We start from the raw sequence: 56,024 nt of genomic DNA on the forward strand, positions 1-56,024 counted from the left end.
CCTGGAACGCGCTCATCGCCGAAACCGGCCGCATCAAATCCCTCTGCTTCCCGCCTTGGCTCCAGAAGGTCATTTCATAGGAGAGGCGGTATAAGGTGGCGGATTCCAGCTTGACGCCGAGCGTGCGGGCGTCTGCGTGGGGCGCGAAGCCTGTCGCTGCCTTCGCCGGCCAGCTTGGGAAACGGCGTCGAGCCAAACCCCCACACGGTCTCCTGTCGATCGATTCATGACGCAGTGGAGGGTCGGGGGGCGCGCATAGGGCTCTACCCCATGGAAATTGCCCCATGGAAACGGCAGAACGCCCCGCGGAGGCACCGCGGGGCGTCCCCATCGGCTGGTCGCGAAGCGGTGTTACCTCGGCACGACGACTTGGCCGAGGAACGTGGCCACATGGTCCTCGGGGCCAAAGCCATAACCTTGGAACACCGCCTTGGGCAGGTGGAACTCGCCCTTGCCGTTCAACTGGCCGCCGACGCTGTAGTGGGCGCCCTCCACGAAAACCGGTCGGTCACGGTCAACGTTGACCTTCACCGTGATCGCGCCGATGTTCACGGTGATCACGACCGCGGTCGCATTCGACACAATCGGAAGGCCGTCTTCGGAAGCCACATGAACGTCAACCGCGTTCGGAAGAGCAACGCTCACATCGTCGGTCATGGATACACCCTTTTCACGTGTTCTGAAAACACAGCACCTTGGTTAATAAGTGTGCATTCGGCGGAAACCAGAAGTCAAATGGATTCTATTCAAAAATTTTCAATATAAAGATTGTTAGCACCAGAAAAACACAACCTGATATTCCCTCGGCGCGCGTCTTCCGCTCCGCTCAAATCATAGGGAATCCAGGAAGGCCAGCAACGCCTTGCGGTTCAGGGAGGGCATCCGCCGCACCGCCTCGCGGGCCGTTTCCGCTTCACCGCCATGCCACAGGATGGCCTCCAGCGGCGAACGGGCACGGCCGTCATGCAGGTAGGTCGCGCGATCGGCGACCGCCGCTGTCAGGCCAAGCCCCCAGAGCGGCGGCGTCCGCCACTGCCGGCCGGTCGCCTGGAAGTCGGGCCGACCGTCCGCCAGCCCCTCGCCCATGTCATGCAGCAGCAGGTCGGTGTAGGGATGGATGGTGCGGCCAGCGAGCTGCGGCAGGGACGGCGACGGGCCGGTGCGCAGGGTCGGGGTGTGGCAGGCGGCGCAGCCGATGGCGGCGAACAGCCCCTCCCCCACCCGCACCAGCGGGTCGTCGACGTCGCGCCGTTCCGGCACGGCGAGCGCGCGGGTGTAGAGCGTCACCAGATCGAGCTGCTCGTCGTCCAGTTCCGGTCCGACCCCAGCCACGGCGGCCAAGCAGGCGGTCTGCGCCGCCGTGCAGCCATGGCGGGGAAACAGCGTCGAGGTCAGGCCGAGATCGCCATCGAAGGCACCGGCGTTCTGCTGCCGCAGGCTCGGCTGGTTGGCCTTCAACCCGAAGCGGCCGAGCGCGAAGGCGCCGCGCGCCGCGTCCCACACCAGATTGGCCCGCCCGCGCACCCCGTCGCCGTCGCGGTCGTCGGGATCGGCGAGCGCCAACAGGTCGCTCTCCGACACCGCCTCCAGCAGGCCAAGCCCAATGATCGGCGGCGCCATCCGCACCGAGGTCATCACTTCCGACCCCAGCGGCCCGTGGGCGAGGTCGCTCAGCCGAAGCTCCGGCTGGCGCAGGGCGACCGGGGTGCCGTCGGCCAGACGCTCGACACGCTCCGACCAGATCAGCGTCGCCCTGCCCTCGCCCGGCACGCCGGGGATACCATCGGGATTGAACTGGTCGCCATAGACCGGGTGCGGCGGCGGCGCGCCGCCCGGTTTGCCGCCGGGTACCGACAGGCGGACCAGGGTCGAGCGCAGGACATCGCCCTCCCCCTCCGGCGGTTCACCGCGCCCGTTCTTGACGTGACAGGCGATGCAGGATTGCCGGTTGGACAAGGGGCCGAGCCCGTCGAGGTCGGGCCGCACCTCCGACGGGCCGACCGTCCACACCTGTTGGAACAGCGAGCGGCCGGCGTGGAAGGCGGCACGCTGCGCCGGGTCGAGCCCCGGCAGCGGCCGGGAAAAGGCGTCGCGTCCCTGGATCGGCACGGTGACCGCCTCATCGGCCCGCAAGGGCGCCGAGATGCCCAGCAGGGCGGCGGCGAGCAGGACGGCGCGTCTCATCATGGCGTCGGCAGCGCCCGGCGGGCAAGGTCCAGCGCCTCGGCCTGGGCGGCGTCGACGCGGGCCGACCAATCCTTCTGCAAGGCCGCCCGTTCTTCCGGGTTGCGGTTGGAGCGGCGCTCCTGGAAGGTCGGAGCAAGGCGGTCGACGTCACCGCCGGCCACCGGCACGAAACCGGCCAGCAACCGCGCCCGGGCCACCAGAACGGCTCGCTCCGGGTCGGGCTTTGCAGCCAGGGCGGCTTCGGCGGCGTGAATGGCGCCCCACAGGGCCTTGAGCCGGTCGTGACGCTCGGCGATCAGCTTCTCGAACAGGGACGCGATCAGGCCATGGCGGCCCAACCCCGCCTCCATGTCGTAGGTGTAGGATTCGGCCCCGGTCCGCTGGAAGGGGTTGATCGTCCCGGCCGGCGCCTGGGCGTAGACAGCGGGGCGCACCGGGTAACGGCGAATGTCGGGGTGGAACAGCAGCGCCTGCCCTGGGGCCGACAGCACGAAATCGACGAAGGCGCGCGCGGCGTCCGGGTGCAGCGCACCCCTGGTGATCGCCACCTGGGCCGGCAGGAAGGCGGTGCGGGGCGGGTAGACCAGCGCGACCGGATGGCCGTTGGCGATGGCGCTGCGGGCGAAGAAATCCACCGTCACGGCGACGTCGGCCTCGCCGTTCACCACGCTCTCGCTGACCTGCCCGCCGCTGCCGATCAGCGTCGCGTCGGCCGCCGCCTCGCCAAGCAGCGCCCAGCCGGCCTCCCAGCCCTCGGCCTGCAACAGAATGTCGTAGAGCGCGCCGGAGAAGCCGACCTGCCCGGCGATGGGTAGCGCCAGCCGCCCCCTCCAGCGCGTCGCCGCCAGATCGCGCCACGTCGCCGGTTGCGGCAGCCCGTCGCGGGCCAGCGCCGCCGGGTTGACGATCAGCCCGTAACCGGCCACCTCGAACGCCTCGAAGAAGCCCTGGCGGTCGGAAACGAACTGCCCATCGACGACGCCCGGCAGGACGGCGCGGTCCACCGCCAGCGGGCGGAAGGCCCCGGCGTCGCGCATCCGCGGAAAGCTGCCGAGCGACGGCGTCCAGTAGACGTCGATGCCGCCCTGGTCGGGCTTGGCCAGTTCCACCGCGGCGTCGCGCGACGGCTTCCAGAGGATTTGCAGGTCGGTGCCGGGGTTGGCGCGCTCGAAGGCCTGTTCGTAGCGCTGGACCAGCTCGTCCGGGTAGCTGGTCATCACCACCACGCGGTCCTCCAGCGCCCAGCCCGTCCCGGAGCCCAACATCAGGACGGAACCGAGCAAGGGAGCGGCGATTCGGCAGGAGATCGGGCGCATGGCGGGTGGCCTGTCCTTTGTTGTATCCAATGAGATATAGCGAAAACCCTACACCCGTTGTTCCCATACGGCAACAGCGGCAGCGCCGTGATCGGCGCTATTGCAGCATCGCCCGCAGACGCGGCGTCGTGAAATCGAGGAAGGCACGCACCCGGCGGGGCGCGCGGTCGCGACCGATGTGGATGGCGTGGATCTCCTCGCTGTCGACCATGGCGTCGTCGAGCACCGTCACCAGACGTCCGGCGGCGATGTCGTCGCGGACGTGGAACTCGGCCAACCGCGCCAGCCCCAGCCCGAGCAGTGCCAGGTGGCGCACCGTCTCGCCGTTGTTGGCCTCGATCCGGCCATGCACCTCGCGATCGACCAGCCGGCCACCCGACTTCAGCGGCCAGACCGCCGCCGCCCGGCGGAAGTTGAAGCCGAGGCAGTCATGCATCTCCAGGTCGGTGGCGGCCCGTGGCGCTCCCTTGCGCGCCAGATAATCGGGAGACGCCACGATCCGCCGCCGCACGTCGCCGAGCCGGATCGCCAGCAGCGTCGAATCCGGCAGGCGCCCGGCGCGGAACGCGACATCCACATGGGCGGCGTGCAGATCGACCACCTCGTCGGTCAGCGTCAGGTCGAGCCGGATGTCGGGATAGGCGGCCATGAAGTCCGGCAGCAGCGGCAGCACGCAATGCCGTCCGAACGGCACCGAAACGTTGACGCGGATCGTCCCGGTCGGGCTGCGGGCACCGCCGACGATCTCCGCGTCGAAGGCGTCCAGTTCGCCCAGCAGGATCTCCGCCTTCTCGCGGTACAGCTCCCCCTCGTCGGTCAGGCGCAGCCGGCGGGTCGAGCGCTCGATCAGCCGCACGCCGAGCCGCGCCTCGATCCGCGCGATCAACTTGGCCGTCGCCGAGGGGGTCATGCCGATCTCCGCCCCGGCGGCGCTGAAGCTGCCGAGCGCCGCCACCCGCAGGAAGACCCGCATTTCCCAGGCGCGCGGATCGCTCATGCCACCACCTGCCCTGCATCTTGTCATTCAATGACGGAATGATACGAACAGATGGGCTATTCCGTAAACCCGGTTCCCAAGGCATCTGAAGGGGCAATCCTTCACCGGAACGCTGGAGTTCCCCCATGCCTCTCGCCTTGCTGGCCCTGGCCATCAGCGCCTACGCCATCGGAACCACCGAGTTCGTCATCGTCGGCCTGCTGCCCACCGTGGCCGCCGATCTCTCCATCAGCCTGCCGCTCGCCGGCCTGATCGTCAGCGTCTACGCGCTCGGCGTCACCGTCGGCGCCCCGGTGCTGACCGCGCTGACCGGGCGGCTGCGGCGCAAGCCGCTGCTGCTCGGGCTGATGGGCCTGTTCGTCGCCGGCAACCTGCTGGCCGGCGTCAGCCCCAATTACGAGACCCTGCTGGTCGCCCGCGTGCTCAGCGCCTTCGCGCACGGCGTCTTCTTCTCGGTCGGCGCCACCATCGCCGCCGATCTGGTGCCGGCCGACAAGCGCGCCTCGGCCATCGCCATGATGTTCTCCGGCCTGACCATCGCCATCGTCACCGGCGTGCCGATGGGCACCTGGATCGGCCAGCATTTCGGCTGGCGCGCCACCTTCCTGGCGGTCTCGCTGCTCGGCGTGATCGGCGGGCTGGGCGTCGCCGCGCTGGTGCCGGGCCGGCTCAGCCAACCGCCGGCCGCCGGGCTGGCCGACCAGTTCCGCGTGCTGGGCAAGCCGCGCCTGCTGCTGGCCTTCGCCATCACGGCACTCGGCTATGGCGGCACCTTCGTCGCCTTCACCTTCCTGGCGCCGATCCTGGAGACCATCACCGGCTTCTCCAGCGCCACCGTCAGCCTCGTGCTGGTGCTCTACGGCGCCGCCATCGCGGTCGGCAACCTCGTCGGCGGCAAGCTGGCCAACCACCGGCCGGTGCGGGCGCTGGCCTGGCTGTTCGCCTTGCAGGCCGCCGTGCTGTTCGTCTTCACGTTCACTGCCGACGCCAGAATCCCGGCGCTGGTCACGCTCGCCGGCATGGGGGCGCTGGCCTTCGCCAACGTGCCCGGCCTCCAGCTCTACGTCGTGCAACTGGCGCAGCGCCACGCGCCGGGGGCGGTGGACGTCGCCTCGGCCCTCAACATCGCCGCCTTCAACCTGGGCATCGCCGCCGGCGCCTTCTTCGGCGGGCGGGTCGTGGACTCGTCTTTGGGGCTCGGCGCCACACCTTGGGTGGGCGGGCTGCTCGTCCTCGGCGGGCTGGGGCTGACCCTGCTCAGCGGGGCGCTCGACCGCCGCGAAGCCCGCCGCGCTGCTCCTGTCCTGCAACCGGCCTGACACGATCATCCAATCTTCAGGGCAATCTTCAGGGAGTTCTTCATGCACACCGTGACCGCCAACGGCGCGACCATCCCGGCGCTCGGCTTCGGCACCTTCCGCGTCGACAAGGCGGACGTGCTGCGGATGGTTCCGCAGGTCCTCAAGCTCGGCTACCGCCACATCGACACCGCCCAGATTTACGGCAACGAGGCCGAGGTCGGCGAGGCCATCGCCGGTTCCGCCGTGCCGCGCGGCGACATCTTCCTGACCACCAAGGTCTGGGTCGACAAGTACCGGCACGACGATTTCCTGCGCTCGGTCGACGAGAGCCTCGCCCGGTTGCGCACCGACTTCATCGACCTTCTGCTGCTGCATTGGCCGAACGAGGCGGTGCCGCTGGCCGAGCAGATCGGCGCGCTGAACGCGGTGCGCGCCGCCGGCAAGGTCCGCCACATCGGCGTCAGCAACTTCAGCACGGCGCTGATGGCCGAAGCCGTCCGCCTCAGCGACGCGCCGCTGGTCACCAACCAGATCGAGTACCACCCCTACCTCGACCAGGGCGTGGTACTGGCCGCCGCCCGCAAGGCCGGGCTGTCGGTGACCGCCTATTACGCGATGGCCGACGGCAAGGTGCTGGGCGACCCGGTGCTGGCCGGCATCGGCGCCCGCCACGGCAAGAGCGTGGCGCAGGTGGTGCTGCGCTGGCTGATCCAGCAGGAGGGAGTCGTCGCCCTGTCCAAGACCGTCGGCGAGGCCCGCGCCGCAGAGAATTTCGCCATCTTCGACTTCGAACTGTCGCCGGAGGAGATGGCGGCGATCCACGGCCTCGCCGATCCGAAGGGCCGCATCGTCAGCCCGGCGGGTCTGGCCCCCGTCTGGGATTGAGATCTGGGACTGACCGCGAGGCGCGGTTCCGCATTCTATGGTTGAAGGATGCGGAACTGCTCTAAGTCAATGCCGGTGCACGAACGGTGGCGCATGCTAGCTGTGGACTTCGATCCTTCGCCCGCTTGGGTCCGCTCTCAACCGGAAGGTCACGATCATGGACACGCTGTTGACGGAATCGGTCGTCGCGTCGCTGGCCGGAGCCCCCGCCAATCCCTGGCGGGGCTTCGCCACCGGCGCGTGGCGGCATGAGGTCAACGTCCGCGACTTCATCCTGCGCAACGTCCTCCCCTACGAAGGCGACGGCGGCTTCCTGGCCGGCGCCACTCCCCGCACCAGGGCCCTGTGGGACAAGGTCGCCGAGCTGCTCAAGGCGGAGCGCGCCGCCAAGGGCGGCGTGCTCGACACCGACACCGAGCGCGTCTCCTCCATCACCGCGCACGCGCCGGGCTACATCGACCGCGAGCTGGAAATCATCCTCGGCCTGCAAACCGATGCCCCGCTGAAGCGGGCCATCATGCCGTTCGGCGGCTGGCGCACGGTCAAGAGCGGACTGGAGGCTTACGGCTTCACCCCCTCGCCGACGCTGGAGGCGGTGTTCCCCGCCCTGCGCAAGACCCACAACGACGGCGTCTTCGACGTCTACACCGACGAGATGCTGCGCTGCCGCAAGTCCGGCGTCATCACCGGCCTGCCGGATTCCTACGGGCGCGGCCGCATCATCGGCGACTACCGCCGGCTGGCACTCTACGGCGCCGCCGCGCTGATCGCCGACAAGACGGCGCAGCTGGAGAGCCTCGCCCTCGACCGGATCGACGAGCACACCCTGCGACTGCGCGAGGAGTTGGCCGAACAGCTCCGCGCCTTGCAGGAGCTGGTCGCCATGGCCGCCTCCTACGGCTTCGACGTCGCCCGCCCGGCCGCCGACGCCCGCGAGGCGGTGCAGTGGACCTACCTCGCCTATCTGGCGGCGGTGAAGGAGGCCAACGGGGCCGCCATGTCGCTCGGCCGCGTCTCCAGCTTCCTCGACGTCTACATCGAGCGCGACATCAGGGACGGCGCGCTGACCGAAGCGCAAGCGCAGGAGCTGATCGACCAGTTCGTCATCAAGCTGCGCATGGTCCGCTTCCTGCGCACGCCGGAGTACGACCAGCTCTTCTCCGGCGACCCGACCTGGGTGACCGAATGCCTGGGCGGCATGGCGCTGGACGGCCGCACGCTGGTGACGAGGACCAGCTTCCGCACGCTGAACACGCTGAACAATCTGGGCCCGGCGCCGGAGCCGAACCTGACCGTGCTGTGGTCGGAGCGGCTGCCCGAAGGCTTCAAGCGCTTCTGCGCCGAGACTTCGATCAAGACCTGCTCGGTGCAGTACGAGAACGACGATCTGATGCGCGACCATTGGGGCGACGATTACGGCATTGCCTGCTGTGTCTCGGCCATGCGCATCGGCAAGCAGATGCAGTTCTTCGGCGCCCGCGCCAACCTCGCCAAGACGCTGCTCTACGCCATCAACGGCGGTCGCGACGAGATCTCCGGCGAGCAGGTCGGCCCGGCCTTCGCCCCGGTCACCGGCGACGTGCTCGACTACGACGATGTGGTGGCGCGGCTGCTGCCGATGATGGAGTGGCTGGCCAAGGCCTATATGAACACGCTGAACGCCATCCACTACATGCACGACAAGTACATGTACGAGCGGCTGGAGATGGCGCTGCACGACCGCGACGTGCTGCGCACCATGGCCTGCGGCATCGCCGGCCTGAGCGTGGTGGCCGACAGCCTGTCGGCGATCAGACACGCCACCGTGCGGGTCGAGCGCGACGACCGCGGCCTCGCCACCGACTTCACGGTCGAGGGCGAGTATCCGGCCTTCGGCAACAACGACCACCGCGTCGACGACATCGCCGTCTGGCTGGTCGAGAGCTTCATGAACGCGTTGCGCAAGCAGAAAGCCTACCGCGACGCGCTGCCGACCCAGTCGGTGCTGACCATCACGTCCAACGTCGTCTACGGCAAGAAGACCGGCAACACGCCGGACGGGCGCAAGGCCGGCCAGCCCTTCGCCCCCGGCGCCAACCCGATGCACGGGCGCGACCGCAAGGGCGCCATCGCCTCGATGGCCTCGGTCGCCAAGCTGCCCTACGCCCACGCGCAGGACGGCATCAGCTACACCTTCACCATCGTGCCCGGCGCGCTCGGGCCGACGGAAGGCGAGCGGGTCGCCAATCTGGTCGGCATGCTCGACGGCTACATGGCCCAGGGCGGCCACCACATGAACGTCAACGTCTTCGACCGCGACACGCTGCTGCACGCCATGGACCATCCGGAGCTGTACCCGCAGCTCACCATCCGGGTGTCGGGCTACGCGGTGAACTTCATCAAGCTGACGCGCGAGCAGCAGCTCGACGTCATCAGCCGCACCTTCCATGACAAGCATTAGCCCATGACCGGCATCGACATCCCATCGGTACGGGCGGCCTCCCCGCCGCCGGTGTCGGGCTGGGTCCATTCGGTCGAGACCGGCGGCACGGTGGACGGGCCGGGGATCCGCTACGTGCTGTTCCTCGCCGGCTGCCCGCTGCGCTGCCTCTACTGCCACAACCCCGACACCCAGCACATGCACGACGGCAGGCGTATCGACGCGGCCGACGTTCTGGCCGACATCGAGGCGACCGCCGGTTTCCTGCGCCACGGCCATGGCGGGGTGACGCTGAGCGGCGGCGAGCCGCTGGTGCAGCCGGAGTTCTGCGCGGCGATCCTGCGCGGCTGCAAGGCGATGGGTCTGCACACCGCGCTCGACACCTCCGGCTTCCTCGGCAACCACGCCGACGACTACCTGCTGGCCGACGTCGATCTGGTGCTGCTGGACATCAAGGCGTTCAAGGAAAGCACCTACCGGGAGCTGACCGGCGCCCCGCTGCGCCCGACGCTGGAGTTCGCGGAGCGGCTCGCGCTGATGCGCAAGCCGGTGTGGCTGCGCTATGTGCTGGTCCCCGGCCTGACCGACGACCTCGGCCAGATCGCCGGCCTCGCCGAGTTCGCCGCCGGGCTGGGCAACGTCGAACGGGTCGACGTGCTGCCCTTCCACAAGATGGGCGAGCACAAATGGCAGGCGCTCGGCCGGCCCTACAGGCTCGCGCGCACCCAGCCGCCCGACCCGGCGCTGACCGCGCGGGTGCGCGGCCTGTTCCGCGACGCCGGGCTGAACGTGCCGTAAGCCCATATCCCGCGACGATTCCGAAAGGACCGGGTTCATGCTTGTCATCTTCGCGGGGCTGCCCGGAACCGGAAAGAGCACCATCGCCCAACCGGTGGCGGCCCGCCTCGCAGCGGTCTATCTGCGCATCGATTCCATCGAACAGGCAATCCGGTCGTCCGGCATCCTGCCGCCGGACGCGGACATCGGACCGGCCGGCTACATGACGGCCTACCGGGTCGCGGCCGACAATCTGCGCTTGGGCCGGTCCGTCGTCGTGGACTCGGTCAACCCGCTCAAGATCACGCGGGACGCCTATCGCGCCGTCGCGGTGACGGCCGGTGCCGGAGTCATCGAGGTCGAAACCGTCTGCTCCGACCTTGAAATCCACCGCCGACGGGTGGAAACCCGGCCTCCCGATGTCGAAGGTCTGGCCTTGCCGAGCTGGGAACAGGTTGCAGCGCGCGCCTATGAACGCTGGGACCGTCCATGCCTGCGGCTCGACACCGCGCAGCTGCCGGTTGCACGAAGCGTTGAGTTGATATTGGACGCCGTGTCGTCCGCCGATCTGCGGAGATCCTGACGTCTCAAGGGAGCGTGGCCTTCCTCATCCACGCCGGGCCAGCCCGCCCTTCAGCTTCAGCACGTAGGTGATGACCTCGGCCACCGCCTGATAGTGCTGGAGCGGAATGGTCGCGTCGACCTCCGCCGTCGCGTGCAGCGCGCGGGCCAACGGCGGATTCTCGACGATCGGCACGCCGTGCTCCTGCGCCAGGGCGCGGATGCGCAGCGCGATCAGGTCGGCGCCCTTGGCGAGGCAGACCGGTGCCGCCATCCGCCCGCGGTCATACTCCAGCGCCACCGCGAAGTGGGTCGGGTTGGTGATGACCACGGTGGCGCGAGGCACGTTCGCCATCATCCGGGTCTTGGAGCGCGAGCGCCGGATCTCCTTCAGCTTGGCTTTGAGATGGGGGTCGCCCTCGACCTGCTTGTGCTCGTCCTTGATGTCCTGGAAGCTCATGCGCAGGCGCTTGCGCCACTCCAGCCGGTTCCACAGCACATCGACGACCGCCATCAGCACGGTCGCCAGCAGGACCGCCAGCAGCAGCCGCAGGGTCACGTCCCGCAAAAGCACGGGCAAACCGGCGACGTCCATGCCCACAGTATCCTCCGTCCATGCGATGTAGGGCGCCAGCGTGTGCCACGCGGCGGCGGCGATGATGATCAGCTTGATCAGACTCTTGAGAAACTCGACCAGGGCCTGCCGCGAGATGATCCGCTTCAGCCCGGCCGCCGGCGACAGATGCGAGATCTTCGGCCGGATGCGCTCGGTGGTGAACAGGAACTTGCCCTGGCCCAGCGCCGACACCACCACGCCCGCCGCCAGAATGCCCAGCACCGGCAGCAGCGCCGCTCCGGTGCCGAGGATCAGCCAATGCAGCCCGTGCAGCACGTCGAAGGCGGTGCCGTCGAGCCGGAAGTCGTCCGGATTCTCGATCAGCGGCAGCAGCAGCATCGACAGCTTCGACGCGGCACCCGGCGCCGCCATCAGCACGATCATCCAGGCCGCCACCATCGCCGACAGCAGGCCGATGTCGCGGGCGCGGGGAACGTCGCCCTTCTCCTCCGCCTCGCGCAGCCGTTTCTCGGTGGGTTCCTCGGTCTTCTGGGAGTCGTCCTCGTCCGCCATCGCCCAGCCCTCACGATCCCGACAGCCAGCCGCCGAGCGCGGCGACGAAACCGGTCAGCATGGCCCCGGCGGTCATCATGAACAGCCCCAGCCCAGCCACCAGCAGGATCGGCGTGCCAACGAAGAAGACCGGCATCGCCGGCATCACCCGGTTGACCAGACCCAGAGCCAGATTGAACACCAGCCCGTAGAGGATGAAGGGCGCCGCCAGCCCCACCGCCAGCCGGAAGGTCGTGGCGATGAGCTGCGAAAAGCGCCCGGCCAGCATCCCGATGTCGGGAAACTCGCCGACCGGCCAGGAGCCGTAGGAGCGGGCGAGCGCCCCGATCATCAGGTAATGGACGTCCGAGGCGAACATCAGCGCCAGCCCGCCGATCAGCAGCACGCCCGACAGCACCGACCCGCCCTCGAAGCCGGCGGCGTCGAGCGAGAAGGGGTTGCTGAGCCCGATTGCCTGCGCGGCAACGCCGCCGGTGGTTTGCAGCGCCGCCATGAACAGCTTGGCCCCCAGCCCGAGATAGGCGCCGACCAGAATCTCCCCGGCGAAGGCGTGCAGCATCTCGGTCGGCTCGGCCGGCGTGCGGTCGGGCAGCCCCTCGACGCTCGGCAGCAGCACCAGCGTAACGATCAGCGCGACGGCGGCACGCACCCGCATCGGCACGGCGACCTCGCCGAAACCGGGCAGGAAACCGACGGCCGCCGCCACCCGCACCAGCACGAGGAAGCCGCGGTAGATTTCGAGCGTCAGCAGGTTGGTCAGCGGGTCCATGGCACACGGTCCCCTCCCCCACCCAGCGGGGGAGGGTTGGGGTGGGGGCAAGAACGCCAGCCCTGCATTCCCTCCATCGCCACCCTCACACCTGATCGATGGTCTTGAGCGACGCCTTGCGGTGCAGCTCGGCGTGGCTCAGCACCGGGGTCATCGGGCTGACGCGCTCCAGCAGCGAGCGCACGAAGGGCCGCACCTCGGCGCCGACCAGCAGCGCCGGCCAGACCTGCGGGGTGGCGTGCTTCTGGATCTTCAGCCGCACAGCCGTCAGGAACTCCTGCACCTGGCTCGGCGGCATGACGAAGCGGCGGTCCTCGCCCTCCACCACGATGTTCTCCAGCAACGCCTGCTCCCAGCGCGGCGTCAGCGCGATCACCGGAACGAAGCCGTCCGGCCCGGCAAGCCCCTGGCAGATCTGCTGGCCCAGCCGCATCCGCACATGCTCGGTGATCAGCGTGATGTGGCGGGTCCAGCCGACCGCCTCGGCGATCGCCTCGACGATGGTCGGCAGGTTGCGGATCGACACCCGCTCGGCCAGCAGCGCCTGGAGCACCCGTTGCAGCACCACCAGCGAGATCTGGCTCGGCACCATGTCGTTGATCAGCTTCTGGTACTCGCGCCCCAGCCCCTCGATCAGCTTCTGCAAGGCCGCGAAGGTCATCAGCATCGGCAGATGGTCCTTGATGACCTCGGTCAGGTGGGTGGTGATGACGCTTTCCGGATCGACCACCGTGTAGCCCTTGGCCGCCGCCTCCTCGTGGCGGGCCGGGTCGATCCATTTGGCGTGCAGGCCGAAGGTCGGCTCGCGCGTCGATTCCCCGGCGATGTCCGGCACCTCGCCCCCGGTCGGATCGATGGCGAGCAGATGCTTGGGCCGCACCTCGCCCTTGGCGGCCTCGACCCCCATCACGCTGATGACGTAGCTCTTGGGCGCCAGGAAGCTGCTGTCCTTGATGCGCACCGAGGGCAGGATGAAGCCGAACTCGGTGGCGAAGCGCTTGCGCAGCGTCTTCACCTTGCTGGTCAGCGGGCCGTTCTTGTTGAGGATCAGCGGCACCAGATGATTGCCGACCTCGACCTTGACGTCGTCGACCTTCAGCATCTCCTCGACCGGCTCCTCGGGTGCGGCGATGGGCGGCTTGCGGCTCTCCTCCAGCTTGGCCAGCGCGGCGGCGCGCGCCCGGCGGCGCGGCATGTACCAGCCGAGCGCCGCGAAAGCGGCACCGATGGCGAGGAACGGGGCGACCGGCAGCCCCGGCATCAGCGCCAGCGCGCCGAGCAGGCCGGAGGCGACCATCAGCGCCTTGGGATAGGCGCCGAGCTGGTCGATCACCGCCTTGTCGGCCGAGCCGATGTTGCCGCCCTTGGTGACCAGCAGGCCGGCGGCGAGCGAAACGATCAGCGCCGGGATCTGGGTCGCCAGACCGTCACCCACCGTCAGGGTGGTGTAGACGCCGGCGGCGTGCTCGAAGCTCATCCCCTTCTGGGCCATGCCGATGGCCATGCCGCCCAGCACGTTGATGACGGTGATGATCAGGCCGGCCACCGCGTCGCCGCGCACGAACTTCGAGGCGCCGTCCATGGCGCCGTAGAAGGTGCTCTCGTCCTCCAGCTCCTTGCGGCGGCGGCGCGCCTCGGTGTCGTCGATCATGCCGGCCGAGAGGTCGGCGTCGATCGCCATCTGCTTGCCGGGAATGGCGTCGAGCGTGAAGCGCGCGCCGACCTCGGCGATGCGGGTGGCGCCCTTGGTGATGACCACGAAGTTGATGATCACCAGGATGCAGAAGATCACCACGCCGATGACGAAGTTGCCGCCCATCACGAACTGGCTGAAGCCCTGGATCACATGGCCGGCCGCGCCATGGCCGTTGTGACCGTCGCTGAGGATCAGCCGGGTGGACGCGATGTTCAGCGCCAGCCGCATCATGGTGACGACCAGCAGCACCGTCGGGAAGGACGAGAAGTCGAGCGGACGCGGAATCCACAGCGACACCATCAGGATCAGCACGCTGATCGAGAAGGACAGCGCCAGCCCGAGATCGAGGAACCAGGAAGGCACCGGCAGGAACAGCACCGCCAGCACCAGCAGGATGCCCACCGCGAACAGCACGTCGCGGTTCGCCAGCCCGATGTCGCCGAGGATCCCGAACCGGCTGCGGACGTGATCGGTTAAGGTCATGGTGTCCCGAAGCTTGCGAAAGGGGCGGCCGAAGGCGAAGGGTGGGAAGGCACGGCACGGCGTGGATGGGCAAAGCGTAGACAGGCCCGGTAAAACCCGGATTTAAGCGGGCGGCCAGCCGGCGCGACCGCGGGACCTCACCGTCCCGCCTCCGGCAGCAGCGGCTGGGTGGGACCGCTGGCGAACAGGCCGGACAGGAAGGCGAGATGGCCGCGCTCGGCCGCCGTCCACACCGGAGCGGCGCTCGCGCCGGCGCTCACGGTCTGCGGACCGGCGGCCAGCGTCTCCAGATAGCCGAGCGCGCCGGCGACCCAGCGCAGATTGCCCGACACCCGCTGGCGGTACGCTTCGCCGCGTTCCGACTGGGCGGAGTGGTAACGGGCGATGGCGGCCTCCAGCGATCCGTGGTCACGCCGCAGCGCGCCGAGGAAACCGGCGGCGTAGCGGGCGTTGGCGACGGGATCAAAGGCGGTGGCGAGGTCGGGAAAGGCGTCGGGATGCCAGCGCAGGTTGACCTGGAGGCACCCGACGTCGATCGAACGCACCCCGCGCCCCTGCGCCTCCCGAACGAAGGCGATGGCGGCGTCGCGCGTCGGAAAATAGTGGGAGCGGCCCTCGGTGTTGACGGTCCAGGGCCAAGCGGTGAACAGGCGGTCCTCGGTGCGTCGGCCGGATTCGGTGAAGCCCATCGCCAGCAGCAGATGGTCGGTGATGCCGGCCGCGCGCTCGGCGTCGAGAATGGCGGCGATGCACTGGGCTTCCGGCGGCAGCGGCCCGCGCGAGCGTTCGCGTTCGGGCGGCGGGGGCTTGGGCGCCGCGTAGAGCGCGGTGCTCCAGGTTCCGATGGAGGAGGAACCGGCGGCCGGGGCCGCCGCCTGGACGGGAACGCCCGCCAGCAGCGCCGCGGCCAGCGGGATCAGCAGCCGCGCCGGCATGGCCTATTCGATGGCGACGATGAGATCGGTCAGCCGCTCGGCATAGGTGGCGAGCGTGCCGTACATGAAAGGCAGCGCCAGCACCGTGACGACCAGAATGGCGACGATCTTGGGCACGAAGGTCAGCGTCATCTCCTGCACCTGGGTCAGCGCCTGGATCAGCGAGATGGCGACGCCGACCACCACGGCGACAAGCAGCGGTGCCGCCGCGACGACCAGAGTCGTCCAGATGCCGCTGCGCAGCACCTCCAGCACATCGGCCTGGTTCATGCGACGGGCTCCCGTTTCCCGATCACGCGGACGTCACACGGAAATCCGCATGATCTCCTGATAGGCCTGGACCATCTTGTCGCGGATGGCGACGACGCTCTGCACCGTCATTTCGGCGGCAAGCACCGATCGCACCACCTCCTGCGCGCTGGCCTTGCCGGCGACGGCCGACATCGACACCCGCTCGCTCTCCTTCAGCGTGTCGACCGCCTGGGCGATCTGCTTGTCGAGGAAGGCGCCGAAATCGGTCTCGGAGGTGGCGGCCACAGCGTCGGCGCCGAACACCCCCGAGGCACCGAAGGCGGTCGCCTTGGTTTCGGCCAAGCCGTTCGGAACGAGGCCGCCGGGCGCAAGGCCGGTGACGGCCGGGCTGCGGTTGGCGGCGTAGGCGGCGGCGACGCGGCCGATGGGCATGTCGATCATGGAAGGGCTCCTCAGCCGCGCAGCAGGTCGACGACGCGGTTCATCATGGCGCGCGACTGTTCGATGACGTTCATGCTGGCCTCGAAGGAGCGGCCGGCCTCGCGCATGTCCATCATCTCGATCAGCGGCTGGACGTTGGGGCGCTTGACATAGCCCTTGTCGTCGGCCGCCGGGTGCGAGGGGTCGTAGTCGAGCCGGAAATCGCTGCGGTCGCGGCCGATCTGCTTGACCTTCACCACCTCCGCCCCGACGGAGCGGTCCATCATGCTGTCGAAGGAGACGGTCTTGCGGCGGTAGGGGTCGCCGCCCTTGGTGACGGCGGTGGAATCGGCGTTGGCGAGATTCTCGGCGACCACCCGCAGCCGCGTCGACTGGGCCTGGAGCCCGGCTGTGGCGATCTTCAGGGTCGCGCCCAGGGCGTCGTTCATCATGGCGGTCCTCCTTCCGGATCAGCCCAAAAATCAGCCGTTGCGCCAGGCCATGCGCAGCATCTGCACGTTGCGCTGGAACAGGCTGGTGGTCAGGGCGAAGGCGTCGCGGGTCTCGCTGCCCTTGCTCATCTCCTGCTCCAGCGACACCGCGTTGCCGGACGGGGTCGATTCCCACAGATCCTGCTTGCCGGCCTCGCGGAAGGCGGTGACCGGCTTGCCGCCGGTCAGATGGAGGGCGGCGGTGCGCGCGGTCTCGACCGGCCGGACGCCGTTCAGCACCGCGTCGAAGGATTTCAGGTCGCGCGCCGTGTAGTCGGGCGTGTTGGCGTTGACGACATTCTCGGCGATCAGCTTCTGCCGCTGCGCCAAGTAATCGAGGCGGGTTCCGGCGAGTTGAAAGAGACCGATTTTGCTAAAATCCATGACGCCCTCATTCCAGCGCGTGGCGGCGCAAAGTCAGGGGCAAGGTGAACCCGGCCGTTTAAAACCGGATTTAAAATCCTCCCGTTAGGATGCGGACAACGAGGATGGATGGAGACAGCGCCCATGCGCGCCCCCCCTGCCCCCCTGGCGACCCTGGCGGCCGAGATCGAACGGATGCCGACCGTGAGCTGGCGCGGCGAAATCCGCTCGGCCGCCGGCATGACACTGGAGGTCGACGGGCTTCAGCGCGTGCTGTCGGTCGGCGACAAGTGCCACGCCGAGACTGTGCGCGGCGGCCGCGTGCTGTGCGAGACCATCGGCTTTCGCAACGGCCGCTCCCTGCTGATGGCCTTCGACAACATCGAGGGCGTGGCGGAGGGCTGCGCCGCCACGACCAACGACACCGCCTTCACGCTGCGGCCGTCGATCGGCTGGCTCGGCCGCGTGATCGACGCGCTCGGCCAGCCGATCGACGGGCACGGCCCCTTGCGCAACGGCGAGCACGCGCGCAGCCTGCGCCAGCCGCCGCCGGCCGCCTGCGCGCGCCGCCGGGTGGGGGAGAAGCTCGACACCGGAATCCGGGTGATCGACAGCTTCGTGCCCCTGTGCCGCGGCCAGCGGCTCGGCGTCTTCGCCGGCTCGGGCGTCGGTAAATCGACCCTGCTGTCGATGTTCGCCCGCCACGCCGAGGCCGACGCCATCGTCATCGGGCTGGTCGGCGAGCGCGGCCGCGAGGTTCGCGAGTTCATCCAGGACGATCTCGGGGCCGAGGGGCTGGCGCGCTCGGTGGTGATCGTCGCCACCTCGGACGAACCGCCGCTGATGCGCCGCCAAGCCGCCCTGCTCTGCCTGACCGTGGCGGAGGAGCTGCGCGACCAGGGGCTTCATGTGCTGTGCCTGATGGACAGCGTCACCCGCTTCGCCATGGCGCAGCGCGAGATCGGGCTCGCCGCCGGCGAGCCGCCGACCTCCAAGAGCTACCCGCCCAGCGTCTTCGCCGAGCTGCCCCGCCTGCTGGAGCGCGCCGGCCCCGGTCCGGACGATGGTGGAAGCGGCGGCGACATCACCGCCATCTTCACCGTGCTGGTCGACGGCGACGACCATGACGAGCCGATCGCCGACGCGGTGCGCGGCATCCTCGACGGCCATCTGGTGCTCGACCGCCGCATCGCCGAACAGGGCCGCTACCCGGCGGTCAATCTGCTGCGCAGCGTCTCGCGCACCCTGCCCGGCTGCCACAGCCCCGACGAGAACCGGGTCGTCGGCCGCGCCCGAGCGCTGGCCGCGACCTACGACAACATGCGCGAGATGATCCGGCTCGGCGCCTACAAGCGCGGCACCGACCCGGACACCGACGCCGCCATGGACCTGCACCCCCGGCTGGACGCCTTCCTGCGCCAGGGCAAGGACGACCGCACCGCCACCCCCGACACCTTCGCGCAGCTCGCAGCCCTTCTCCCGACGACCGGAGCCCCGACATGAGCGTCAACACCAAACTGGCCGCCCAGGCCCTGCCGCCGCCCCAGGCCAGGGTTTCGGCCAAGCCGCCCGAACCCAAGGAAAGCCTCGCCGAAAAAATGGAGGTCGGCTTCGAGGATCTGCTCGACGTGGTGAACCCGCTTCAGCAGTTGCCGGTGGTGTCGTCGGTCTACCGCGAGGCGACCGGCGAGAGCATCTCGATCCCGGCGCGGCTGGCCGGCGGCTTCCTGTTCGGCGGTCCGGCGGGCCTGATCGGCAGCGCCGCCATGGTGGTCTTCGAGGAGATCACCGGCGACAGCGTGCTCGGCCATCTCGGAACGCTGGCCGACGACATCGGCGGGGAGGCGAGCCCCACGGCGCCGACCGCGACCGCCGCCGCTCCGCTGCCCTGGCTGAAGGGAGAGGGCGACGGCGGTGACGTCCCCCTGCCCTCCGCCGCGTCGATGGTCGAGGCGCTGCGGCGCAAGGCCGCCGTTCCGGAAGCGGCCGCCGCCGCCACGCTGCGCCCGGAGGAAAGCCCGGCGCCGCAGACGCTGGCGAAGCTCTACGCGCTCCAGGCGACGGATGCCGGCCGCGCCGACGCCGTCCGGCTGTGAGGCCGGCTTCGGCAAACAGCCGTTTTCCGGCCCAGCTTCCCGCCATCCCCGCTTTCGCCGGGATGGTGACGGACAGGCCGCTCACCCAAAGCCGCAGGCGTCACCGCAAGCTGTTGCGCGACGCCTGCTCGATGGCCTTGATGTGCGACAGGCCGGGCAGGATTTCCGACCGGATGAACTCCAGCCGGCGCACAGGCCCGCCGCCGCGCGAGAAGCGCGCCTTCCACAGATTCATCTTCACCGCCAGACCGCACAGCACGCCGCCGATGGTCAGATGGTGGGTCACGATCAGGTCGCGGATGGCGCGGAAACTCTCGGCGTTGATGTTGCGCCAGAAATCACGCGAGCGGTTGTCGAAGCTTTCGAAGCGTCCGGTGATCGAGGTGGCGATGTCGGTCAAGTCGCGCCCGATCTCGTCGAGCAGACGCCCCTGCCGAAAATCGCGCCGCACCTCGCTGGCCTGGTGCAGCTCGGTCATCCAGGCGAGAAAGCCTTGCACGTCCGGCACGATGTCGTCGAGGCAGCGCTTGAAATAGGCCAGCGACAGGAAGATGTCGGCGTATTCCTCCAGGAAGGCCGGAATCTCCGTCAGCGGGATGTCGAGCCGGTCGGCGGTCAGTTGCAGCCGGCGCCGCGCCTCCTCGATGTCCGGCTCGGCGAACATGCGGATCAGGCTTTCCATGCTGCTGACGCGCACGCCGTCGGAGCCGTAGACATGCTCGATCAGCGGGCGGGTGAAGACCTGCATGTAGCCGGTCAGCTCGGCCCGCTTGGCGTCGGACAGGCGGAGCGCGTCGGCCTCGTCGACGTCGATCTTCAGGCGGCGCAGCTCCAGCCGCAGGCTGTAGACGTCGAAGCTGGCGGCCTCGGCGATCTGCATGATCTTGCGCAGGTCGCGGCGCATTGCCGGACCGTCGATTCCGAAGCAGGCCGGCAGCTGGTCGAGTCCGATCTGGCCGCTGCCGGTCTGCGCGTCGTTGAAGACCTCGGCGACGGTTTCCAGCCGGACGTTCTTGATCAGCCGGGCGTGGCGCAGGCCCGGTGTTTCCAGCGGGATGATCGACAGCGGCAGGATGTGAAGGGAATCACGCCCCTCGCCCGCCCTGGTCCGCGCCAGGCCGACCGGCCCGGCGCCGGTCGTCGCCGGCGGCCGTATGCTGTTGCGCAGCGCCCTGTTTTCCGCCTCCACGGCAAGAACTCCCCACGCTGGCGAAACCCGCCCTTGCGTCAGAAGCGCGGGAACTTCAGCAGCGACATCGTGATGGACGGATCAATGGTGATGATCGAGGCGCGTCCGCTGCGCGAGATCCCGATCGACGGCGCGGTGGCGGCGCCGTTGTCCGACGACCCGTTGAGCATGTCGTACATGACGGAAAAGCGGTCGAGGAACTTCTGCACCTTCGCCGGGTCCTTGAAGTCCTTGATGTCGAACTTCTTGGCCAGCTTCTCGGCGAGCCGGTCGATGTCCTGGAGTGCGGCGCCGTCCGGGATGTTCAGCGCGGTGAACACCACCTTCTGCAAGGGCGCGTCGCCCAGCACCTGGAACCAGTTGTTGATGCTTGGCGCCCGGCGCTGGAAATAGAGCGCCAAACGGACCGCCGGGTTGGTCTCGTCGGCCTGGACCTCCATCTTGACGTCGATGAAGCGCTCGACGATGGCCTGGACGATCTTCGGTTCCTTCAGGGCGGCGCCGCCATTCTCCTTGAAACCGAGAATCGTCGCCATCTCCTTGAACTTGGGGTCGCTCATCCGGTTGGCGGTGGCCTTCTCGTCGGTGACGCCCTCGTTCAGGACCTTCCTGATCAGGCCCCGCGCGAAGGTCTGGCTGCCGAGATCGAAGGCCTCCATGACGAAACGGTAGAGCTTGTCATCCTTCAGGAGGGCATCGGCCGAGGTGATCTTGCCGATGTTGGCCTCGAAATAGGCGATGCTCCGCTGGATGTCGCCGCGCTTGCGCAGCGCCCCTTCCATGCGGTCCTGGTTGCGCACGATCTGCCGGTAGTCCTGGATCGTGCTCATGCCTTGACCTCCCGCCCCGGTGTTCCACCATCCTCTCCGGACGATCCGGCCGACGCCTCCTCGGCGTGGAGGTCGGGTTCGACGTAGGTCGGCGGGATGCGCATGATGACCCGGCCGGTCTCGGTGTCCAGGACCTCCGTGTGAAGGCGCTGGGTCTCGGGATCGAGCTGGACCCGGTAGGGCTGGATGTCGTCCCGCGGCGGGTTGCGCGGCGGGATGCCCGCCTGCTGGCCCTTGTCGGCGCCCTCGACGACCTCGGCCGGCTTGTCGTTCGCCGCCTGGGCCGCCTTCAGGCGGTCCATCTGGCGCTGGCGCGCCTCGGCCATCACGTCGGCGCTCGTGATGCCGCGCTCGGTGCCGACCCCGCCGACACCATCCAAGGGCTTTGCCATCTCTACCCCGCGACGTGTTGTTCGCTCTGGCCCGGCGGCCGCGCCTTCGGGCGCCCCAGAACGGTGTTCTCATAGTCGAGGACCGGGCGCAGGCTGCTCAGGGCCTTGTAGTAGTCGCGCTCCGCGACGTAGCCCATCGCCTGCATGATGTGGTTCTGGACGTCCGGACGGACGAAGGCGGCGTAGAGATCGGCCATCATCCCGGTGATGACCGGGGTGTGGGTGCCGGCGGCGGCGGGATCGAGCAGCATGCTCTGGATGACGAAGTAGCAGCGGCGCGCCGGAGTGGTCGCCTCCTCGTCCTGCATGATGTCGCTGCCGCGGATGATCTGGGCGAAGTTGCTGATGGTGAGCGTGTAGCGGCGGTTGTCGTTCTGCACGACGCAGCCGTTGATGACCACCCGTTCCAGCGGCTTCAGCCGGAGCTTAAGCGACATCGGCGACCTCCAGGGCGGGCTGCGGCGTTCCCTGCAGCCCCTGCATGACCGCCCGGTTGATGTCGATCAGCAGGTCGACTCCGCCACCGCCCCGCAGGATTTCGCGGGTCCGCCGGTCGACCGTGTAGGACAACGACACCAGGCCGGCGCGGAGTTTCTCGGGCAGGCCGTTCTCGTCGTCCAGCAGGTCGGCGCGCAGCCAGCCCCACAGCTCCATGTTCCGCCACAGGGCGTCCTTCAGCCCCTCCGACTGCCAGTTGGCGTCGCGGTGGCGCTCCAGGGCCAGGGTGATGCGCAGGAACAGGCGGTATTCGATCCGGCGCGGATCCTCGCATTCGAGGATGGTCTGCTGGTAGGCGGCGATGCTCATGGTCGCACCTTTTGAGGGTTTCACCGTCGGTGGGTTGGTCTGCGTCGAAAGCCGGCGCGGCGGCGGGCACCGCCGGCCGCCCGCCGGCCTCCGGCCCCAAAAGGGAGAGTGGGCCGGCGCCCGCCCCGAAGGGAAGGCCCCGGCCCGCCCAAGGCTTAGCGGAACAGCGACAGGATGTTCTGCGGACCCTGGTTGGCGATCGACAGCGCCTGGGTCGCGAGCTGCTGCTGGACCTGGAGGGCCTGCAGGCGGCTCGATTCCTCGTTCATGTCGGCGTCGATCAGCAGGCCGATGCCCTTGTTGACCGCGTCGGTCAGCTTGGACAGGAAGTCGGTCTGGATGCCGATGCGGTTTTCGATCGAGCCGACGGCCGCGGCCTTCACGATCACCTTGGTCAGCATGCTGTCGATGGCTTCCAGCGAACGGGTCGCGTTGTTCTGCACGTCGAGCTGCTTCAGTTCGGCCAGACCGCCGAAGGCGTCGCTTTCCTTCGTCTGCACCCACAACCCCTCGATCTTCGAGTTGTAGTTGGTGTCGGCCACGATGTTGGTGGGGGCGGTCATGTCGGCCGAGGTGGTGGCGGACTTGTATCCGGCGCCGACGGTGAACTGGAGCTGACGCTTGCCGTCGATGGTGGCGAAGGCCGACTTGACCGTGCGGTCCTTCAGCAGGGCGTTCGCGGTCGCGTAGTCGGTCGGCGCCGTGCCGCCGAGCAGGCCCGGAGCCGAGGTCGCCGCGGTCACCGCCGCGGTCGACGCCGCACTGCCGAGGCCGAGCGTGAGGCCGGCGGCCGCGCCGCTGAGGTCGAGGGCGGCGGTGAACAGGTCGGTGGTGCCGTCCGTCAGCTTGGCGTTGTAGGCGGTGTCGCCACGGTCGTAGGCGGCGCCGATGGCCAGCTTGACCGCGTCGCCGTAGGCCTTGGCGCCTTCGAAGTCGGTCGCCTTGCCGGTCTGGGCGAGGTGCTTGGTGTAGGCGACGTCGTAGGCCGAATCCACCAGGGCCTGACGCTGGCTCGCGGCGGCCAGGGTCTTGGTCTGGTCGATGATCGACGGCAGCATCGAGGCGTAGGTCTGCTTGGCGATCGCGTCGTTGATCGCCGTGGTGATCAGCGCCTCGGTGGTCGCCTGGTCGGTGGTGTACTTGATGGCGCTGAGGTCGACCGTGATGTCGGTGGTGATCGGCTTCAGCGTCAGGGCGACGATGTCGCCGTTGACCGAGGTGCCGGCGCCGACGACTTCCTTCTGCTGGTAGTTCACGGTCAGCGCTTCGCTGGTGAACTTGAAGGTCAGCTTGTCGAGGCCGAGATTCTGGCCGTCGATGTAGACGCCGCTCGAGGTGCCGATGTCGAACACCTGCGAGGCCTTGGCGGCCACGGTGGAGTCGATCTTCTGCTCGATCGTCGCCTTGCCGAGGATCGAATCAGACCGCATGTCCTGGCGGGTGAAGCTGATGTAGCTCGGCGTCACGCCGTTCTCGCTGCGGCTCAGCGTCGCCAGAACGTCGACGTTGAGATCCTTGGCCGAGCCGTCCGGCGAATAGTTGACGTTCAGCCAGTTGTCGCCGTTGAACGAGGCCGAGGCGACGACGCCCTCGATCTGCTGAATGTACTGGTCGACTTCGGCCTGCAGGAACTTCGGATCGGTGCCGTCCGACTGGGCGGCGACGATGCGCTGCTTCATGGCGGTCAGCATGTTCTTCACGCTGTCGGCGCCGTTGGAGGCGTTGACGGCGGTCGAGGTGCCGAGGCCGAGCGCGTCGGAGACGGCCTTGAAGCCGGCGACGTCGGACTTCATGGTCGAGGAGATCGACCAGTAGGCGGCGTTGTCCTTGGCGACGTTCACCTTCAGGCCGGTCGAGATGCGGTCCTGGGTGCCTTCCAGATCGCTCGTCACCTTGCGCAGCGTCTGCAGCGCGGTCATCGCCGAGGCGTTGGTCATAATCGAGGCCATGGGTATCTCCACTTCGCGAGATGTCATGGCGCCTTTCTGACGCCGGGGCCGATGTCGCGCGGGCCTTCCCGATCAAGTCGCGGGAGCGCGAGTGGCGAAGCTAAGGATGACCAACCCGGTTTAAGCCGAGGTAAAAAAGTGATGCCGTTCGCTCGGGGCGGTGTTTTCTTGAAGAAAGATAGTCGTTTTCGAAAAATTTTGAGAAAGGCGTTCTTTTCCGGACCTGATCTTCACGCCGGTTGATGGCCGGCGGTTGACGGTCAGCGGCTGGCGACCCGCGCCGCGGCGCGCTGGTTGGCCGGGGCGACCGGCGGGATGATCGGCAGCCGGCCGGCGTTGCGCGCCGCCGTCTGAGACAGCCGCTCCAGCAGAAGCGACGCCATGTCGGGAGCGACGTGGTCGGGCGGCGCCTCGAACTTGTAGCCGCGGCCGTAGACGGTCTCGATGTAGCGGCCGCCGCCGGTCGCCATGTCGATCTTCTTGCGCAGCTTGCAGATGTAGACGTCGATCACCTTGTCGAGCGGGTCCGAACCGGACAGGCCGTAGACCTCCTCGTAGATGTGCTCCTTGGAGACCACCCGGCGGTGGTTCAGGGCCAGCACCGACAGGATCGCGTGCTCGCGCTGGCTGAGGCGCAGACGTTCGCCGTCCACCTCGGGATCGCGACCGTCGAGGAAGACGGTCAGGCGGCCGACCGACACGGCGTTGCTGGTCAGCCCGTAGGAGCGGCGGCGGATCGCCTCCAGGCGCGCCCGGATCTCGGTGCTGATCACCGGCTTGACCAGGACGTCGTCGGCGCCGGCCCGCAGGATGGCGGCGGTGGTGGTGGCACAGCGGCGCTCGATCAGGCAGATGATCGCCGCCGTCACCTGATGGGCACGCAGCATCGCCACGCAGGCCGCCGTGTCGCCGACATCCCCGATGATGATCGCATCATGGTTGATCTCGATCCGCCCATGGCCGTTCAGCAGATCCTGAAGCCCATCCAGGTCGATCCGGTCATGGTTAATTTTACTAAGATCGAGTTGCTTCCCGATGGCTTCAGCGATCAGGTCCCCCGGCTCTATCAGCAGCGTTTGCATTGGATTCTCCATGGCGTGGCAAGCAAGGGCGAAGCATTGCCTTTTATTTAATTTTAACCGTGTCTCACCCTTATCACAGGCACAAAAGAACCCATCGAACGGCCATCTGTCAACAGGTTGGGGTACCTGGAATGATATATGTCATTGGGCGATTTTACGTCCTTTTAAGGATCTATAAACCCTTCAATGCTGACTAAATTTTTATCTATCTCCCGTTTTACTGTCGAAATTCGTATGAATGTCAAGTTAACGCCGTTCCAAATCGCTTCTTTACGAACGATCAATGGTTAATGCCGTTGGTATTTCCGTAACCGCCCGCCACAAACGTGAACGCCGGTTTAACCGTAATCGTCTTTTCTTGGGGCGTATCACCTTCGGGAGGGGTTCCATGCGCGGAACGGACAGAGTCACCATTCCGAGCCGTCTGGCCGCTGCTTTGGCCATGCTGCTGCCGGGCTGCGTCCAACTGCCGCAGTCACCCGACAGCGACTATCGGCAAGCCTTTGAAAAAGCTCTGGCTGTCGCGCAGTGTGAGAGTGATGCGGTGCAGGGGATGTGGGCGGCCTACGGCCGCTGGTACGCCATCGCATCCTCGATCACCGGCCACCGCAGAACCGACGAGGCGGCGGCTCTGCTGCGTCAGGGCGAGATGTTCGCGATCATCGGCTGTCCGGGAGTGGCGCGGGCGTCCTACGCCACCCTGCTGCAACGCTTCCCGGAACCCGACCTGACGGCGCTGCGCGAGAGCGCGCGGGCGGCGTTGCAGGCCCTGCCGCCGCCTCCACCGCCGCCGGGCATGCCGACTCCGGTGGCTCCGGCGCTTCAACGCCCGGCCGCCACGCCGATCTGAGCGGACCGCCCCACCGGAATCGTCGCCAGGATCGCCGTCGGGCCGCGTCGCGCCCGTGGCCCGTCAGACATGCTGTTCGATGGTGGCGCGGATGACGCGGAGGCTGTCGGCGAAACGCTCGCCGACGCGGAGCGCCAGCGCCGGCGCATCCGCGCTCCCCTCGCGCAGCGCCGTCTCCAGGGACTCGGCGGCCTGCGACAGCTCCAGGGCACCGACGCAGCGGCTGGCCGACTTCAACGAATGGGCGGCGATCATCGCCTCTTGCGGATCGTCGGCGTTCTCGATTCCGGCCATCAGCTCGGCGGCGGAATCGCGGAAGCTTTCCAGCGCCGCCCGAATGGAATCGGGATCGTCGCCGACCAAATCGGTCAGCAGCGTCAGGTCGAGCGACAGCATCGCCGCGTCCGGTTCCGGAGCGGCAACAACGGCGGTCCCGGCTGCCCCGGACCCGCCCGCCCGGCGCAGCCGGTGGGCCGCCGGCAGATACCGGGCGATGGCCTCGTCCAACGCGTCGATGCGGATCGGCTTGGTCAGGTGCCCGGCCATGCCGACGGCCGCGCACTCCTCGGCGGTGCCGCGCACGGCGTCGGCGGACAGCGCCAGGATCGGCAGGGGTTCCGCCACCCCGTCCGCCTCCTCGCAGGCGCGGATGGCGCGGGCCAGCCCGTAGCCGTCGAGCACCGGCATGTGCAGGTCGGTCAGCACCAGCCCGTGCCGGTCGGCCCGCAGCATGGCGAGCGCCTCGGCCCCGTTGACGGCGCTGTCGTGCTGGATGCCGAGCCGGCGCATGACGCGGTCGAGCACGAAGCGGTTGGTCGGGTTGTCCTCGACACAGAGGACCACGGCGCGGGCGGCCTCGGCCTCGGCGCGGTCGGGCATCCGCCAGTCCCGCCGCGTCCCCTCGCGCGCCGGACCGGCGGCGCGCGGCGGCGCCTCGCGGGCCGGAGCGTCGATCTCGAACCAGAAGAGCGAGCCGACATCGGGTGTGCTGACCACATCGATGGTGCCGCCCATCAATTCGACCAGCCCGCGGCAGATCGACAGCCCGAGCCCACTGCCGCCGAAGCGGCGGGCGACGCTGGCGTCGGCCTGGATGAAGGGGCGGAACAGGCCGAGCCGCTGCTCGCCGGACAGGCCGATGCCGCTGTCCTCGACCTCGCCGCGCAGGCGGCCCGGCGCCGGCACCGACAGCCGCACCGTCACTCCGCCGCGCCTTGTGAACTTGATGGCGTTGCCGACGAGGTTGATGAGGATCTGACGCACCCGGTTGCCGTCGCCACCGACCCAGCCCGGAACGGCCGCGGCGACCTCCAGATCCAGACGCAGCCCCTTCTCCGCCGCCTTCGGGCGCAGGATCGCCGCCATGCCGTCGAGCACCGAGGCGGGAGCGTAGGGACGGTCCTCCGTCTCCATCGCCCCGGCCTCGATCTTCGAGAAATCGAGCACGTCGTCGAGGATGGTCAGCAGCGCGTCGGCCGAGCCACGGATCGTCCGCACCATCTCCCGCTGCTCGCCGTCCAGGCCGGTGTCGGCCAGCAGATCGGCGATGGTGGCGACGCCATTCATCGGCGTGCGGATCTCGTGGCTCATGGTGGCGAGGAAGGACGAGCGGTAGCGGGCCGACCGCTCCGCCTCGACTCGCGCCCGCTGCATTTCGGTCACGTCATAGACCCAGACGATCGTCGCGTCATCCATGCCGTGGGCGATGAAGCCGAAGGAAAGCTGGAGGGTGCGGGTTTCGCCGTCCGGCCGAACGGTGTCCACGGCCATGTCGCGCATGTCCAGCCCATGCGCCAGGATCGGGCCGTTGAGGATGGCGGCCACCGCCGCCGACAGCGCGTCGCCCGAGACGCCGAGAATGTCGACGACGCGCTGGTTGTGGTAGAGGATCGTGTAGTCGGCGTCGAGGATCAGCACGCCGATGGGCGCCGCGCCCAGCAGATCGCCGAGATCGACGCCCACCGCCGGCCCCGGCGCCGGCATCAGGAACGGATCCACCGCCCTACCCCTCCTGCCGGGCGATCACGAAGACGGCGGGGGGGATCATGCCAATCTCGGCAAGGTCGGACAGGCGGGCGATCAGCGCGCGGTCGAGCCGGATGTGCGCCGGCAGGATGATCGAGCCGTCGTTGTTGCCGCGGACGGCAGCGGCCAGGATCACGCCGGGGGTGAGGTCGGCCACCCGCGTCTCGACCCGCGCGCTGCGCGCCGCCGGTTCGCACGGGTGGGGGCCGGGCGGCGTCGGCAGCGGCACGGGGGCCGCCGGCTTGCGGACGCGCTCCGGCCCGAAGGGGCTGGGGATTTCGACCTTCCGGTAGACCTCGGCGGGCTTGAGATCGAATGGCAGGGTCCAGGCCCGCTCCAGCCGCTGGAACAGGGTTTCCCTGGTCACCGGCTTCACGACATAGGCGTTGACGTCCAGCTCCATCGCCGCGCGCACCAGTTCGAAATCGGTGCGCCCGGTCAGCATGGCGATCGGCAGATCACGCGGCACCCGGCCAAGCCCGCTGCGGATCGCCCGCGCCACCTCGAGCCCGTTGCCGTCCGGCATCACGAAGTCGAGCAGCGCCAGCGACACCGGCGGCGACCACGCGCCCAGCCGGTCGATGGCGTCGCGCCCCGACGCGGCGATGACGACCTCGTAACGCAGCGAGGTGCGGACCAGATTGGCAACGATCGACCGCATGAAGGAATCATCGTCGGCCAGCAGGATGACCGGCTGGCCATGTTCGGTGCTTGGTGGCATGACGGCCCCCCTTCGCCCTACGGTCACGACGGATTGTGTCCAAGCAACTACGGCCTATAACCACACCGGCGCAATGGGATGTTTTGTTCACTTCCTCAAATTTTAACGCCATTTTAAATAAGTGTCGTTCTGCGGGACGAAGCCGACCGGCCTACAACGCAAGGTCGGACGAGAGCGCGTCGTCGTCCAGCCCCAGCCAGGCGCCGGCCAGCGGTCCGACGGTCAGCGCGCCGTCCAGTCCGCAATCGGCCAGCGTCGCGCGGAAGCTCTCGTGCAGTTCGGCCAGCAACGCTGCCGGCAGGCCGGTCGCCGCGCGCAGGGTGACGTCGAGCTTGCGGCCGGCGACGGTCGCCATCAGCTGGACCGCCCCCAGCCGCGCCGGCCGCGCCTGGAGCACCACGGTGAAGGAATCGGCCAGACCGTCATCGACGCTGGTGGCGCACAGCAGCCCGGCCGGGCTTCCGAGCAGCGGCACCCGCGACACCCGCCAGACGCGCCCTTCCACCGGCTGGAAGCGCGGCGTCAGCGCGCGGTCGCACTCGTCGAGCAGCAGCCCGCCGTCGAGCGCCTCCAGGTCCGCCGCCGCATCCCCGCCGATCCAGTCCCGGCACCCCGCCGCCGTCACCGCCAGGAACAGCGCCAGCCCGGCCCCGAAGGTGGAATCGCAGCGCGGCAGGCAGCCGCGCGCCAGGGCCGCCCGCTCCGGGTCGAGCGTCTCCAGCAGCTCCAGCACCCGCAGAGTCACCGCGGCCGCGTCCTCATCACGCCCCCCGGCCCCTCCCGCCCGACCGGCGCCGGACGCCGCCCGGAAACGCTCGGCCAGCGTCGCCGGAAGCGGAGGGGTCAGTGGAACGAGGTCGCGGCCGGCCATCAGTAGACGACCGCGTCGGCGTCGTCCGATTGCGGGATGACGATGGTGCCGTCGTCGGCCAGCGTCTTCGCCATGGCGACGATCTCGGCCTGGGCGTCGTTGACGTCGCGCATGCGCAGCGGCCCCATGTTCTCGATCTCGTCCTGAAGGATCAGGCGGGCGCGCTCCGACAGCACCGACAGGAAATGGTCGCGCTGCATCGCCTGGGCGCCTTTCAGCGCGATGGCGAGCTGGCCGGTGTCGCAGCGGCGGATCACCGTCTGCAACGACACACGGTCGAGCCGCATCAGATCCTCGAAGGTGAACATGAGCTGTTTGATGCGCTGGGTCGGCTCCGGCAGCGCCGGCTCCAGTTCCGAGAAGATCTCGGTCAGAGTCTCGCGGTCGATGCGGTTGAAGATGTCGGCCATGCGTTCCAGCGAATCGTTGCCGTGGGTGCGGGCGTAATTCGCCATGAACTCGCTGTGCAGGATCGATTCGATGTCCAGCAGCACCTCGCGCTGCACCGATTCGATCTGGATCATGCGCTCGATCACCTCGGCGCGCACCGCCGGCGGCAGCAGGACGATCACCTTGGCGGCGTGGTCGGCGCGCATCTTCGACAGGATGACGGCGGCCGTCTGCGGGTATTCCCCGGACAGGTAGGCGGCCAGAACTCCCTCGTTGACGTTCGACATCTTCTCCCACATCGTCCGGCCGGCGGGACCACGGATCTCGCCCATGATCTCGGTGACGCGGTCGGACGGCAGGAAGCGGTTCAGCATGCGCTCGGTGCTGTCGTAGGAGCCGACGACCGAGCCGGTGTTGGCGAAGCGTTCGGTGAAGACGCGCAGCAGCGACTCCACCAGGCTGGAGGTGACGTTGCCGAGCGTCGCCATCGCCCGGCTGACGATGCGGATCTCGTCCTCGTCCAGCCGCTCCATCAGGCGCGACCCGCGCTCCTCGCCCAGCGCCAGGAAGATGATGGCACTCTTCTCGGCGCCGTTCAGGCTCTTGTAGTTCTCGCGGATCTTGATCGGCGTTCCCATGGCGGCACCTCAGAAGGAACAGTCGGCGGAAGGGGAATGATGGTCGGGTGCGTCGCCCGGCGGTGTCCCGAGCGCGCGGTCGTGGCGGAAGGCCGCCGCCATCACCGCGCCGGCCACCAGCAGCAGCGGATGCGGGATCAGCGGGCGAGGCTCGATGGCCGCCAGCAGCCCGGCGACGGAACCGTCGTCGGCCACCACGACGCCGCGCCGGCGGGCGAGCGCCAGCAGGCTGTCGGCGAGGCTCGACGGCCGGTCGAGGGACGGCGGAACATCGGGGGAGAGGGGCGCGGAATCCATCGCCTCACCCCGCGCCGTAGGAGCGGATCAGGCTGCCGGCGATCAGGAACCAGCCGTCGGTCAGCACGAAGAAGATGATCTTGAAGGGCAGCGCGATCATCACCGGCGGCAGCATCATCATGCCCATCGCCATCAGGATCGCCGCCACCACCATGTCGATCACCAGGAAGGGCAGGAACAGCAGGAAACCGATCTCGAAGGCGCGGCGCAGCTCCGACAGCAGGAAGGCCGGCATCAGCAGGCGCAGGTCCACGGACTCGGCGGTCACCGGCCTGGCCGCCGGGGTCTCGGCGCCCTGCGCCCCGGCCTTGTCGTCCGGCTTGGCCGGGCGGGCGGAGAAGGAGGCGAAGGCGGCGATGTCGCGCTCGCGCACATGGGCGGTCATGAAGCCGCGGAAAGGCTCGATCATCCGCTCCAGCCCCTGCTCCGGCGTCACCTGCTCGTTCAGCAGCGGGCGCAGGCCCTCCTGCCAGGCGCTGTCGATGGTCGGCCCCATGATGTGGAAGGTCAGGAACATGGCGAGGCTGACCAGCACCATGTTGGGCGGCGACTGCTGCAACCCCAGCGCCGAGCGCAGCAACGACAGCACGACGATGATCCGGGTGAAGCAGGTCACCATGATCAGCAGCCCCGGCGCGACGCTCAGCACGGTCAGCAGGACGATGCCCTGGACGATGCGCCCCGACAGGCTGCCGGCCTCCCCCAAGGACCCCAGCGTGTCGAGGTTGAGGTCGAAGGGCGCCGCGACCGCCGCCACGGGCCACGCAAGGGCGGCCAGCAGCAGGAGCGGCAGAAGCAGCGGGGCTGGTGCGGCGCGGCGGGTCATCGGCCGGTCTCCGTCCATCGCGCCCCGCTCAATCCAGGTCCAGATCCGTGCGCACGATCTCGGTCAGGGTGACGCCCAGGCGCTGGTCCTCGACGATAACCACCTCGCCGCGGGCGACGAGGCGGTGGTTGACCAGCACCTCCACCGGCTCGTCGACCTTGCGCTCCAGTTCCAGCACGGCGCCGCGCCCGAGCTTCAGCAGTTGAGCCACCAGCATGCTGGTGCGGCCGAGCACGACCTGGACGTCCACCGGGACGTTGTAGATCGCGTTCATCGGGCCGTCGTAACCCTTCTCGGGGCTTTTGTTGTCGTCGTCCAGGATGTCGAGATTCAGGGGGGGCATGGTGCGTTCTCGCTTGGTGTCGGGATGGCGTGCACATCCTCTCCCGCTCCGGGAAAGGGAAGGGGTCCGCGTCAGCGGAAAGGATGAGGGGCCGGCGGGGGGATCAGCCGCACAACCGATAACACCTCACCCTCCCCGCCTCCGGTGAACCCTCTCCCTCTCCCGGGGCGGGAAAGAGCGTTCATGGCGGCGTCAGCACGGACAGGGTCCGGTCGACCAGATCGGACAGGGCGGCTTCCAGCGCCTCCGGGTCGCGGCGCAGGCCACCGGCCTCCCACGACGCGTCCAGCGCGCCGCGCGCCAGGGCCGGGTCGGGGACGATTTCCAGCCGGCCCTTGAAGACGGTCTGGCGGGCCAGCCGCTCCTCCAGCGCCGCGCCCAGATCCGGATGGACGGACAGCCGCAGAACCGGGGCGCCGCCGGCGGCGCGCAGGGCATCGCCGGCCAGCCGCTCGACCTCGGCGCGGGCCACGCTGTCGAGCAGATGCGGAGTCAGGCGGCGAACCAGCGCCACCAGCACCACGGCGCCCTGCGCCTCCAGCCGCTCCAGCAGCAGATCATGCGCGCCGGCCAGACCGTCGAGACGTCCTGCCAGCGCGTCGAGCAGCGCGGTGGTCTCCGCCTCGATCCGCCGGGCCGCCGACGCCTCGCCCTCCTGCCGGCCCTGCAACAGCCCCTCGGCCCGCCCCGCGTTGCGCGCCTCGGCAAGAGCGGCCTGGAGCGCGCGTTCGGAATGGCGGGGAACGTCCAGCGGATCCGGCGGCGGCTCCTGGACGACCGGCGGCGGGTTCACCGCCGCGACACGGGTGCCGAAGCTGTGGTCGAAGCGATAGCGCGGGTAGGCGCTCATCACGCCGCCTCCTCATAGAGCCAGGAGCGCAGGATATCGATGGCCTCGTCCGGATACTGGTCGACCATCTCGCCAAGCCGACGGATCGAGGAGGCGCGGACCCGCCCCTCGACCGTGCGCAGCTCGATGAGCTGGTCCATGGCCTCCTCGATGCCCAGCGGCGTCGCCGCCGCCTCCAGGCCGGGGGCGCCGCCCTCGCCCTCGATGCCATTGGCACCGCCGGCACCGGCCGCACCGGCGGCGCCCGCCGCCGCGGCCGGACCGGTGAGCTGAGGCATGGCGCCGCCCGCCGGCCCGGCGAGCGCCGGGGCCGCGGCTTCGACCGGGGCCGGCTCGGGGGCCGGGAAGACACGGCGGATCAGCGGGCGCAGGCCGACGAGGATCAGCAGGGCCGACAGCACCAGCAGGATGATCCACTGGATCAGCGTCATGATGTTGCGGCTCAGCGTCTCGGTGATCTCGTCCGACAGGGCGCGCGGCCCAAGGTCGGGGGCGAGTTCGACGAATTCCAGATTGTCCACCGTCACCCGGTCGCCGCGCTGCTGGTCGAAGCCCATGGCCGAACGCACCAGCTCGGTCAGGCGCTGCAACTCCTCGGGGGAGCGCGGCTCGTACTGCTTCGCGCCGTCGGGCGCAGTCTTCCAGGTGCCGTTGACCAGCACGGCGACGCTGAGGCGGCGCACGTCGCCCGGCTCGACCACCGTCTCGCGGGCGACGTTGGAGATCTCGTAGTTGACGGTCTCCTCCTGGCGCTTGTTGTCGTTGGAGGATTGCTGGCCCTGCGATTGGGCCCGCACGTCGCGCTGCGGCAGGTTCTGCTCGGCGGTCACCGGCGGCTCGCCGTTGCTGTCGCTGCTGCGCTCCTGTTCCTGCACCGTCTGGGTGGAGCGGACGACCTGGCTGTTGGGGTCGAAGGTCTGGCTGCGCACCACCTCGCGCTTGGTCTCGACGTCGGCGGCGACCTGGACGCGGACGTTGCCGGCGCCGAGCCGCGCCACCAGCATCTGTTCGATGGCGCGGGCGACCCGCGTCTCGGCGGCGACGCGCAACCCGTCGGTGCGCGCCGAGGCCAGCCCCGGCCCGTCGTCCTCGCTCAGCAGCAGCTCGCCGGAGGAATCCATCACCGTGACGGCGCTCGGCTTCAGGTTCGGGACGGCGGACGACACCAGATGGCGGATCGACAGCGCCTGCTTGCGCTCCAGCCCGGCGCGGCCGCGCATGCGCACCACCACCGAAGCGGTCGGCTTGGGCGCGCTGCGCGAGAACTCCTCGCGCTCCGGCAGCACGATGTGGACACGCGCCGCCTCGACGCCGGACAGCGTCTCGATGGTGCGGCCCAGCTCGCCCTCCATGGCGCGCAGGCGGTTCATCCGCTGCATGAAGCTGGTGATGCCGAGCGGCTTGTCGGTGTCGAACAGCTCGTAGCCGACGCCGCCGCGCGACGGCAGCCCCTGCTCGGCCAGCACCATGCGCAGGCGCGACGCCTCGGCCTGCGGCACCTCGATGGTGGTGCCGTCGAAGGTCGGGTTGACCGGGATGCCCATCGCCTCGATCGCCTTGACGATGCGCCCGGCCTCGGCCGGCTCCAGCCCGCTGTAGAGCGCCGTCATGTGCGGCCGCGACAGCAGCATCGCCATGCCGGCGACCGCCAGAACCATGCCGATGCCGGTTCCGGCCAGCACCAGCAGGCGGCCACGCCCCAGCGACCGCAAAGTGTCGAGCAGACTGTCCACGTTCGCCGCACCTTTAAAGTTTCCGAAAATCGGGGGGCCTAGTCTTTGCCCTGCGCACCGGACACACGCTAACGGCGCGACTTTTAAGCGGAGTAAAAAACCGGGGAAGCGGCAAGAGCAAAGTCTCTAAAACTGTAGAAGCTGATGGGACGACTAAAATTTTCGGCAATCTCAAACGGGCATGACCGGATGAATACACGGTTTGCAGCAGTGGAGCGGAACGCATGGTCGAAATGCTGAACGGCATCGGCGGGCCGCGCCGCGTCCTTGTGCTCGTCCTGCCGCTCGCCCGTCTGTTGGCCTGGGCGGCGGCCTTCTGCGCCGTCGTCGCGGCCGGGCTCGGCGGCTACTGGATGTCCGCCGGCACCGAAGGGGTGCGGCGGCTGTGGGCGCCGCCGGCCGTCGAAAGCCATCCCACAGACCAGAGCGTGATCGACATGCCGGAGGTGATCGCCAACCTGCGCAAGGACACCCCGTCGCGCTACCTGAAGATCGGCCTCAGCCTCGCCGTGGCGCCGGGCGAACGGGCGCGGGTCGAAAAGGCCATGCCGCAATTGAACGACGCCCTTCAGGAGTTCCTGCGCAACCTCGACCAGGACGATCTGGAGGGGTCGGCCGGGCTCCACCGGCTGCGCACCGAGATCAGGCGCCGCTTCAACCTGATCGCCTCCGAACCGAACAGCAACCGGGACGCCGTCGCGGACGTCCTGCTGCGCAGCCTGCTCACGCAATAGCGTCCGCGATCGACCCCCAGAGGCGAGAACCCCAGAGGCCCGGATGACGAACCCCCCCGCCACCCCGCAGCCCGGCGAGACCCCCGGGTCGAACCAGCCGTCGATGAGCGCTCCGCCGCAAGGCGGCCAGGACGCCAGCGGCCAGGACGACTGGGCCGACGCCGACCTCGACGCCGCCTGGGGTCTGTCGGCCGCGCCCGCCGAGAGCAGCCCGGAGATCGCCCACACCGACGCCGCCAAGGCGGCGCTGGCCGGCTTTTCCGGCGAGGCCAAAACCCTCAACCAGGAGGAGATCGACCGGCTGCTGAATTTCGGCGCGCCGTCGCACGACGACGCGGCGCTCAGCGCCATCGAACGGCTGGTCAGCTCGACCACGGTCAACAAGGACCGGCTGCCGATGCTCGACGTGGTGTTCGACCGCATGGTGCGGCTGCTGAACACCTCGCTGCGCCAGTTCGCCTCGACCAACGTCGAGGCGTCGCTGATGCGTATCGAATGGCTGCGCTACACCGATTTCCAGGACACCATCGAGCTGCCGGCCCTGATCGGCGTGGCGCGGGCCGAGCAGTGGGACAACCAGATGCTGGTGTCCATCGACAGCGCCCTGATCTACTGCATGATGGACGTGCTGCTCGGCGGGCGGCGGGCGCGGCCGGGGCGGATCGACGGGCGCGCCTACACCTCCATCGAGCGCAAGATGACCGAGCGCATGATGAAGGTCATCCTCCAGGATCTGGGGCAGTCCTTCGACCCGCTGGCCCAGGTCGATTTCGTCTTCGACCGGCTGGAGGTGAACCCGCAGTTCGCCACCATCACGCGCGCCACCAACGCCGTCATCCGCGTGCGCATCGCCGTGGAAGTGGAGCGCCGCACCGGCCACATCGACATCGTCATCCCCTACTCCACGCTGGAGCCGGTGCGCGGCAAGCTGGTGCAGATGTTCATGGGCGAGAAGTTCGGCCACGACACCGTGTGGGAGAACCATCTGAAGAACGAGCTGATGCGCTCCAAGCTGGAGCTGGTGGCCGTGCTGGCGGAGACCAAGGTTCCGCTCGGCGAGGTTCTGGCCTGGCAGAAGGGCGAGTCGCTGAAGCTGCGCATCAACCCGGATTCCACGGTGCTGGTGTTCAGCAAGACCATCCCGCTGTTCGCCGGCCACATGGGCCAGCGCAACGACAACATCGCGGTGAAGATCGACACCGACCTCGACACCAAGCAGGAGCTGATCGATGGTCTCCTTTCTCATTGACGCGGCCCTGGCGGTGTTGCTGGTGACGGCGACGGTCTATCTGGTGGTCGTCAACAAGCGGCTGAAGATGCTGCGCACCGGCCAGTCGGAAATCAACGCGTTGGTCACGACCTTCTCCAAGTCGATCGACGACACCGACGCCTCGATGAAGCGCCTGGTCGCCTCGGCCACCGAGATCGCCACCCGGCTGGCCGACGAGCTGGACCGCGCCAAGGACGTCAAGGAGGACATGACGCTCATCCTCGGGTCCTGCGAGCGCACCGCGACGCGCATGGAGGAGTCGGTCCAGCACGCCCGCGCCCTGCTGCGCCGCCTGGACGAGGGCGCCATGCGGCCGGCGCGGCCGCGCCCAACGACGGCACCCGCCGCCGCACCGGCGGTGACGCCGGTCGAGGAACGCCGGCTCGTGGCCTCCCTGGACGAGCCGGGAAACGTTCCCGCCGCGCCCGAAGGCGGGGAGTTCCGTCCGCTCGACCTGCCGCAGCGTCCCGGCGCGCAGGAGCTGGTGCCGGACGCCGCGCCGCCCCCCACGTCCATGGCCGCTCCGGCGGCGGCTCAGGCGGTCCCGGCCGCCCCGACGCCCACGGAAGCGGCGCCCCAGGTCGAGCCGCAGCGCCAGATGGCGGTCGGCGCCTTCTACGCGCGCCTGCGCACCGTCGGTTCGGAGGGTTGAACGATGATTCCGCGCATTCTCCCGATCACGCTGGTCGCCGTGCTGATGGTGCTGCCGCTGAAGCTCGGCGCGCTGATGGACGGTTTCCCGGTGATCGCCCAGCAGTTCGACCGCGAATTCGGCGGCCATGAGCGCCCCTGGGCGACCGACCTGAAGACCGCCGCTCCGCCCGACCCCGCCGCCCCGCCTCCCGGCACCGCACCGCCGCCGTCCCAACCCGCGCTGGCGCTGGCCGACACCACGCCGCCGCCTCCGGTGTCGCTGGCGCCGCCCAACTGCACCGATCCGCTGCTGCGCGAGGCGATCGGCGAGCAGAAGGCCGACACCGCCACCCGCCAGCACCGCCTGCGCGAGGCCGAAGCCGTTCTGGCCGCCACCGAGACCCGCGTCGGCACGCAGATCCAGCGGCTCGCCGAGGTGAAGCGCGAGGTCGAGACGCTGATGGCCCAGCGTTCCAACCTCCAGCAGGAGGATCTGCGCCGCATGGTCGCCATCTACGAGGCGATGAAGCCGCGCGACGCCGCCCGCATCCTGAACGACCTGGAGACCGACATCGTCGTCGATGTCCTCGACCGCATCGCCGAGCGGCGCACCGCGCCGATCCTGGCCGAGATGGCCGATGCCAAGGCGCGCGAGGTCACCCGGCTGATCCTCCAGCGGCGCGCCCTGCCCGGCGACCGCAAGGCCGCCCCCACCACGACGGCCGCCGTCACGGCACGCCCCACTTTGACGAATTGAGCGCCATGACCAGCTTGCCCGAGGTCATCAAGGCCCCGCCGCGCCCCGCCGCCTCCCCCGCCGCGGCCACGTCGCCTTCATCGGCGAACGACGAGCGGCAGGACAAGGATTTCGCCGACCTCATCGACGAGGCGGCCGGCGACGAAGCCGCGGACGACTCCCCCTCCCGCACCGGCTCCAAGGACCGTCCCAAGGATTCCCGGCCGGACAGCATCGCGAGGGCGACGGTCACCGACACCACCGAACCGGTAATGGTGCCCTGGCTGGCCGCGCCGTTCCGCCCCGTCCTGCCGGAAACCGGAAACCCGACGGTCGTGCCCGGCACTGCGGACGCCGCCACGGTCACTCCGGACGGCGGAGCCGCGCCCCTGTTGAGCGAGGCGCCGGAAGCACCCGCCGCACCGCCCGCCATTCTCGCCGACGCCCTTGGCCAGGGGACTTCCGACAAGGCCGGCGCGGGACAGGCGCCGGCCGCCGCAACGCCGCAGGGCGTGCCGCCCGCCGGTCTTCCGGCAAACCCGGCGCCGCCGCAGGCCGCCACACCTCCGGTCGCGCCGGACGCATCGGCGGCCGCGCAACCGGAGGCGGTGGCGACCACGGCACCCGCTGCGATCCCGGCTGCGATCCCGGCCGCGACGGCGCAAGCCGGCCTGTCGGCGACACCGCAGACCGCCGAAACACCGGAACCCGCCACGGACGGCAACGCGGATCCACGCCGAACCGGACGATCCGCCGGACGGACCGCCGGGCGGGCGGCGCCGGATGCCGGCAAACCCGATCCGTCCGCCATCCTCCAGCAGCAGGCCCAGCAGCAGGTGCCCGGACAGGCCGTGCGCAACGCACAGCCTCAGACGAACGGCAACCCGACAGCCGAGCTTCCCACCTCAACCCCGTCCCCGGGCAACGCGGCATCCTCCGGCTTCGACGCGCTGCCGGCCCTGCACGGGCAGGCGGCCACCCAGTACGCCGCCGCCGCGTCGGGCCGCGTGGCGGCGCACACCCCCGTGATGGCGCAGTTGGCCACCCCGCTGGTCCGCGTCGCCGAGGCCGGAGGCGGCGAGTTCCACATCGACCTCGCCCCCGCCGAGCTGGGCCGGGTCCGCGTCGTCGCCGACGTCAACAACGGGCAGGTGACGCTTTCGGTCCAGGCCGAGAACGCCGACACGCTGGCCCTGCTGCGCCGCGATCTCCAGCAGCTCGAAAAGGCGCTGGGCGATTCCGGGCTGAAGCTGGACAACGCCAACCTGCAATTCTCCTTGCAAGGCGACAGTCAGTCGCGCGGCTTCGCCGCCTTCGGCCAGGGCGGCGGAAACGGCGGCGGGTCGCAAGGCCCCTGGCGCGGTTCGTCGCTGACCGACGCCGCCGCCGAGACGCCTCCCGAACGCGCCCTGCGCCCGATCGACGGGCTGGTCGACGTCACCATCTGATAAGGGACCGCTCCCATGACCACCACCAGCGCCGCCACCACCAGCGCCGCCTCGACCCTCGCCGGCACAGCCGCCAAGACGGCGACCGACGATACGAAGAAGGCGACCGTCGATTACGAGTCCTTCCTGAAGCTGCTGACCGCGCAGCTCCGCAACCAGGACCCGCTGGCGCCGATGGACGCCACCCAGTTCATGACGCAGCTCGCCCAGCTCTCCACGGTCGAGCAGTCGATGAAGAGCAACGACACGCTGACCAAGGTGCTCGACACGCTGAAGAGCAGCGGCATGCGGATGGACATGGCCTTCCTCGGCCGCAAGGTGGAGGCGGCGACCAGCACGCTGCCGCTGTCCAACGGCAAGGCCGAGACCGCCTACACCGTCAGCGGCACCCCGGCCAGCGTGAAGATCGAGGTGCTGAACAGCGCAGGCGCCGTCGTCAAGACCTCCTCCGGCGCCTTGCAGACGGGCCGTCAGACCTTCAGCTGGGACGGCAAGACCAGCGGCGGCGCCACCGCGCCGGACGGCCTCTACACGGTGCGGATCACCGCGAAGGACAAGGAGGGCAAGGCGCTCGACACCGCCAGCGTGATCTCCGACACGGTGGCCGAGGTGCGCACGGTCGACGGCGCCACCCAGTTCGTCCTGAAGAGCGGTGCCACCGTCGGCGCCGACGCCATCCTGTCGGCATCATAGCACCGCAGGCCGGGCGGGGCCCGAACCACGCGCCCGGCCTGCCGTCCCCGTCCGACCCCCGCGGTGGCTTGCCGGCCGATGCCGCCGTCAGGCCGTGGAGCGCGGCACCCGTCCCTCGACCGGATGGCCCGGATCGTTGAAGCCGTGCGTGGAAGCGTGGCCAGTGACCACCAGACGGTCGACCAGCGCCTCGTCCTCGGCGGTGAAGCGGTGGTCGAGCGCCTTCACATAAGCGTCCCACTGCGCCTCCGTGCGGGGGCCGGCGATGGCGGCGGTGATCAGGCGGTTGTTCAGCACCCAGGCAAGCGCGAAATCGGCCGCGGAAATCCCGCGTTCCTCGGCATGGCGCCGGATCTCCTGGGCGACGGCCAGCGATTCGGGCCGCCATTCGGTCTCCAGGATGCGCTTGTCGGCGCGGCCGGCGCGGGTGTCCGGGGCCGGGGCCGCGTCGGGCGCGTATTTGCCGGTCAGCACGCCGCGCGCCAGCGGCGAATAGGACACCACGCCGATGCCGTAATGGGCGGCGGCCGGCAATTGCTCGACCTCGGCGGTGCGGTTGACGATGTTGTAGAGCGGCTGGCTCGCCACCGGCCGGTCGATGCCGTAGCGGTCGGCCAGATTGGCCACCTCGGCGATCCGCCAGGAGCGGAAGTTGGAGACGCCGAAATAGCGCAGCTTGCCGGCCCGCACCAGATCGGCGACGGCGCGCACCGCCTCGTCCAGCGGTTGGTCGAAGGGCGCGCGGTGGAAATAGAGAATGTCGATGTAGTCGGTGCCCAGCCGGCGCAGGCTGTTCTCCACCGATTCGACGATCCATTTGCGGGAGAGGCCGGACTGGTTCGGCCCCGTGCCCATCGGGTTGGCGACCTTGGTCGCCAGCACCCAGTCATGGCGGTCGGCCGTGATGGCGCGCCCCACCACCTCCTCCGACCGGCCCTGGTTGTAGATGTCGGCGGTGTCGAGAAAGTTGAACCCCTGCGCCTTGGCCTTGGCGATGATGCGGCGTGACGTCGCCTCGTCGGTCTGGCCGCCGAACATCATCGTGCCCAGCGACAGCGGCGCCACCTTCAGGCCGCTGCGCCCAAGATATCGGTACTCAACCATGGTCGGTCCTCCCCTGTTCACGCGCCGCCATGAAAGCGCGCACCGGCGATGGCGCGCAATCCCTGTTCCGGAATACGCCGCCTGACAACGCGACAGGACCGCAAGCCGGCCCCGTGTCGGCGCACAGGTGTCGGCGCACAGGTGTCAGCGCACGGCTCCCAGCAGCTGTTCCAGGGCGCTGTGGAGCTGGCGCGGCGTGACGGGCTTGTGGGCCAGCCCCAGGTCGTGGCGGGCGGCCTCCCGCTGGTGCTCGGGGCCGGTCTCGCCGGTGAGGATGATGCCGGGAACCGGCTGCCCGACGGCGTCGCGGATCCGCTGGATCACCGCCGTGCCGACCTCGCCGTCACGCAGCCGGTAGTCGGCGATGACGATGTCGGGCGGCCGGCCGAGGGCCCGCAGGCGCTCCAGCGCCTCGTCCCCCGACCCGGCGATGGCCACCTCGTAGTTCCAGCCGGTCAACACCGTGCGCAGCCCGCTCAGCACCATGGCGTCGTCGTCGACGACCAGCGCCAGCATTCCCTGCCCGACCGCCGCCGGCGCGCAGGGCGGCGGGCCGGCGGAGGGTCCAGGCGGCCCGGCCCGCCCGAGCGGCACGTCGATGGAGAAGCACGACCCCCGGCCCAACACCGACCGGGCGTGGACCGGGTGATCGAGCAGACTCGACAGCCGCCGCACGATGGCCAGTCCCAGGCCCAGACCCTGGCTGCGGTCGCGCTCGACGTTGCCGACCTGATGGAATTCCTCGAAGATGTGCTCCAGATGCTCGGGCGGGATGCCGATGCCGGTGTCGCTCACCACGACGCGGACCCGGCCGCCCGCGACGTCGCAGCCGACCCGGATCTCCCCCCGTTCGGTGTAGCGGACCGCGTTCTCGACCAGATTGCGGATCATGCGGCCGAGCAGCGTCGGGTCGGAGCGGACCACCACCCCGCAGGAGCGCTCGACCGTCAGCCGCACGCCCTTGGCGGCGGCCACCGGCGTGCAGGCGACCTCGATGTCCTCGACGATCCGGTCGAGCGGCAGGTCGGCGATCTGCGGCTGCACCCCGCCCGCGTCCAGGCGCGACACGTCGAGCAGGCTGTCGAGCAGAGCCTTCAACGTGTCGAGCCCGCGCTCCAGCAGGGAGAGGGTGCTCTGGCCCCGCTCGCTCGTCACATGGGGGGCGAGCGCGGCGGAGAACAGGAACAGCGACTGCATCGGCTGGCGCAGGTCGTGGCTGGCGGCGGCGAGGAACTTCGACTTGGCGAGGTTGGCCTGCTCGGCCGTCTCCTTGGCGCGTTCGGCCTCCTCCTTGGTCCGCCGCAGCGCGTCCTCCATCGCCTTGCGCTCGGTGACGTCGCGGCCGACCGACTGCTTCTCGACGAAGATCCCCTTCTCGTCGAACAACGCGTAGCCCTCCCAGGCGTACCAGCGGAAACCCTTCACCGTCCGGATGCGGGCTTCAACGGTGGCGCGATGGTCCGGCGCCGTCCGCGTCCGCTCGATGGCGCTCCGGATCGTCTCGATGTCCTCCGAATGGGCGAACTCGGTCCAGCGGGCGTTGAGCAGCTCGGCGCGGGAATGGCCCAGCGTCCGGCAGGCGGTGTCGTTCACGAAGGTGAAGCGCCCGTCGACGCCGATCCGCACGATCATCTCCGTCTGCGTCTCGACCAGGCCGCGATAGCGCTCCTCGCTGGCGCGCAGGGCCATCTCGGCCAGCTTGCGGGCGGTGATGTCGCGCGCGATGCCGATGATGCCGATCGCCCGCCCGTCGTCGCCACGCAGCGGGGTCTTGGTCGACAGGTAATGGCGCAGGCCGCCGTGCCCCTTGCTGAACACCGTTTCGTCGATGGTCTCGGCCTGCCCGCTCTCCATGATCCGGCGGTCATGCTCCAGGAGGGTCATCGCGGTTCCGGCCTCCGCGAGATCCCGCTCCGCCGCGCCGACGAGATCCCGACGCCTCATGCCGAACACGAAGGCGGCGGCCGAGTTCGCCACGAGGTAGCGCCCCTCGCGGTCCTTGACGAAGATCGGATCGGGCGAGGATTCGAGGATGGTGTCGAGCAGCGTCAGATTCCGCTCGAGGCGCCGCTCGGCCTCCAGCCTCTCCGTGATGTCCTCGACCACCGCGACGGCGCCGACGATGGCGCCGCCGCCGTTGCGCAGGGGCACGGCGGAGTTGCGGATCGTCTTGCGGCTGCCGTCGAACCCCTCGATGTCGATGATCTCGCCCAACCGGGTCTCCCCGTCGCGGACCGCCCGCAAGACCGCCCAGGCGTCGGGCGCGACCGGCTCGCCGCTGTCGGCCCACCAGGCCTTGTACTCGCCATAGCGGTCGACGCCGACCTTGCGCTCGCCGCCCCAGATGCGCGTCGCGGCGGCGTTCTGCCGGATGATCCGGCCATCCGCCGCCATCACGAACACGCCGGCCGGCATGTATTCCATCACCAGATCGAGCAGTTCGGTGTTGCGGCGAAGCTCGCTCTCCACCCGCTCGCGCTGGCCGACCTGACGCTCCAGCTCGTCGGCCATCGCATCGAAGGCGTGACCGAGCGCCGCGATCTCCGAGTTGCCCCGCAACCCCGCGCGCGCCGACCGGTCGCCGGCCCGCCAGCGCCGCATCGTCGCGACCAGCGTGGCGACCGGCTTCAGGATCAGCCGGCGGCCGCCGATCACGACGGTGGCGAGAAGCAGCGCGAAGCCCAGCCCGAGCAGACCCGCCGAACGCCACGTCGCGGCGTCGAGCGAGGCGGCGACGGCGGCCTTGTCGAGGCCGACCGTGACGAACAGCTCCTTGGGGGCGTAATCGAAGGAGGAATGGGCGACAATGCGCGTCACGCCGTTCTCGTCCGCCATCTCCACCGTGCCGGGGGTCGCGGTCATCAGCGCCAGATAGGGCGGCGGCAACAGCCGGCCGGTCGTTCCCGGCCGTGCCGGAAGCCGCACCAGCGCATGCCCGCCCTGGTCGGCGACGACGATCTCGGCGTCGGCCGGCAACGGCATGGCGCGCAGGCGTTCCTCGAACCAGCCGATGTCGAGCGTGGCGGCGACGACGCCGGACGGCTGGCCGTCCGCGTCCCGCAACGCCAAGGCGAAGGGCAGCACCCCCCGACCGGTCGCGCGGCTCTCGATGTACTCGCCGACGGCGAAGCCGCTGCCGCGCAGCGCCGTCTGGACGTAGGAGCGGTCGGCGACCGTCAGGCCGGCGGCGCCGGGAGCGGTTCCGCAGCGGATCGTTCCGTCGCGGCCGACGACGAGAAGGTCGAGGTGGGCCGGGAAATCGGGTTGCAGGCGGTCCATGTAGCCCTGGCAGGAGGAGGTGTCCTCCTCGCGGGCGAAGCGGATCTGACGCACCGCCACCAGCGTCGCACGGATGCCCTCGATCATCCGCGCCTGCTCCGCCTGGATGAGGGCGAGCAGCCGTTCGGCCTGCTGGTGGATCTCCGCCTCCCGCTCCCGGCGCAGGCCGCGCTCGTTGTGGACCTGGATCGCGACGGCCGGAACCATCGCCAGGATCACCAGAACCACGAGGCGGATCAGCAGGCTCATCGGCGCGGTGTCCCCCGCCGGCCCCCGGAGGCACGCCCGGGGGCCGCACGGACAATCTTCGGGCTGTCAGGATCACAAACAGATTCCGGCGGCGGATGTTCAGGGGCAGGAACCGGCGGAGCGGCGGTACCACCGTGGTGAGCCCGCTGGCGGGCGCCGTGGCGGGAACGAAAACACATCAGGACAGCAACGGATTGCGGTTTTATCGGGTGGCGATCGGCTAGGATCGGCCGGAAGCCTCTCTTTTCCCGGACCGCATCTTCCCAAGATTGCACAAGGATCCTTTCCCGTGCCGCACCCCCACACCGACAGCACCGCCCCCGCCTATCCCTCCCTCGGCCTGCTGATCGACGGCGTCTGGCTCGACGCGGACGGTCGGGCCACGCAGGAGGTCGTCAACCCGGCGACCGGCGCCCTGCTGGGCCACCTGCCGCACGCCAACCCGGCCGACCTCGAGCGCGCCGTCGTCGCCGCCGAACGCGCCTTCGCCCAATGGCGCGCCAGCTCGCCGATGACCCGCTCGGCCGTGCTGCGCCGCTTCGCCGATCTGGTCCGGGCCAACGCCGACGCCATCGCCCGCGCCATCACGCTGGACCAGGGCAAGCCGCTGGCCGAGGCGCTGGCCGAGGTGCGCGGTTCGGCCGAGCACGCCGACTGGCACGCCGAGGAATGCCGGCGCATCTACGGCCGCATCATACCGGCCCGCAACCCGCGGGTCAGCCAGTCGGTCCTGCGCGAGCCGGTCGGGGTGTGCGCCGCCTTCACCCCCTGGAACTTCCCGTTCAGCCAGGCGGTCCGCAAGGTCTGCGCGGCGCTGGGCGCCGGCTGCACCATGGTCCTCAAGGGGCCGGAGGACACGCCGTCGGCCGTGATGGCGATCGGCCGGCTGTTCGAGGAGGCCGGGCTGCCGGCCGGCTGCCTCAACCTCGTCTGGGGCGAGCCGGCGGCGGTGTCGCGCACGCTGATCGAGCATCCGGCGGTGCGCAAGGTGACCTTCACCGGCTCGGTCCCGGTCGGCAAGCTGCTGGCCGGGCTGGCCGGACAGCACATGAAGCGGACCACCATGGAGCTGGGCGGCCACGCTCCGGTGATCGTCTTCGAGGACGCCGACATCGACGCGGCGGCCGACGCGCTGGCCGCGTTCAAGCTGCGCAACGCCGGGCAGGTCTGCGTCTCGCCGACCCGCTTCTTCGTGCAGAAGGGCGCGCACGACCGCTTCCTGGAGCGCTTCGCCGCCAAGCTCGCCGCCGCCAGGGTCGGCAACGGGCTGGAGGAGGGCAACGTCATGGGGCCGCTCTGCCACGGCCGCCGGGTCGAGGCCATGGAGGCGCTCGTCGCCGACGCCCGCGCCCAGGGCGCCGCCATCGCCACAGGCGGGCACCGGCTGGAGGGCGACGGGTTCTTCTACGCACCGACCGTCATCCATGGCGCCGTCGAGACCATCCGGGCGATGCGCGAGGAACCCTTCGGCCCGCTCGCCATCGTGACTCCCTTCGACAGCGCCGAGGAGGTGCTGGGCCGGGCCAACGCCCTGCCCTTCGGGCTTGCGGCCTACCTGTTCACCCGCTCGGCCGACACCGCCCACGCGGTGAGCCAGGGACTGCGCACCGGCATGGTGTCGATCAACCATTTCGGTCTGGCCCTGGCCGAGACGCCGTTCGGCGGCGTGAACGACAGCGGCTACGGCAGCGAGGGCGGAACGGAGACCTTCGACGGCTACCTGACCACCAAGTTCATCACCCACCTGCACGCGGCACCCTGAACGGAGGGATAAACGGGGGCGGGCGGGGCGGGGCCGTGTCGGAACGGCCCCCTCGCCCGCCCCCGCCGCGAGTCCCCCTTGCAAACATTGGCGTTGTGGCGGGCCGCGCGAAGGTGGAGGATCGGGCGCAACCGATCCTTCCATCCCTTCCCGCCGCAAGACCGGACGACCCGACCATGTTCAGCGCCCTTTCCCGCCAGCCCGACGATGCCCTTCTCGCCCTGATCGGCCTCTACCGGCAGGATCCGCGCCCCGGCAAGGTCGATCTCGGCGTCGGCGTCTACCGTGACGAGGAAGGCCACACCCCCGTCTTCCGCGCGGTCAAGGCGGCCGAACGGCTCCTGCTCGACAGCCAGGACAGCAAGTCGTACCTCGGGCTGGAGGGCGACACCGTCTATCTCGACCGGCTGTGGAGGTTGGTGGGCGGCGAGACCGGGGCGCGGCTGTCCGCCGCCGGGGTGCAGACTCCGGGCGGGTCGGGCGCGCTGCGGCTGGCGGCCGATCTGGCGCTGCGCGGCGGCGCCCGGCGCATCTGGGTCGGAATGCCGAGCTGGCCCAACCACGCCGGCATCTTCTCCGCCGCCGGGCTGGAGGTCGTGCCATACCCCTTCTTCGACAGCGCGAGCCAGACGGTGCTGTTCGACCGCATGATCGAAGCCCTCGACGGGGCCGGAGCCGGCGACGTCGCCCTGCTGCATGGAAGCTGCCACAACCCGACCGGCGCCCCGCTGTCGTCCGAACAATGGGCGCTGATCGCGACGACGTTGGAAAAGCGCGGCGTGTTGCCGCTGATCGATCTGGCCTACCAGGGCTTCGGCCGTGGGCTGGACGAGGACGCCGCCGGCCTGCGCCACCTGATCGCGGCGGTGCCGGAATCGCTGGTCGCCGTGTCGTCGTCGAAGTCCTTCGGACTCTACCGCGAGCGGACCGGCGCCATCTTCGCGGTCGCCGCCGCGCCGGCCGCCGCCGATCTGGCCCGCTCCAACCTGATGGCGCTCGCCCGCACCAGCTATTCGATGCCGCCCGACCACGGCGCCGCCGTGGTCCGGACGATCCTGGGCGACGAGGCGCTGACCCGCGACTGGATCGACGAGTTGGACGGCATGCGCGCCCGCATCCAGGGGCTGCGGCGCATCCTCGCCGCCGGGTTGCGCGGCGTCGCGCCCGCCTTGCAGTCCATCGAGACGCAGGAGGGCATGTTCTCCCTGCTGCCGCTGAGCGAGGCCGAGGTGCTGCGGCTGCGGTCGGAGCACGCGATCTACATGCCGACCTCCGGCCGCGTGAACATCGCCGGGCTGAAGACGGCGGAGGCGGAGAGCGTCGTGGCCAAGTTCGCCGCCCTGCGCTGATCCCCTGCGCCGACCCGGAGCACGGCCCATGTCCAATACGATCACCGCGCCGCGCGTCCAGGCCCCCGGCGAGCGCCACCGGCTCTACGAGGATGCGCTGGCGATGCTGCTCGGCACGCTGTTCATCGCGTTGGGCATGATGCTCTACACCAAGACGATGCTGCTGACCGGCAGCATCGCCGGTGTGTCGCTGCTGCTCAGCTACGTGACGCGCCTTGAGTTCGGCATGCTGTTCTTCCTGATCAACCTGCCCTTCTACGCGCTGGCCTGGAAGCGGTTGGGCTGGCGCTTCACGCTGCGCACCTTCGTCGCCGTCGGGCTGGTGACGCTGTTCTCGCGCCTGACCGAAAGCTGGATCACCCTGTCCCACCTCGACCCGGTCTACGCGACGATCGTCGGCGGGGGGCTGTGCGGGACCGGACTGCTGATGCTGTTCCGCCACCGCACCGGGCTCGGTGGCATCAACATCCTGGCGATCTACCTCCAGGAGCGCCACGGCATCCGCGCCGGCTGGTTCCAGCTTGCCGTCGATCTGTCGATCCTGGCGGCGGCCTTCTTCGTGCTGGCACCCGACCGGCTGCTGCTGTCGGTGGTGGGGGCGGCGATCGTCAATCTGATCCTCGCCATCAACCACAAGCCGGGCCGCTACCTCGGCATCAGTTGACAGGCATCAGTTGACGGGCATGAGCGCGCGCGCCGCCGGCTCTCCGGCCGCCTCCACGGCGTCGAACCGGCAGGCGCGCAGGTCGGCGACGCTCCGGCAGCCCAGCAGGGCCATGGTCCGGCTGAGTTCGTCGCCCAGCAACGCCAGGGCGTGCTCCGCCCCGGCCGGTCCGCCGGCCGCCAGCCCGTAGAGCATCGAACGGCCGAGCAGCACCCCGGCGGCTCCCGCCGCCAGCAGCTTGGCGGCGTCGCTGCCCCGCCGCACCCCGCTGTCGGCGAGCAGCGTCAGCCGATGCCCGACCTCCCCGGCGATGCGCGGCAGGACCGACAGCGGCGCCGGCGCCGCGTCGAGGTTGCGCCCGCCATGGTTGGAGACGACGATGCCGTCCACCCCGGCCCCGGCGGCGCGGCGCGCGTCGGCGAGGCTGAGGATGCCCTTGAGGATGAGCCGCCCGGTCCAGCGGCGGCGCAGCTCGGCCACGTCGCTCCAGTCCACCCGGTCGCACAGCTTGATCCGGTCGCTCGCCGCGGCGTCGGTTATGCGGGTGCGGAACTCCGCCGGGTAATGGGCGTAGCCCGGCCAGCCGCCGGTCCGCAGATAGCGCAGCAGCACCGTCCACAGCCACACCGGATGGCTCGCCACGTCCAGCCCGCCGCGCAGCGACGGCGTGATGGGAACGCCGAAGCCGTTGCGCTGGTTGTACTCGCGCTTGGGCGACACCGCCGTGTCCACGGTCAGGATCAGCGTCCCGACACCGGCACGCGCGACGCGCTCGAGCAGGTCATGGGTCAGGGTGCGGTCGCGCCAGACATAGAGCTGAAACCACAGTTCGGCGCCGGAGGCGGCAATGGCCTCGACGCTGGTGATCGACTGGGTGGAGACGCAGAAGGGCACGCCGGCCGCCTTCGCCGCTTGCGCCAGCAGCACCTCGCCGTCGTAGCGCACCAGCCCGGCGGCGGCGGTGGGCGCCACCACGAACGGCAGCGGCCGCTCGACGCCGAACAACGGCGTGCGCAGGGTCCGGCCGCTGGTGTCGACCAGCACGCGGGGAACCAGCGGCGCATCCTCGAAGGAGCGGCGCAGGGCGCGCAGCGAAGCCTCGTCCTCGGTGCCGCGGTCGATGTACTCGAACAGGCCGCGCGGCAGGCGGCGGCGAGCGACACGGCGAAGCTCGTCGATGTTCAGGCAGGCGTCGAAGCGCGGCATGGGCTCCCGAACCTCATGGATCGTCCGGCGGCCTATCTCTGATAGCCGCCGAACTTGTTGATGGAAATGGAGGTCGCCGCCACCTGGACATGCTGCGCCAGTTCCTGCTCGGCCCGCTCCGGGGTCCAGCGGGTCGTCGGCACCGAGATGTTCAGGCCGGCCACCGCGCGTCCGTGCTCGTCGGTTATGGCGGCGGCGACGGAGATGTCGCCCATCACCGTCTCGTTGGTGATGATGGCGTAGCCCTTCTCGGCCGCCTCCTGCACGCGCTCGCGCAGCCGGCCGGGATCATAGACGGTGTAGGGCGTCTGCGGCCGCAGGACGGTGCGAGCCAGGATCTCCTCGCGCTCGTCCATCGAGAGGCGCGACAGGATGGCGGTGCCCGAAGCGGTGAAATAGGCCGGCAGGCGGCTGCCCACCATGATGTCGATGTTCACCAGATGCCGGCCGGGGAAGCGGGCGACGAAGACGATCTCGTGACCGTCCAGCTCCTGGAGGTTGGCGGTCTCGCCGACGCTGCGGCTGATCTCCAGCAGATAGGGCGACGCCTTCTCGATCACGTCGTTGGCGCGCAGGTAGTTGTAGGAGAATTGCAGGATCTTCGGCGTCAGCGCGTAGTTGCGCGTGCCGTGGACGCGGCGCAGGTAGCCGAGCACCTCCAACGTGTAGACCATCCGCTGGGCGGCGCTGCGATCGAGGCCGGCCGTCTTGGCGATGTCCGACAGCGGCATCTGCCGGTGCGGCCCGTCGAAGGCGTGGAGGATCTGGAAGGTCTTCTCCGCCGAACCGACGAACAGGGAGGAGTCGCGCGGATCCGCCTTGGCGGGCGCCTCCGTCACCTCCGGCGCGGTCGTCGCTTTGCTCAGCTTCGGCATCGTCCCTTCTCCTCATCGTCGCCGGGCTACCCGAAGGCCGGCGGGGATGCGTGTCCCGTCCTGGTCATAGCATCCGGCCGGCCAAAAGCCACACCGGATGCCATGGGTTCATGATGCCACCCTCAACGGGCCGCCATCAGGAGGCCAGACGCGACGCCACGCCTTCGTAGGCGACCAGCAGACGCGACAGCTCGGCGCGCAGCGCTTGGCGGATCTCGTCTCGCGGCTCGACCAGCGGGGCGAGCATCGCCGGGGCGTTCACACCGATCAGATCCATCACCGCCTTCATCGGGCCCGGATTGGTCTCGGCGAAGGCGAGGTTCATCATCGGAATCAGCGAGCGGTGGACGTCGAGCGCCTCGCTGACCCGGCCGGTGGAGGCGAGGTCGTAGACCAGGCGCCAGGCGCGCGGCAGCAGGTTGGCCGTCACCACGATGCCGCCCTTAGCCCCCGCCGCGACGTGCAGCGGGAACAGCGTGTCCTCGCCGCTCAGAACCGCGAAAGACGGGTCCACGCCAGCCACCACGCGGAGGAAATGATACATGTCGGTGTTGCACGCCTTCATGCCGACGATCCGCTCATGGCGGGACAGCTCGTGCAGAACCTCCGGGTCGATGGCGATGCGGGTGCGGTAGGGGATCTCGTAGATCAGGATCGGCACCGGCGATTCGTCGGCGTAGCGCAGGAAATAGTCGCGGATGCCGGCCTGGGTCGGGTTGGTGTAGTAGGGGGTCAGCACCAGCAGCCCATCCACGCCGGCGGCGGCGAACTCGCGGCCGGCGGCCAGGGCGTCGTGGTAGCCGGTGTCGAGCACGCCGGCGATCACCGGCCCCTGGGAGGCCATGTGCTCCACCGTCAGCCCGGCGAAGCGGATGCGCTCCTTGCGGGCCAACGCCCCGTATTCGCCGGTGCCGCCGAGGGGAACGGTGCCGTCCACCCCCTGCGCGGTCAGCCAGGAGAACAGCGCCTTGGACGCCGCCACGTCGATGGTGCCGTCGGCCGTCACCGGCGTCGGGGTGGCGGGCAGGATGCCGCGGAGCTTGGTAGCGTCAAGCATGTCGATTCCTTGGGTGTTCGAAAGAACGGTAAAGCGTTGCGGGTGGGCGGGGTCAGCGGGCGACGCTGCGGCGACGCAGCCGGTCGGCCGCGTAGATCAGCGCCGCGATGAAGATCAGCAGGCAGGTGGAGACGGCGGCGATCACCGGCGAGACCTGGAGCGTCACCTCGTCCCAGAACTGCTTGGGCAGCGTCGCGCTGAGGCCGCCCGACGAGAAGAGCGAGATGGTCAGCTCGTCGAAGGAGGTCGCGAAGGCGAACAGGAAGGCGGACAGCATGCCGGCGCCGAGGATCGGGAAGGTGACGTGCCGCAGCGCCGCCACCGGCCGCGCGCCAAGGCTCTGGGCCGCCAGATCGAGCCGGGTGTCGTAGTTGCGCAGCACCGCCATCATCGTCATCACCACATAGGGGACGGCGACGACCGTGTGGCCGATCACGAGGCCGATCACCGTGCCGACCAGCCCCAGTTGGGCGAAGACGTAGAACATGCCGACCGCGATGATCATGCGGGGGACCACGATGGGCGACAGGATGAAGGCGAGCATCGCCCCCTTGCCGCGCATCTGGCCGCGCACCATCAGGAAGGCCGTCGGCACGCCGATCAGCATCGACAGCAACCCGGTGCCGAACGCCACCACCAGCGAGCGCCACAGCGCCTGCATCCAGATCGGCGATTGCAGCATCTGCTCGTACCACTGGGTGGTGAAGCCCGACGGCGGCCAGGTCAGCCCGCCCTTGCCGAAGGACAGCGGGATCATCAGGAAGGCCGGCAGGCTGACCAGCACCAGCAGCGTCCAGACGAAGACGACCAGCGCGCGCGGAGCTGCGCCATCCCCGCCGCGGCGGCGGCGCGGCACCAGCGCCAGCAGCGCGTCGCTCGCCGCGCCGAACAGGGCCAGCACACGGGCACCCAGCCGGCGGGCGGCGGTGTCGCGGTTGCGCGCGGCGGCGGCGCTCTCGCCGGTCAGGCTGGCGAAGCCGAAGACGCGGTCGTAGATCAGGAAGACGGCCAGAACCACCGCCAGCAGCAGCACCGAGATGGCGCCCGCCAGCCCCCAGTTCAGCGTCTGCTGCACCTGGTCGATGATGAGCTGGGTGATCATCGTCTCGCGCCGGCCGCCCAGCAGGGCGGGCACGATGAAGAAGCCGATGGCCGAGACGAAGACCATGATGGCCGCCGCGGCGACGCCGGGCACCGACAGCGGGAAATAGACCGTCCAGAAGGCGGTGCCGGGACGGGCGCCCAGCGTGGTGGCGGCGCGCGGCAGGGTGCGGTCGATGTTCTCCATCACCGCCAGCATCGTCATGACGGCGAGCGGCAGCATGGCGTGGACCATGCCGACCAGCACGGCGCCGAAGCTGTAGAGCAGGTCGGCCGGGCGGTCGATGATGCCCAGCGACAGCAGCAGATGGTTGACCACGCCGTTGCGGCCGAGGATGACCACCCAGGCGAAGGCGCGCACCAGGAAGCTGGTCCAGAAGGCCAGCAGCACCCAGAAGATCAGCCGGCTCTTCGCCGGTCCCTTGGCAACCGAGATCAAGTAGGCGATCGGGTAGGCGCCGACGACCGCGAACAGCGTCGTCGCCAGCGAGATCTTCATCGTGATCCACAGCACGTTGACGTACAGCGCGGACTTGAAGAGCTGCTGGTAGGGCGCCAGCGTGAAGCCCTGCCCGTTGTAGACGCTGAGCGTCAGGAGCTGACCCACCGGGTAGACGAGGAAGGCGAGCAGCAGGAAGACCAGCGGCGCGCCCATCGCCGCCTGCTTGCGCCACGGCGAGGGGGCGGCCCGCCGCGGGCGGGGCGATGAGGATGCCTGGATCGACATGGTTTCGCTGCTCATGTCAGGCCGCCACGGGTTTGGCGGCGGGTTTCGTATCGCCCTGCGCGATCACGACGGCGTCACGGCCGCTCCAGGACAGGCTCAGCACGTCGTCGATGCGGTAGGCGTCGCCGTCGTTGCGGGTCGGGAAGGCGGCGACCAGCGACGGCAGCGCGCCATCGAGCGGCTCCATGTAGATCTTGGTCAGGCTGCCGGTGACCATCACGTCCGACACGCGGCCTTGCACGCCACTGCCCTCGACACCTTCCTGGGCACGGGCGACGGTGATGTTCTGCGGACGCACCATGACGTGCACCGAACTGCCCCGCGGCAGGTCGTGGCCGTTGGCGAGCGCCCGGCCGGGAACCTTCTGGCCGCCCAGATGCACCTCGACCTCGTCGCCGACCCGGCCGCGCGCGTCGGCCGGCAGGATGTTGGATTCACCGAGGAAATCGGCGACGAACAGCGACTTGGGACGGAAATACAGGTCGGCCGGGGTGCCGAGCTGCTCGATGCGGCCGGCGTTCATCAGGCAGATGCGATCGGACATCGTCATCGCCTCTTCCTGGTCGTGGGTGACGTAGACGACGGTCGTGCCGGTCTCGCGGTGCAGGCGCTTGATCTCGAGCTGCATGTGCTCGCGCAGCTTCTTGTCGAGCGCGCCCAGCGGCTCGTCCATCAGGATGATCGACGGGCGGTAGACCATGCAGCGGGCCAGCGCGATGCGCTGCTGCTGGCCGCCCGACAGCTCCTTCGGGTAGCGGCCGGCGACGTGCGGCAGATGCACCATCTCCAACGCCTCGCGGGCGCGCTTCCGCGCCTCCTCGGCGCCCACCTTGCGCATCTTCAAGGGGAACGCGATGTTCTCCTCGATCGTCATGTGCGGGAACAGCGCGTAGTTCTGGAACACCACACCGATATCGCGCTCGTAGGGCGGGCTGTAGGTGACGTCCTGCGCGCCGATGCGCACGCTCCCCTCGTCGGGCTGCACCAGTCCAGCCAGCAGGCTGAGAAGCGTCGTCTTGCCCGAGCCCGACGGCCCGAGGAGCGTGAGGAACTCGCCCTCCGGGACGATGAGATCGGTGGGGGCGAGCGCGACGAAGTCGCCATAGCGCTTGGCAAGGCCTTGGACCGTAAGGCTGGAAGAAGACATGGTAGCCTCGTGGCGAGGGGAGAAGGAAAGGACGGTCGGGAGCCCCATGGGGCAATCACGTCAGGAACCTGGATTCCTTCATGGAGATGTCCGTCATCCCCGCGAAGGCAGGAATCCGGAGTCCGCAAGGCCGCTCTGGTGGAACAGCCTGGATCCCCGCCTTCGCGGGAATGACGGGTTTCCTTGAGGAAGGAATCCGGTCGTCGGAAGCGATCGTTCCGGAAGGCTCCGCAGGGGGCTCGGGCAGAGCCCCCTTGGAAGGTCAGCCGTTCAGCTCAGCAGCCAGGCGTTGTAGCGCTCCAGCACCGCCTGCTGGTTGTCGAGCCAGTACTTGGCGTCGATCGGCAGGCCGCGCTTGATGTTCTCCGGGAAGGTCGGGCAGTCGGGGGCCAGCTTGGCGTCGATGTGCTTGAAGGCCTCAGGCTGGGTGACGCCGGCCGGGAAATACTTCACCAGGGCCGCCTGACGCTTCGGGTCGGAGGCGAACTTGATGAACTGGCGGCAGGCGTCGGCGTTCGGCGTGCCGGCCAGAATCGACCAGCTGTCCAGACCCCAGATGTTCTGGTCCCAGACGATGCCGACCGGGGCGCCGGCCGCGATCGCCGCCTGGGCGCGGGAAACCCAGGTCGGGATCATGTCGACCTCGCCCGAACCCAGCATCTGCTCGACCTGCGCACCGCTGGTCCAGAAGACCGAGACATCCTTCTTGAGACGGTCGAGGGTGGCGAAGGCACGGTCGAGGTTGCAGGGATAGACTTCGCCGGTCGGCACGCCGTCGCCCATCAGCGCCTGCTCGATGGTGTCGAACGGGTGCTTGCGCAGCGCGCGGCGGCCGGCGAAGTTGGCGACGTCGAAGAAGTCCTTCCAGGAGGCTGGCGCCTTGCGGCCCTTGAAAGCGTCGGTGCGGTAGGCCAGAACGGTGGTGTAGACGTTCGTGCCGACGCCGTATTCCGACATGTATTCCTTCGGAATGCTGGCGACGACCGGGTCGTTCTCCAGCCCGTGCTTCTCCAGCAGCGGCTTGTCGCCGCTGGTCAGCATGAGGATCGCCGGGCGGCTGATCTTGGCCATGTCCCAGGTGTAGGACTTGGCCTCGACCATCGAACGGATCTGGGCGGTC

General features: G+C 69.4%; 54 protein-coding genes (1 of these 54 running past the window's edge). 17 read left to right on the forward strand and 37 right to left on the reverse strand.

Annotated features, from left to right (window positions below):
• The 5 genes from J2847_RS28280 to J2847_RS28300 form a co-directional block, all read right to left on the reverse strand.
• Positions 1-196, reverse strand: a 196-nt coding sequence (locus J2847_RS28280; protein ID WP_209782084.1) for a hypothetical protein, incomplete at its 3' end; no start/stop codon positions are given.
• Between the two features lie 155 nt (positions 197-351).
• Positions 352-657 carry a hypothetical protein gene (locus tag J2847_RS28285; protein WP_209782085.1) on the reverse strand — a complete coding sequence of 102 codons (306 nt, stop codon included), beginning with the start codon at positions 655-657 and terminating at the stop codon, positions 352-354.
• A 174-nt stretch (positions 658-831) separates the two neighbouring features.
• Positions 832-2,187: a di-heme oxidoreductase family protein gene (locus J2847_RS28290; protein WP_233474852.1), complete on the reverse strand. Its 1,356-nt coding sequence runs from the start codon at positions 2,185-2,187 to the stop codon at positions 832-834.
• Entirely contained in the window at positions 2,184-3,503 is a 1,320-nt protein-coding gene (locus J2847_RS28295; protein ID WP_209782086.1) for an ABC transporter substrate-binding protein, read from the reverse strand. The genes J2847_RS28290 and J2847_RS28295 overlap by 4 nt, the downstream gene beginning before the upstream one ends.
• A gap of 97 nt (positions 3,504-3,600) precedes the next feature.
• A complete protein-coding gene (locus J2847_RS28300) occupies positions 3,601-4,500 on the reverse strand; it encodes a LysR substrate-binding domain-containing protein (protein WP_085558348.1) in 900 nt (299 codons plus the stop codon).
• A gap of 125 nt (positions 4,501-4,625) precedes the next feature.
• Here J2847_RS28300 and J2847_RS28305 point away from each other — a divergent pair, with 125 nt between their 5' ends.
• From J2847_RS28305 to J2847_RS28325, 5 genes are all read left to right on the forward strand, one after another.
• Positions 4,626-5,819: an MFS transporter gene (locus J2847_RS28305; RefSeq protein ID WP_209782087.1), complete on the forward strand. Its 1,194-nt coding sequence runs from the start codon at positions 4,626-4,628 to the stop codon at positions 5,817-5,819.
• 42 nt (positions 5,820-5,861) lie between these two features.
• Entirely contained in the window at positions 5,862-6,686 is an 825-nt protein-coding gene (locus J2847_RS28310) for an aldo/keto reductase (RefSeq protein WP_209782088.1), read from the forward strand.
• 157 nt (positions 6,687-6,843) lie between these two features.
• The gene (gene pflB / locus J2847_RS28315) at positions 6,844-9,126 is read left to right on the forward strand and encodes a formate C-acetyltransferase (RefSeq protein ID WP_209782089.1); all 2,283 of its coding nucleotides are present in this window, start codon (positions 6,844-6,846) and stop codon (positions 9,124-9,126) included.
• Between the two features lie 3 nt (positions 9,127-9,129).
• Positions 9,130-9,903 carry a pyruvate formate-lyase-activating protein gene (gene pflA / locus J2847_RS28320; protein WP_209782090.1) on the forward strand — a complete coding sequence of 258 codons (774 nt, stop codon included), beginning with the start codon at positions 9,130-9,132 and terminating at the stop codon, positions 9,901-9,903.
• A gap of 37 nt (positions 9,904-9,940) precedes the next feature.
• A complete protein-coding gene (locus tag J2847_RS28325; RefSeq protein ID WP_209782091.1) occupies positions 9,941-10,465 on the forward strand; it encodes an AAA family ATPase in 525 nt (174 codons plus the stop codon).
• A 24-nt stretch (positions 10,466-10,489) separates the two neighbouring features.
• On the opposite strand, the gene flhB is transcribed toward J2847_RS28325, so the two are convergent.
• From flhB to J2847_RS28365, 8 genes are all read right to left on the reverse strand, one after another.
• Entirely contained in the window at positions 10,490-11,572 is a 1,083-nt protein-coding gene (flhB, locus tag J2847_RS28330; protein WP_085558342.1) for a flagellar biosynthesis protein FlhB, read from the reverse strand.
• A gap of 10 nt (positions 11,573-11,582) precedes the next feature.
• Positions 11,583-12,341, reverse strand: a complete 759-nt coding sequence (locus J2847_RS28335; protein ID WP_209782092.1) for a flagellar biosynthetic protein FliR — start codon at positions 12,339-12,341, stop codon at positions 11,583-11,585.
• Between the two features lie 85 nt (positions 12,342-12,426).
• On the reverse strand, positions 12,427-14,520 hold the full coding sequence (gene flhA, locus J2847_RS28340) for a flagellar biosynthesis protein FlhA (RefSeq protein ID WP_209782093.1): 2,094 nt from the start codon (positions 14,518-14,520) through the stop codon (positions 12,427-12,429).
• Between the two features lie 137 nt (positions 14,521-14,657).
• Positions 14,658-15,455 (reverse strand): lysozyme family protein, encoded by a 798-nt coding sequence (locus J2847_RS28345; protein ID WP_233474853.1) that lies wholly within the window; start codon positions 15,453-15,455, stop codon positions 14,658-14,660.
• Between the two features lie 3 nt (positions 15,456-15,458).
• Positions 15,459-15,725: a flagellar biosynthesis protein FliQ gene (fliQ, locus tag J2847_RS28350; protein ID WP_085558339.1), complete on the reverse strand. Its 267-nt coding sequence runs from the start codon at positions 15,723-15,725 to the stop codon at positions 15,459-15,461.
• 33 nt (positions 15,726-15,758) lie between these two features.
• Complete coding sequence (locus J2847_RS28355; RefSeq protein WP_209782094.1) at positions 15,759-16,148, reverse strand: flagellar hook-basal body complex protein FliE; 390 nt, start codon at positions 16,146-16,148, stop codon at positions 15,759-15,761.
• Between the two features lie 11 nt (positions 16,149-16,159).
• Positions 16,160-16,579 carry a flagellar basal body rod protein FlgC gene (gene flgC / locus J2847_RS28360; RefSeq protein WP_209782095.1) on the reverse strand — a complete coding sequence of 140 codons (420 nt, stop codon included), beginning with the start codon at positions 16,577-16,579 and terminating at the stop codon, positions 16,160-16,162.
• Between the two features lie 30 nt (positions 16,580-16,609).
• A complete protein-coding gene (locus J2847_RS28365) occupies positions 16,610-17,002 on the reverse strand; it encodes a flagellar biosynthesis protein FlgG (protein ID WP_085558337.1) in 393 nt (130 codons plus the stop codon).
• A gap of 123 nt (positions 17,003-17,125) precedes the next feature.
• Between J2847_RS28365 and fliI the strand changes: the two genes are divergently transcribed.
• Positions 17,126-18,484, forward strand: a complete 1,359-nt coding sequence (gene fliI, locus J2847_RS28370; RefSeq protein ID WP_209782096.1) for a flagellar protein export ATPase FliI — start codon at positions 17,126-17,128, stop codon at positions 18,482-18,484.
• The gene (locus tag J2847_RS28375; protein WP_209782097.1) at positions 18,481-19,077 is read left to right on the forward strand and encodes a hypothetical protein; all 597 of its coding nucleotides are present in this window, start codon (positions 18,481-18,483) and stop codon (positions 19,075-19,077) included. The genes fliI and J2847_RS28375 overlap by 4 nt, the downstream gene beginning before the upstream one ends.
• 100 nt (positions 19,078-19,177) lie before the next feature.
• On the opposite strand, the gene J2847_RS28380 is transcribed toward J2847_RS28375, so the two are convergent.
• The 7 genes from J2847_RS28380 to J2847_RS28410 form a co-directional block, all read right to left on the reverse strand.
• Positions 19,178-20,266: a hypothetical protein gene (locus J2847_RS28380; RefSeq protein WP_325169501.1), complete on the reverse strand. Its 1,089-nt coding sequence runs from the start codon at positions 20,264-20,266 to the stop codon at positions 19,178-19,180.
• A gap of 38 nt (positions 20,267-20,304) precedes the next feature.
• A complete protein-coding gene (locus J2847_RS28385; protein ID WP_085558333.1) occupies positions 20,305-21,096 on the reverse strand; it encodes a DUF1217 domain-containing protein in 792 nt (263 codons plus the stop codon).
• Positions 21,093-21,488, reverse strand: a complete 396-nt coding sequence (locus J2847_RS28390) for a hypothetical protein (RefSeq protein ID WP_209782098.1) — start codon at positions 21,486-21,488, stop codon at positions 21,093-21,095. The genes J2847_RS28385 and J2847_RS28390 overlap by 4 nt, the downstream gene beginning before the upstream one ends.
• Positions 21,489-21,490: 2 nt before the next feature.
• The gene (locus tag J2847_RS28395) at positions 21,491-21,925 is read right to left on the reverse strand and encodes a flagellar biosynthesis repressor FlbT (protein WP_085558331.1); all 435 of its coding nucleotides are present in this window, start codon (positions 21,923-21,925) and stop codon (positions 21,491-21,493) included.
• Positions 21,915-22,295, reverse strand: coding sequence for a flagellar biosynthesis regulator FlaF (gene flaF, locus J2847_RS28400; protein ID WP_085558330.1), 381 nt, complete (start codon positions 22,293-22,295; stop codon positions 21,915-21,917). The genes J2847_RS28395 and flaF overlap by 11 nt, the downstream gene beginning before the upstream one ends.
• A gap of 155 nt (positions 22,296-22,450) precedes the next feature.
• Positions 22,451-24,244 carry a flagellin N-terminal helical domain-containing protein gene (locus J2847_RS28405; protein WP_209782099.1) on the reverse strand — a complete coding sequence of 598 codons (1,794 nt, stop codon included), beginning with the start codon at positions 24,242-24,244 and terminating at the stop codon, positions 22,451-22,453.
• A gap of 260 nt (positions 24,245-24,504) precedes the next feature.
• The gene (locus J2847_RS28410; RefSeq protein WP_085558328.1) at positions 24,505-25,326 is read right to left on the reverse strand and encodes a winged helix-turn-helix domain-containing protein; all 822 of its coding nucleotides are present in this window, start codon (positions 25,324-25,326) and stop codon (positions 24,505-24,507) included.
• A 388-nt stretch (positions 25,327-25,714) separates the two neighbouring features.
• Here J2847_RS28410 and J2847_RS28415 point away from each other — a divergent pair, with 388 nt between their 5' ends.
• A complete protein-coding gene (locus J2847_RS28415) occupies positions 25,715-26,176 on the forward strand; it encodes a hypothetical protein (RefSeq protein ID WP_085558327.1) in 462 nt (153 codons plus the stop codon).
• A gap of 63 nt (positions 26,177-26,239) precedes the next feature.
• On the opposite strand, the gene J2847_RS28420 is transcribed toward J2847_RS28415, so the two are convergent.
• The 9 genes from J2847_RS28420 to fliF form a co-directional block, all read right to left on the reverse strand.
• The gene (locus J2847_RS28420; protein WP_209782100.1) at positions 26,240-28,174 is read right to left on the reverse strand and encodes an ATP-binding protein; all 1,935 of its coding nucleotides are present in this window, start codon (positions 28,172-28,174) and stop codon (positions 26,240-26,242) included.
• A 4-nt stretch (positions 28,175-28,178) separates the two neighbouring features.
• On the reverse strand, positions 28,179-28,922 hold the full coding sequence (locus J2847_RS28425) for a response regulator (RefSeq protein ID WP_209782101.1): 744 nt from the start codon (positions 28,920-28,922) through the stop codon (positions 28,179-28,181).
• 151 nt (positions 28,923-29,073) lie between these two features.
• Positions 29,074-29,793 (reverse strand): hypothetical protein, encoded by a 720-nt coding sequence (locus J2847_RS28430; RefSeq protein ID WP_085558324.1) that lies wholly within the window; start codon positions 29,791-29,793, stop codon positions 29,074-29,076.
• Positions 29,793-30,821, reverse strand: coding sequence for a flagellar motor switch protein FliG (locus J2847_RS28435; RefSeq protein ID WP_209782102.1), 1,029 nt, complete (start codon positions 30,819-30,821; stop codon positions 29,793-29,795). Before J2847_RS28435 ends, J2847_RS28430 begins: the two co-directional genes overlap by 1 nt.
• Before the next feature lie 9 nt (positions 30,822-30,830).
• The gene (locus tag J2847_RS28440) at positions 30,831-31,118 is read right to left on the reverse strand and encodes a hypothetical protein (RefSeq protein WP_209782103.1); all 288 of its coding nucleotides are present in this window, start codon (positions 31,116-31,118) and stop codon (positions 30,831-30,833) included.
• A 4-nt stretch (positions 31,119-31,122) separates the two neighbouring features.
• On the reverse strand, positions 31,123-31,944 hold the full coding sequence (gene fliP / locus J2847_RS28445) for a flagellar type III secretion system pore protein FliP (RefSeq protein ID WP_209782104.1): 822 nt from the start codon (positions 31,942-31,944) through the stop codon (positions 31,123-31,125).
• 28 nt (positions 31,945-31,972) lie between these two features.
• Entirely contained in the window at positions 31,973-32,287 is a 315-nt protein-coding gene (gene fliN, locus J2847_RS28450) for a flagellar motor switch protein FliN (RefSeq protein ID WP_085558320.1), read from the reverse strand.
• Positions 32,288-32,468: 181 nt separating this feature from the next.
• A complete protein-coding gene (locus tag J2847_RS28455; RefSeq protein ID WP_209782105.1) occupies positions 32,469-33,137 on the reverse strand; it encodes a FliH/SctL family protein in 669 nt (222 codons plus the stop codon).
• On the reverse strand, positions 33,137-34,870 hold the full coding sequence (gene fliF / locus J2847_RS28460) for a flagellar basal-body MS-ring/collar protein FliF (protein WP_209782106.1): 1,734 nt from the start codon (positions 34,868-34,870) through the stop codon (positions 33,137-33,139). The genes J2847_RS28455 and fliF overlap by 1 nt, the downstream gene beginning before the upstream one ends.
• 224 nt (positions 34,871-35,094) lie before the next feature.
• Between fliF and J2847_RS28465 the strand changes: the two genes are divergently transcribed.
• Genes J2847_RS28465 through J2847_RS28490 form a run of 6 tightly spaced genes read left to right on the forward strand, consistent with a single transcriptional unit; the run spans position 35,095 to position 40,384 of the window.
• Positions 35,095-35,604 carry a flagellar basal body-associated FliL family protein gene (locus J2847_RS28465; RefSeq protein WP_209782107.1) on the forward strand — a complete coding sequence of 170 codons (510 nt, stop codon included), beginning with the start codon at positions 35,095-35,097 and terminating at the stop codon, positions 35,602-35,604.
• Between the two features lie 43 nt (positions 35,605-35,647).
• Positions 35,648-36,853 (forward strand): flagellar motor switch protein FliM, encoded by a 1,206-nt coding sequence (gene fliM / locus J2847_RS28470; RefSeq protein ID WP_209782108.1) that lies wholly within the window; start codon positions 35,648-35,650, stop codon positions 36,851-36,853.
• On the forward strand, positions 36,834-37,526 hold the full coding sequence (locus J2847_RS28475) for a DUF6468 domain-containing protein (protein WP_209782109.1): 693 nt from the start codon (positions 36,834-36,836) through the stop codon (positions 37,524-37,526). Before fliM ends, J2847_RS28475 begins: the two co-directional genes overlap by 20 nt.
• Positions 37,527-37,529: 3 nt before the next feature.
• Positions 37,530-38,264: a MotE family protein gene (locus J2847_RS28480; protein ID WP_085558315.1), complete on the forward strand. Its 735-nt coding sequence runs from the start codon at positions 37,530-37,532 to the stop codon at positions 38,262-38,264.
• Between the two features lie 5 nt (positions 38,265-38,269).
• Entirely contained in the window at positions 38,270-39,691 is a 1,422-nt protein-coding gene (locus J2847_RS28485; RefSeq protein ID WP_209782110.1) for a flagellar hook-length control protein FliK, read from the forward strand.
• Between the two features lie 15 nt (positions 39,692-39,706).
• On the forward strand, positions 39,707-40,384 hold the full coding sequence (locus J2847_RS28490) for a flagellar hook assembly protein FlgD (protein ID WP_209782111.1): 678 nt from the start codon (positions 39,707-39,709) through the stop codon (positions 40,382-40,384).
• 87 nt (positions 40,385-40,471) lie between these two features.
• Here J2847_RS28490 and J2847_RS28495 read toward each other — a convergent pair whose 3' ends face one another.
• Together J2847_RS28495 and J2847_RS28500 are read right to left on the reverse strand one after the other, a co-directional pair.
• Positions 40,472-41,488 (reverse strand): aldo/keto reductase, encoded by a 1,017-nt coding sequence (locus tag J2847_RS28495; protein WP_209782112.1) that lies wholly within the window; start codon positions 41,486-41,488, stop codon positions 40,472-40,474.
• A gap of 144 nt (positions 41,489-41,632) precedes the next feature.
• Positions 41,633-45,016 carry a PAS domain S-box protein gene (locus J2847_RS28500; RefSeq protein ID WP_209782113.1) on the reverse strand — a complete coding sequence of 1,128 codons (3,384 nt, stop codon included), beginning with the start codon at positions 45,014-45,016 and terminating at the stop codon, positions 41,633-41,635.
• A 289-nt stretch (positions 45,017-45,305) separates the two neighbouring features.
• On the opposite strand from J2847_RS28500, the gene J2847_RS28505 reads away from it, so the two are divergent.
• The 3 genes from J2847_RS28505 to J2847_RS28515 all read left to right on the forward strand — a co-directional run bounded on the left by J2847_RS28505 (position 45,306) and on the right by J2847_RS28515 (position 48,791).
• A complete protein-coding gene (locus J2847_RS28505) occupies positions 45,306-46,778 on the forward strand; it encodes an NAD-dependent succinate-semialdehyde dehydrogenase (RefSeq protein ID WP_209782152.1) in 1,473 nt (490 codons plus the stop codon).
• 176 nt (positions 46,779-46,954) lie between these two features.
• Complete coding sequence (locus tag J2847_RS28510; RefSeq protein ID WP_209782114.1) at positions 46,955-48,127, forward strand: amino acid aminotransferase; 1,173 nt, start codon at positions 46,955-46,957, stop codon at positions 48,125-48,127.
• Positions 48,128-48,155: 28 nt separating this feature from the next.
• Positions 48,156-48,791 carry a YitT family protein gene (locus J2847_RS28515; protein WP_209782115.1) on the forward strand — a complete coding sequence of 212 codons (636 nt, stop codon included), beginning with the start codon at positions 48,156-48,158 and terminating at the stop codon, positions 48,789-48,791.
• Between the two features lie 6 nt (positions 48,792-48,797).
• Here J2847_RS28515 and J2847_RS28520 read toward each other — a convergent pair whose 3' ends face one another.
• The 6 genes from J2847_RS28520 to J2847_RS28545 form a co-directional block, all read right to left on the reverse strand.
• Positions 48,798-49,997 (reverse strand): alpha-hydroxy acid oxidase, encoded by a 1,200-nt coding sequence (locus J2847_RS28520; protein WP_209782116.1) that lies wholly within the window; start codon positions 49,995-49,997, stop codon positions 48,798-48,800.
• A 32-nt stretch (positions 49,998-50,029) separates the two neighbouring features.
• The gene (locus tag J2847_RS28525; RefSeq protein WP_233474854.1) at positions 50,030-50,872 is read right to left on the reverse strand and encodes an IclR family transcriptional regulator; all 843 of its coding nucleotides are present in this window, start codon (positions 50,870-50,872) and stop codon (positions 50,030-50,032) included.
• A 136-nt stretch (positions 50,873-51,008) separates the two neighbouring features.
• Complete coding sequence (gene dapA / locus J2847_RS28530; RefSeq protein WP_209782117.1) at positions 51,009-51,929, reverse strand: 4-hydroxy-tetrahydrodipicolinate synthase; 921 nt, start codon at positions 51,927-51,929, stop codon at positions 51,009-51,011.
• Positions 51,930-51,981: 52 nt separating this feature from the next.
• Positions 51,982-53,772 carry an ABC transporter permease subunit gene (locus J2847_RS28535; protein ID WP_233474855.1) on the reverse strand — a complete coding sequence of 597 codons (1,791 nt, stop codon included), beginning with the start codon at positions 53,770-53,772 and terminating at the stop codon, positions 51,982-51,984.
• A gap of 1 nt (position 53,773) precedes the next feature.
• Positions 53,774-54,904: an ABC transporter ATP-binding protein gene (locus J2847_RS28540; protein WP_209782118.1), complete on the reverse strand. Its 1,131-nt coding sequence runs from the start codon at positions 54,902-54,904 to the stop codon at positions 53,774-53,776.
• Positions 54,905-55,174: 270 nt separating this feature from the next.
• On the reverse strand, positions 55,175-56,024 hold the 3' portion of the coding sequence (locus J2847_RS28545; RefSeq protein WP_209782119.1) for an ABC transporter substrate-binding protein. It continues 233 nt past the right edge of the window; the window shows 850 of its 1,083 coding nt (coding positions 234-1,083); its start codon lies off the right edge, out of view; it ends in the stop codon at positions 55,175-55,177.

This window comes from Azospirillum agricola (genome assembly GCF_017876095.1).
Lineage (GTDB): Bacteria > Pseudomonadota > Alphaproteobacteria > Azospirillales > Azospirillaceae > Azospirillum > Azospirillum agricola.

Excerpts from the sequence above, each read along its gene's own strand:
- J2847_RS28285 (WP_209782085.1), bottom strand. The coding sequence starts at position 657 with ATGACCGACGATGTGAGCGTTGCTCTTCCGAACGCGGTTGACGTTCAT.
- J2847_RS28290 (WP_233474852.1), bottom strand. The coding sequence starts at position 2,187 with ATGATGAGACGCGCCGTCCTGCTCGCCGCCGCCCTGCTGGGCATCTCG.
- J2847_RS28295 (WP_209782086.1), bottom strand. The coding sequence starts at position 3,503 with ATGCGCCCGATCTCCTGCCGAATCGCCGCTCCCTTGCTCGGTTCCGTC.
- J2847_RS28300 (WP_085558348.1), bottom strand. The coding sequence starts at position 4,500 with ATGAGCGATCCGCGCGCCTGGGAAATGCGGGTCTTCCTGCGGGTGGCG.
- J2847_RS28305 (WP_209782087.1), top strand. The coding sequence starts at position 4,626 with ATGCCTCTCGCCTTGCTGGCCCTGGCCATCAGCGCCTACGCCATCGGA.
- J2847_RS28310 (WP_209782088.1), top strand. The coding sequence starts at position 5,862 with ATGCACACCGTGACCGCCAACGGCGCGACCATCCCGGCGCTCGGCTTC.
- pflB (WP_209782089.1), top strand. The coding sequence starts at position 6,844 with ATGGACACGCTGTTGACGGAATCGGTCGTCGCGTCGCTGGCCGGAGCC.
- pflA (WP_209782090.1), top strand. The coding sequence starts at position 9,130 with ATGACCGGCATCGACATCCCATCGGTACGGGCGGCCTCCCCGCCGCCG.
- J2847_RS28325 (WP_209782091.1), top strand. The coding sequence starts at position 9,941 with ATGCTTGTCATCTTCGCGGGGCTGCCCGGAACCGGAAAGAGCACCATC.
- flhB (WP_085558342.1), bottom strand. The coding sequence starts at position 11,572 with ATGGCGGACGAGGACGACTCCCAGAAGACCGAGGAACCCACCGAGAAA.
- J2847_RS28335 (WP_209782092.1), bottom strand. The coding sequence starts at position 12,341 with ATGGACCCGCTGACCAACCTGCTGACGCTCGAAATCTACCGCGGCTTC.
- flhA (WP_209782093.1), bottom strand. The coding sequence starts at position 14,520 with ATGACCTTAACCGATCACGTCCGCAGCCGGTTCGGGATCCTCGGCGAC.
- J2847_RS28345 (WP_233474853.1), bottom strand. The coding sequence starts at position 15,455 with ATGCCGGCGCGGCTGCTGATCCCGCTGGCCGCGGCGCTGCTGGCGGGC.
- fliQ (WP_085558339.1), bottom strand. The coding sequence starts at position 15,725 with ATGAACCAGGCCGATGTGCTGGAGGTGCTGCGCAGCGGCATCTGGACG.
- J2847_RS28355 (WP_209782094.1), bottom strand. The coding sequence starts at position 16,148 with ATGATCGACATGCCCATCGGCCGCGTCGCCGCCGCCTACGCCGCCAAC.
- flgC (WP_209782095.1), bottom strand. The coding sequence starts at position 16,579 with ATGATGAACGACGCCCTGGGCGCGACCCTGAAGATCGCCACAGCCGGG.
- J2847_RS28365 (WP_085558337.1), bottom strand. The coding sequence starts at position 17,002 with ATGGATTTTAGCAAAATCGGTCTCTTTCAACTCGCCGGAACCCGCCTC.
- fliI (WP_209782096.1), top strand. The coding sequence starts at position 17,126 with ATGCGCGCCCCCCCTGCCCCCCTGGCGACCCTGGCGGCCGAGATCGAA.
- J2847_RS28375 (WP_209782097.1), top strand. The coding sequence starts at position 18,481 with ATGAGCGTCAACACCAAACTGGCCGCCCAGGCCCTGCCGCCGCCCCAG.
- J2847_RS28385 (WP_085558333.1), bottom strand. The coding sequence starts at position 21,096 with ATGAGCACGATCCAGGACTACCGGCAGATCGTGCGCAACCAGGACCGC.
- J2847_RS28390 (WP_209782098.1), bottom strand. The coding sequence starts at position 21,488 with ATGGCAAAGCCCTTGGATGGTGTCGGCGGGGTCGGCACCGAGCGCGGC.
- J2847_RS28395 (WP_085558331.1), bottom strand. The coding sequence starts at position 21,925 with ATGTCGCTTAAGCTCCGGCTGAAGCCGCTGGAACGGGTGGTCATCAAC.
- flaF (WP_085558330.1), bottom strand. The coding sequence starts at position 22,295 with ATGAGCATCGCCGCCTACCAGCAGACCATCCTCGAATGCGAGGATCCG.
- J2847_RS28405 (WP_209782099.1), bottom strand. The coding sequence starts at position 24,244 with ATGGCCTCGATTATGACCAACGCCTCGGCGATGACCGCGCTGCAGACG.
- J2847_RS28410 (WP_085558328.1), bottom strand. The coding sequence starts at position 25,326 with ATGCAAACGCTGCTGATAGAGCCGGGGGACCTGATCGCTGAAGCCATC.
- J2847_RS28415 (WP_085558327.1), top strand. The coding sequence starts at position 25,715 with ATGCGCGGAACGGACAGAGTCACCATTCCGAGCCGTCTGGCCGCTGCT.
- J2847_RS28425 (WP_209782101.1), bottom strand. The coding sequence starts at position 28,922 with ATGCCACCAAGCACCGAACATGGCCAGCCGGTCATCCTGCTGGCCGAC.
- J2847_RS28430 (WP_085558324.1), bottom strand. The coding sequence starts at position 29,793 with ATGGCCGGCCGCGACCTCGTTCCACTGACCCCTCCGCTTCCGGCGACG.
- J2847_RS28435 (WP_209782102.1), bottom strand. The coding sequence starts at position 30,821 with ATGGGAACGCCGATCAAGATCCGCGAGAACTACAAGAGCCTGAACGGC.
- J2847_RS28440 (WP_209782103.1), bottom strand. The coding sequence starts at position 31,118 with ATGGATTCCGCGCCCCTCTCCCCCGATGTTCCGCCGTCCCTCGACCGG.
- fliP (WP_209782104.1), bottom strand. The coding sequence starts at position 31,944 with ATGACCCGCCGCGCCGCACCAGCCCCGCTGCTTCTGCCGCTCCTGCTG.
- fliN (WP_085558320.1), bottom strand. The coding sequence starts at position 32,287 with ATGCCCCCCCTGAATCTCGACATCCTGGACGACGACAACAAAAGCCCC.
- J2847_RS28455 (WP_209782105.1), bottom strand. The coding sequence starts at position 33,137 with ATGAGCGCCTACCCGCGCTATCGCTTCGACCACAGCTTCGGCACCCGT.
- J2847_RS28465 (WP_209782107.1), top strand. The coding sequence starts at position 35,095 with ATGGTCGAAATGCTGAACGGCATCGGCGGGCCGCGCCGCGTCCTTGTG.
- fliM (WP_209782108.1), top strand. The coding sequence starts at position 35,648 with ATGACGAACCCCCCCGCCACCCCGCAGCCCGGCGAGACCCCCGGGTCG.
- J2847_RS28475 (WP_209782109.1), top strand. The coding sequence starts at position 36,834 with ATGGTCTCCTTTCTCATTGACGCGGCCCTGGCGGTGTTGCTGGTGACG.
- J2847_RS28480 (WP_085558315.1), top strand. The coding sequence starts at position 37,530 with ATGATTCCGCGCATTCTCCCGATCACGCTGGTCGCCGTGCTGATGGTG.
- J2847_RS28485 (WP_209782110.1), top strand. The coding sequence starts at position 38,270 with ATGACCAGCTTGCCCGAGGTCATCAAGGCCCCGCCGCGCCCCGCCGCC.
- J2847_RS28490 (WP_209782111.1), top strand. The coding sequence starts at position 39,707 with ATGACCACCACCAGCGCCGCCACCACCAGCGCCGCCTCGACCCTCGCC.
- J2847_RS28495 (WP_209782112.1), bottom strand. The coding sequence starts at position 41,488 with ATGGTTGAGTACCGATATCTTGGGCGCAGCGGCCTGAAGGTGGCGCCG.
- J2847_RS28500 (WP_209782113.1), bottom strand. The coding sequence starts at position 45,016 with ATGAGCCTGCTGATCCGCCTCGTGGTTCTGGTGATCCTGGCGATGGTT.
- J2847_RS28510 (WP_209782114.1), top strand. The coding sequence starts at position 46,955 with ATGTTCAGCGCCCTTTCCCGCCAGCCCGACGATGCCCTTCTCGCCCTG.
- J2847_RS28515 (WP_209782115.1), top strand. The coding sequence starts at position 48,156 with ATGTCCAATACGATCACCGCGCCGCGCGTCCAGGCCCCCGGCGAGCGC.
- J2847_RS28520 (WP_209782116.1), bottom strand. The coding sequence starts at position 49,997 with ATGCCGCGCTTCGACGCCTGCCTGAACATCGACGAGCTTCGCCGTGTC.
- J2847_RS28525 (WP_233474854.1), bottom strand. The coding sequence starts at position 50,872 with ATGCCGAAGCTGAGCAAAGCGACGACCGCGCCGGAGGTGACGGAGGCG.
- dapA (WP_209782117.1), bottom strand. The coding sequence starts at position 51,929 with ATGCTTGACGCTACCAAGCTCCGCGGCATCCTGCCCGCCACCCCGACG.
- J2847_RS28535 (WP_233474855.1), bottom strand. The coding sequence starts at position 53,772 with ATGAGCAGCGAAACCATGTCGATCCAGGCATCCTCATCGCCCCGCCCG.
- J2847_RS28540 (WP_209782118.1), bottom strand. The coding sequence starts at position 54,904 with ATGTCTTCTTCCAGCCTTACGGTCCAAGGCCTTGCCAAGCGCTATGGC.